This window comes from Paenibacillus massiliensis 2301065 = DSM 16942 (assembly GCF_000377505.1).
Lineage (GTDB): Bacteria > Bacillota > Bacilli > Paenibacillales > Paenibacillaceae > Paenibacillus > Paenibacillus massiliensis.
Genome location: NZ_KB898203.1, coordinates 1 through 57,671 on the forward strand (window position 1 = coordinate 1; position 57,671 = coordinate 57,671).

The following is a 57,671-nucleotide window of genomic DNA, read 5'->3' on the forward strand; positions in this document are numbered from 1 at the left end:
TTGGGCTGAAGGATACTACGTGAGCACGGTGGGTCTAAATGAAGCAACAGTAAGAAAGTATATTCGAGAGCAAGAAGCACACGATCAGGCAGTAGATAAGCTGAGTGTAAAAGAATACGAAGATCCATTCAGCAGTAATCGGAGCAAAAAGAAGTAAAACCAGTTTAACTGGTAAGTGAAAGAGACAAATAACAATGAGCCTGAACAGCCCTGCTGTCAGGCTAGCGTCTTTAGGCGCAGTTTGGCAACAGGGGGTTATACCCTAAGAGCAAACCACCCGTTGGACGGGTGGTCCTGATTTGCATTATGGCGGTAGTATTAAACGAAAAAGTATATAGATTAAACTGAAGATGTTAAGTGTTTGGGGTCCGTGCAACTGCGGTGAACGTTTGAACCACTGGCAGTTGTTGCTCCTCCAGTATGGGGAATGAAAAGAGCCTCATTCTCCAGTAAGAGAACGAGGCCCAACAATGCAATGCCAGTGCTGGCATGAATATTGTGAGTTTTATACGGTCATGAATAAGTTCATATCCTCTTCGACGCTGGTAATGCCGCCAATGCCGAAGTTCTCTACCAATACCTTCGCTACATTCGGTGACAGGAAGGCCGGTAGTGTTGGTCCCAAATGTATATTCTTGACGCCCAGATATAAGAGGGCCAGCAGAACGATAACCGCTTTTTGCTCGTACCATGCAATATTATAGGAGATCGGGAGATCATTGATATCCTCCAGGCCGAATACTTCCTTCAGCTTCAGAGCGATTACGGCAAGCGAGTAGGAGTCGTTGCACTGTCCGGCATCAAGCACGCGCGGCAGGCCGTTAATCTCTCCAAGGTCCAGCTTGTTGTATTTGTACTTAGCGCATCCAGCTGTCAGAATAATCGTATCTTGCGGCAGTTCCTTGGCGAAGTCAGTATAGTAATTGCGTGATTTCATCCGACCATCGCAGCCTGCCATGACGAAGAAACGACGAATTGCTCCTGTCTTGACGGAATCTACAATCTGATCAGCGACGTTCAGGACTGCTGAATGGGCAAATCCGCCTACAATCTCACCAGTCTCCAGTTCTGTCGGTGGCGGACAGGTAAGAGCTTGGGCAATAATAGCCGAGAAATCCTTTGGAGCTCCGTTCTCACCCTCTGGAATATGCTTGACTCCAGCGAAGCCTGTATTCCCTGTCGTATAGATGCGATCCATATAGCTGGCTTTTGGCGGCACAATACAATTCGTCGTCATCAGGATAGGACCGTTGAAGGCGTCGAATTCAGTGTTTTGCTTCCACCATGCGTTGCCGTAGTTACCGACAAAGTTATTGTATTTTTTGAAAGCTGGATAGTAGTGGGCAGGAAGCATCTCGCTATGTGTGTACACATCTACTCCTGTTCCCTCTGTTTGCTCCAGCAACTGCTCCAGATCCTTCAAATCATGACCACTGATAAGAATGCCGGGATTATTTCTGACCCCGATATTGACCTTGGTCACCTCAGGCTGACCATAAGTTCCCGTGTTGGCGGCATCCAGCATCGCCATGGCATCGACACCGTATTTACCTGTCTCCATTACCAGAGCGATCAGCGCTTGGGTATCCAGGGTGTCATCAAGTGTAGCGGCAAGCACCTTACGCATGAAGTGATCCATCTCATCATTTCCGTGTCCGAGCTGCCACGCATGGTAGGCATATGCAGCCATCCCCTTCAGGCCATAGATGAGCAGCTCCCGCAATGAGCGAATATCTTCATTCTTGGTAGCAAGGACACCGACCTGGTGAGCCTTGATATCCATTTCAGCTTCACTGTCTGAGTACCAGGTCACAGCGTCTGGCAGATCTTCTGCAGCAGAGGATAGCTGTTGTTGGTCACGGAAGTTCTTGACTTCATTGCGCAGCGCTAAGGCGTCACGCACTTTGGAGATGAATACATCTCGGTCAAAATTGGCATTGGTAATGGTGGCGAACAGAGCATCCATGATGAAATGAGATACTTTGCGGTCCTGCGCCTCTGGCAACGAAATATCAAGGCTAAGCCAAGAGATTCCCTTAAGCAGATGGATTAGCAAATCCTGCAGATTGGCAACATCCTGTGTCTTGCCACAGACGCCGACTACGGTACAGCCTACCCCCTTGGCCGTCTCCTGGCATTGAAAGCAGAACATGGGTGGCTGCTCCGATACCATTTTTGCCACATTAGTTGTCATTTCGATTACCTCCTGAGTATTGAACATCATACAGATAAGAATGTCTAATCTGAATTCCTCTGTACGACGCTGTAATAGACATTCAATACCCGGAGTATATCGTACAGCCCTTTACTCTCAGGTGACTGGGATCACTTTTTGCCAATTCAATACCATAATCGCTAATTGTGAGTTGATTTTGTCATAAAAATGATGAAATTAGAGTCGCAGCATGCGTGAACAGTGCTTGTAACAGAAGAAAGAAAACAGAAAACAGAAAACAGAAATAGAAAATAGACAATAGCCCGTCCCTGGACCAGAGGTCTAAGAACGGGCTGAGAAAGGTTATTTAGCCTGCTTGTGAGTCTTGCGCATGAGTCTGTTAATTGTCTCTCGACGCAGGCCAATGAACTGGCCAATCTCGTCTTGGGTAAGAATGTCACTGATCGTAGAAGGGGCGATATAGCCTTCAATCCAGATCCGGAGCTGTTCCAGCTTGGCTGCAGGAGAGACTTCTGTTAATTGATCAATGCGCTTCTGCATCATTCGCAGACTGTTCTGCAAGGCCATGGCAACATCTTTGTAGCGTTCAGGCTCCTCGGCCAACTCTTTGTACCAGCGGTCGGTCGCAATAACCTCTACCTCACTGGGAACAAGGGCGATCGCCGTTCCATAATACGGGTGAGGACTAATCAGCGAATGATGGGGAATCGTATCTCCCGGAACGATGATATTCACCATGAACTGAGAGCCATCCTGGTGGACGCGGACAATCTTGAGCATGCCCTTGACAAGCTTGTAGAGTGGACCCGATTCTCCTTGCCTGAACAGGGTATCCCCTTTTTGCAATATCATGGCACGACCTCCAAAAGCGATGTGATTTTAGTGGTGATATAAAGATGAAAGTTGATCTATTTTGTTTATCAAATTATAGCATAGGATACAGTAAATCATGGAGGGTTAGGGAAATCACCTTGCATGAATTAGGGATTTCCCTTATGAACGTAAGGGGATAACAGGGCGAGATGTCACTCGCCTCTATTTATATCTATTTATGACATGTTCAAAGGGGAATGAATCAAGGACAGCATGACTTATAGGCTAAGCCTATCGAATCCATAGAATGTGTGTCTTGGTCAAATCCTTCACCCTATGGTACAAACATGTATAGGAAGAACTGCGTGACATGCGGAATAAGTTAGTGGTTCGACATGTGAACCCAAGAACAAGAGGAGCTGAGCCCAATGTCTGAAGTGAAAAAAATTGCGGTAATCGCAGGGGATGGAATCGGTCCTGAGGTGGTAGCCGAGGCGGAAAAAATTCTGAAGCGTGCGGAGGAGCTGTACGGTTACTCTTTTGAGACTGAGCATGCACTCTTTGGAGGTATTGCTATTGATGAGAAAGGAACACCACTGCCTGAAGATACGCTGAAGGTGTGTAAAAGCGCAGATGCGGTATTGCTTGGTGCTGTGGGCGGACCGAAATGGGATAATAACTCGAAGGAGCTGCGCCCAGAGACAGGATTGCTTGGTATCCGCAAGGAGCTGGGACTCTTCTCCAACCTGCGTCCTGCTGTTATCTTTGACTGCCTGAAGGATGCATCGACCCTGAAGCCAGAAGTGCTGGACGGGACGGACCTGATGGTCGTGCGTGAGCTGACAGGCGGTATTTATTTCGGTGAGAAGTTCAGACGTGAAGGAGCGCAAGGTGAAGAGGCTGTAGATACTTGCGTATATAATGTAACAGAAGTAGAGCGTATTGTACGCCAAGCTTTCGAAATTGCACAGAAGCGCCGCAAGAAGCTTGCCTCAGTCGATAAAGCAAACGTGCTTGAGACTTCCCGCCTCTGGAGAGAAGTAGTCATCCGTGTAGCACCGGAATATCCAGACGTAGAGCTGGAGCATGTACTTGTTGATAACTGTGCGATGCAGTTGCTTCGTAGACCGTCAAGCTTCGACGTCATCGTTACCGAGAATATGTTCGGCGACATTCTGAGCGATGAGGCAGCTATGCTGACGGGATCAATCGGTATGCTGGCATCTGCATCACTGGGTGAAGGCAGCTTCGGCTTGTATGAGCCTGTACACGGCTCTGCCCCTGACATTGCTGGACAAGGTCTGGCGAACCCGATCGCAACGATCCTGTCGGTAGCACTAATGTTCCGTCTTACCTTTGGATACGATAAGGCTGCTGATGCAATCGAGAAGGCGGTTGCCGAGGTGTTGGATGCGGGTCATCGTACAGCAGATATTGCTGCTGACAGAAGCCAGGCTCTCTCTACCAGTGAGATGGGCGATTTGATTGCAGCAGCGATGAAATAGGCTATATTGATATCTGCTCTTTACGAGCATGAAATAAGATCATAACTCTTGCAATCCGGCTGGGCGAGCGAATCTACATTCCTCACTGGCCGGATTGTTTGTTTTGAGTGGCGTGACCGTAAAAATAATCTAGCGTACCCTCATATTCATTTTTATATGTATAGTTGCCCTGCTTCATAATGATGTAGGCCACGATAGATCGTGTGTTCATCAACGAATCTTAATGCTTCTCGCAGGAAGCTATAAATGGAAGCAACCAGTTGCTCCACCAGCCTGCAATCATCCTCTTCAACGAAGCGGTAATTCCATGTCAACCCCTTATAAATCAAGGACTAATGAAGATTAAATGAAGATCAGATGTAGATTATATTAATTATAAAAAAGTAACTAGTATAATGTTGACTTTGATTTCGACGGATGATAACATTTTCTATGCAGCTAAGGAAATTACACGATTATGCTAATGAGAAGAACTTGCTTCTTCTTCAATAGGCTTGTAGTATACTCGGTCCGATGAACGGAACTGAGCTGGCATTTAGTGCAGCACATGCTACAGTGCTCACATAACTTCAAAGGAGGATTTTATACTATGGAAAGATTAGTAGGAAAAGCAGCCCCGGATTTTGCAATGAATACCGTATCTGGTGATGGACAGGACTTTGGAGCGGTTAAGCTGTCTGACTACCGCGGCAAATGGCTCGTATTCTTCTTCTACCCGCTTGATTTCACATTCGTATGTCCAACTGAGATCACAGCTCTTAGCGATGCTGCTGATCAGTTCAAAGCTCTGGACACTGAAATCCTCGGCGTCAGCGTAGACTCTGAGCACAGCCACAAAGCTTGGATCAACACACCGAAGGAAAGCAACGGACTTGGCAAGCTGAACTTCCCACTGGCTTCCGACATTACGAAGCAAGTAGCTAGAGACTATGGTGTCCTGATCGAGGAAGAAGGTATCGCTCTGCGCGGTCTGTTCATCATCGACCCAGAAGGCGAATTGAAATATCAAGTTGTTAACCACAACGATGTAGGTCGTAGTGTAGAAGAGACACTGCGTGTGCTTCAAGCTCTGCAATCCGGCGGATTGTGCCCAATGAACTGGAAGCCAGGCGACAAGAATCTGTAATTCATAAAGTCCATGTATATGCAGCCCCCAAATGCCTTTGACAAGGTTTTGGGGGTTTGCTTGTCTTCATTTCTTACATTATGATGAACAAGAAGTTTGAGTTGGAAGGAATTTCATAATCGCAAGACGAATAAGGTAAGGGAAGAATAAATATACGGAAGCGAACTGGTTATGTTCAGAGGAGGGTGAGCGCCAGATGAGTTATTGCTGTGGAGCAAGCATGGTGGGAACCAAAGGGACGCTGAAGCATTACCGAACGCAGGTTCATAATGTTCCTCTATTGTTCTGTCCGGTCTGTCAGCGTATCGAAGTGCATTACCGGGTTGAAAATGAATATGAAATTTTAGCCGAATACGCCCATGGCGATGGGGCCAACGAGATTGATTTTCAGGACTATGTGCTGGAAGAAGAAGAGGCTATCTTTGAGAATTGCGTCAATACCGAGAATGAAGACCCACTGGAAATCGTGAAAAAACAAATTGACATGTCTCTGGATTTACTAACAATCGCAAAACAGATTCAGGATGAGAAATGGGAAAGGGAGCTCAAGCGCAGACTTGCCGTAATGAGCCAACGACGCTCTCGGCTTCAGCACAACAAAAGCACCTGATCGCGTCCAATGGACTGTACACATTAACATCATCAAGCCTCCGCACACTGGGGGCTTTTGCGTGCTTCAGCACTGTTTTGTTGCAGATATTGTAGTTTTTTGGTAAGCCTATTGTAGAATTTTGGCATGCATATTATGAGATGTGGGCGTGCATGTCATTTAAATAATAGATGTTCTACTGCTCCTATAATGACAGGTATTTCGGACTGATATTATCGCATGAATACTGAATGTTCTTTGCAGCCAAGTTGTGTTATGCATAAAAATGGCCCTGTTTTGCATACGTGTGCAAAAATACCATTGAAAAAAAATGGAAAAAAACATGCATTCGACATGTTTCCCCGTTGCGGTAAAGCTTGTAGTTGACTATCATTACTTATAGGATAACTATCTGATGCAAGTTGGTACACGACACTATTGGCCAGTTTTTATCAATCCGATAGGAGGGGGAAGCCTGGCATGATCAGCGAAGTTCAAGATAGTATGCTTCAGTCGATACGCTCTTTCCATCCGAGACAGCCCAATACCGACAAGTATGAAAGAGTGCTGGAACACTTGGACAGCGGAATAATGCTGTTTGACAGCGAAGGAGTACTGACATTTATTAATGTACAAATGGCCAAGCTGTTCGAACTCCCGCGAAAGTCACTCATTGGATGTACGTTGATGCAAATTCTTCTTCACCCCAAGCTAGGTCGATATAAACGTAAAAAAATACTGAGAATCTACCGTGATACTATCCATCATAGAAAACGCTATCATGAAGTGATTGACGAGTGTGGTCGCCATTGGCTGGTTACTGTAACCGCTGGTGATGAGATGGAAGGTGACTTTCTGTTTAGTGTCAAGGACGTGTCAGACTATAAGCAAATCGAGCAGACCGCTTATCAGAACGACAAATTGGCCATGCTAGGCAAAATATCCGCTTCCATAGCCCACGAGATTCGCAATCCACTGACTGCTATCCGCGGCTTTATTCAACTCCTTAGACCCCACCTTACACAACTCGGCAAGGACGAATATGCTAAAATTATTCTGACCGAGATTGACCGCGCGAACGATATCATTTACGAGTTTTTGAATTCATCCAAGCCCTCCGCACCGCAAATGACGGCCGTTCCTGTCAGAAATCTGCTGCGTGAGGTTGTGATGCTGACTGAAAGCGAAGCGGTTATGAAGGGCTGTGAAATATCGCTGGAGGACACGTCCAGTGTGATGAGAGTCTCCATTGACGTGAAGCAGATCAAGCAGGTCATTCTGAATATTATCAAAAATGCCATGGACGCGATCGAGGGTATTGAGGACCACCGTAAAGGTATTATTCAGATCGCCATTCATCAGGAGGGGAGCTTTGTCGAGATTTCCATCTCCGACAATGGATTAGGCATGGATCACAATACACTGTCTCATTTATTCGATCCATTCTTCACGACCAAAGAGAGTGGTACGGGACTAGGTCTGTCTGTCAGTTACCGGATTATCAAGAATCACGGAGGGTTTATTCGTGTGGACAGCTCCCGGGGTGAAGGCACGGATTTCAAGATACTACTGCCACTGGTATGAGAATATAGCCTGAGAGAAGCAATGCTCAAGTGATTGCAAGAACCGTTATTTCCGAGTGCTGTGGAATGTGCGGTTCTTTTTTTATGCGTTAGCTTTCGATACCTTTACTTTTAAATATAGATTCAAGTATGATGAGGAGAAATAGTTAGCCTGGAGGGATAATTTACAGATGAAAACGAACCATACCAAAATTGTTGACTGCACGATCCGCGACGGAGGTCTGGTCAACAACTGGGATTTCAGCGTTGAATTCGTTCAAGCGTTGTATGCCGGACTTAATGAAGCCGGTGTTGACTATATGGAAATTGGCTACAAAAACTCGCCCAAGCTATTGAAGGGTGCAGACAAAGCGGGCCCATGGAGATTCCTGGACGATGAGTTCCTACGCAAGATTCTGCCAGAGAAGGGGAATACCAAGCTCTCCGCACTGGTAGATATCGGACGTGTGGATGAGAATGATATCCTGCCGCGCAGCGAAAGCATGCTGGATCTGATTCGCGTAGCCTGCTACATCAAGGATGTGGACAAGGCCATCGATCTGATCAACATTTTCCACGCTAGAGGCTATGAGACTACAATCAACATTATGGCTCTCTCCAATGTCATGGAGAACGAGCTGATTGAAGCATTCGAGCTGATTAAGGATAGTGTCGTTGATGTCGTGTACATTGTAGATTCCTACGGCAGCCTGGATCATAAGGACATCGTATATCTGACCGAGAAATTCAAGAAGCACCTTCCGAACAAGCGTCTAGGAATTCATGCTCATAACAACCTTCAATTGGCGTTCTCCAACACGTTGATTGCTGCCGAGAATGGCGTGGAGCTGCTGGATGCTTCGGTGTACGGCATGGGCCGTGCGGCTGGGAACTGCCCAACAGAGCTGCTGGTGACTCATCTGAAGCATACCAACTACAAGCTGCGTCCAGTACTGGATGTCATCGAGAACCTGATGATTCCGCTGCGTGAAAAGGAAGAGTGGGGGTACATTATCCCTTACATGATTACAGGTACGTTGGACGAGCATCCGCGTTCGGCAATGGCTCTGCGTGCATCCAAGGACAAGGATAAGGCTGTCGATTTCTATGACACGCTGACTACGCCGGAAGTATCTTTTGATAAATCCTAATGATAAGTCATAACTAGGCTGATGATCCGTTAGCCAAGTACAGTAGCACACAAATATAGTGGCAACACAAATGAAGCGAGTATGTTACACCCCTTTGAAATGGATGCGATGTTCATCTAATTGATGACTTGTATCTGTTTCGAAGGGGATTGTTCTTTTAGAGCGAGCATGGGATGAGCCAAAGGTGGTCACTCGTATCGCCAGAAATCGGGTGTAAGCTCGTAATTTGATTGTGTAAAAGTTTGGGCTTGGACCAGAATTGCATTTATATGGTATTTGCTTTATAATGATCAGTACGTAGTTCGTATATGCGGGTGTAGTTCAATGGTAGAACTTTAGCCTTCCAAGCTAATAGCGTGGGTTCGATTCCCATCACCCGCTTTAACAAGCACAATAAATAAAGCTTGAACTCTGTAGAAAGGTAGGTACTTGCGTCCGATGAAGTAATTACATCTGTATCCCGTCAACTGCACATGAAGGCAGGCGGCTGTGAAGCTGCAGGGAACAGGTGTGTCTACATGACATCGGAATTGGACGCAGATCTACTTCAACTTGAATTCATATGACTATGATAGCAGGCTGTTTTTACATGCCTTGCGATGTGGTCGTCTGGGTTCGAGCTTTCGGAGTTCGGCTTTTTTTGTTATAGCCGTTTGTCGTCTTTTTCGTATCTCATGATCCATACCCGTATTCTTGCTGAAGCCGCAGACCGTCTGCGGTTTTTTTGTACAGATTACCGTGTGTTTGTCTCATCCAAGTAGATAAGATGCTGAGGATGAAGTCGAACAGGATCACAGAGAGGAAGATCATGTATGGCAACAATCTTGCGTGTTAAGGGCCTGACGAAGGACTGGAATGGCAGACGGCTATTCGAGAATGTAAATGTGGAGATTAACGAAGGTGAACGTGTGGCGCTGCACGGCCGCAACGGCTGTGGAAAAACTACGTTGCTGCGAATATTGATGGGCGTGGAGGGAGCGACTCTCGGACAGGTCGAGCGAGTCTTGCCCCTGGAGGAATGGGGCTGGATGAAGCAGCAGGATGAACCAGATACTGCGGAATTAACCGTCCTGGAGCGGGTACTGCTGGAGAGCACGGAGCTGTGGCAGACAAGAGCAGCCTTGAAGCGGCTGGAACAGCTCCTTGAGACTGCCGATGGTGCACAAGCCGAGCAGGCTGCAATTGAATATAGCGAGTGGCTGGAACGCTATGCGGAATTGCAGGGTTATAGCTGGGAGACGCAAGCGGAGCTGTTGCTGACTCGTGTTGGAATGCCGAATGAGACCTGGCAGCGGGAATATGGCCGATTAAGTGGTGGACAGAAGACGCGAGTAAGGCTGGCAGCATTAATGCTGCGCAAGCCGCGTGTGTTGGTGCTGGATGAGCCGACGAATCATATGGATCAGGAGGGCTTGATCTGGCTGGAGGAGTGGCTGCGCGATTATCAGGGGACGCTGCTGTTCGTATCCCATGACAGAACGTTCTTGAATCGAGTGGCCACCGGAATGTGCGAGCTGTCCGCCAGTGGAGTGGTTCGATATACCGGGGGATATGATGAATACCGTAGCCACAAAGAACGAGAGCGCAAAGAGCAGGAGACGGAGTATCGCAAGCAGGAGCAGGCCAAGGCTGCACTAGAGGCATCCATACGCACCTATCGGGAATGGTTCCACCGGGCTCACGCCACGGCGAACCAGCAGGTGGAAGTGAAGATCATGGGCAGCTACTACAAGGCTAAGGCAAACAAGCATATTTCTCGCTATCATGCGAAGCAGAAGGCGCTGGAGCGGCTGGAGGAGAATCGGATTGAGAAGCCGAGACAAGAGATGCGCCTGAACATGGAGCTGCAGACCAGCGAATATCAGGCCAAGCACATGCTGAGCTTAGAGCAGATTAGTCTTTCCTTTGGTGACAAGCAGGTGATCAACGAGCTTAACATGCAACTGTTACGCGGGGATCGAGTGGCTGTCCTAGGGCCGAATGGGGTAGGCAAGACGACGCTGCTGCGACTGATTACAGGTGAGATGCAGCCACAGTCTGGGAGTATTCGTAGGAATCCTCAGCTTCGCATGGGTTACTTCTCACAGGAGCTTGAGAATCTTCCCGAGGATCAGACCTTGCTGGACAGTCTCCTGGAGCTACCCTCTATGACAGTGACAGAAGCTAGGACGATTCTTGGATGCTTCTTGTTCTCTAAAGACAAGGTGAATCAACAGATCGGCAATCTGAGCATGGGGGAAAAATGCCGTATGGCTTTCTTGCGCTTGTACTTTAGCGGAGCCAATCTGTTGGTCCTGGATGAGCCTACGAATTATTTTGATATTGACACTCGTGAGGTCATTGAGGAGGCACTTAGCAGCTATGATGGTGCTCTTGTGGTTGTCTCGCATGACCGCGAGCTGATACGCCGTACAGCAACCCGTCTCCTCCTGCTGAGGCATGGTGGGGAGTACGAGCGGTTCGACGGAAGCATGGATGAACTGGAGCAGACCCGTCAGGTGCGAGCGGGGCAGCCTGCGGGAAGAGAGGAGCAAGAGGAGCAGCTTCGCCTGGAATTGAGGCTGACGGAGCTTATGCAACGCGATCCTGTATCAGCTGAGGATGCTCAAGGCACAGAATTACTGGAGGAGATTCGCCGTATTCGTGCTCGCTTGGATGAGTTGCGTAGACAAGAGTAGCGATTATTAACCCTCCTGAATATTCACCAATGAATAACCGAAATTTAAATTAGGAAAATATAAGGGGGGATTGAACTTGCTACGTATCGACTTGAACTGAATTTACAAGTGAGGGCATATCATAGGTATCGCATCCGATTCACCGATGCAACAGCGGGCGCTTAATATACATTGCTGAACCAGGAATGATGGGCTATTGACCTGCTGGAAAAGCCCTTGGCTTGCCAAGCTAAGCAAGTTCTCATATAATAAAAGCACTGGTTCATAAATATATTACATGCCATGATGGAGAGTAGTAAGCCGCTTCTGCTGCACAGGGAGGAGACGCCGTTGATTGAGAGCGTCTTTGCTTAGTTCAGAGCTGCCTGAATTCGCTCCTGAGCCATTCCTTGAACATCGTCTGCTCCATGCAGTGATTATTAGGGGACATCGCTTCACGCCCGTTATCGCGTGTATAAGTGAGATGGAACGATTCACAGTTCACTTGGCAGGAGTGCAGCCTACTGTATGGCTACTCGCAGTGTTCAAGTGTTTCAGACATCTAACAAGGGTGGTACCACGGTCTTCTCGTCCCTTATGGGAGAGAAGGCCTTTTTTGCATTGTGCATCATATCGGGGACAGCCCGATGCATTCAAGAAGGAGGCATCAGCCAGAATGAAGGAAAAACTCGAGGCTTTGAAATTGGAGGCACTGGCCCAGCTAGAGCAAGTTAATGAGCCACAGCTGCTGAATGAATTACGTGTGAAGTATCTTGGGAAAAAGGGTGCGCTCACTGAAATCCTGCGTGGGATGGGCTCGCTGAGCGCAGAGGAGCGTCCCGTCATCGGTCAGGTAGCCAATGATGTGCGCGCTGCGATCGAGAGTATCATCGACACCAAGCAGGAGGCATTCCAGCGTGCAGAGACAGAACAACGATTGCAGGCCGAGAAGGTCGATGTCACGCTCCCGGGTCGCATTATGCCACAAGGCGCGGTGCATCCGTTGAACAAAGTTATCACGGAGATTGAAGATATTTTCCTCGGTATGGGCTATCAGGTTGCTGAAGGTCCAGAGGTAGAGATGGATTACTTTAACTTCGAGGCGTTGAATTTGCCAAAGGATCACCCTGCGCGTGATATGCAGGATTCCTTCTATATTACCGAGGATTTGTTGATGCGCACACATACCTCACCAGTGCAGGTTCGTACGATGCAGTCTATGCGTGGAGAAGTCCCTGTTAAGGTGATCTGTCCAGGTAAAGTATATCGCCGTGATGATGATGATGCGACGCACTCCTTCCAATTCCACCAGATTGAAGGCATTGTGGTCGGTGAGAATATTCGTATGAGCGATCTGAAGGGGACGTTGCTACAGTTCGTGCAAGAGATGTTCGGTGCTGACACCCAGATTCGTCTGCGCCCAAGCTTCTTCCCGTTCACGGAGCCAAGTGCTGAGGTAGATGTGACCTGTGTGAAATGTGGCGGAAATGGCTGTCGGATCTGCAAGCAGACGGGCTGGCTGGAGATTCTGGGCTGCGGCATGGTTCATCCGAAGGTACTGGAGATGGGCGGCTATGATCCAGAGAAATATAGCGGATTTGCGTTTGGTATGGGCGTAGAGCGAATTGCCATGCTGAAGTACGGTGTCGATGACATCCGTCATTTCTATAATAGCGATATGGCATTCCTCAAGCAGTTCTCACGAATCTAGTACCTTGCACGGATTGCAATACGTTCGAATTCAGGAAAAAAGGAAGTGTACCTAAATGAAAGTATCAACAGAATGGTTGTCTGACTATATATCGCTCGATCAGCTGTCCGCTGAGGAACTGGCTGAGCGTATTACACGCTCTGGCATCGAGATTGACCAGATCGAGAATCGTAATAAGGGAGTAACGGATGTCGTTGTTGGCTATGTGAAGAGTAAGGAAAAGCACCCGGATGCAGATAAGCTGAATGTATGTATCGTGGATGCAGGGCTGGAAGAGGAGCTGCAGATCGTCTGTGGGGCGAAAAATGTAGATGCCGGGCAAAAGGTTCCTGTAGCTCTGGTCGGCGCGAAGCTGCCTGGCGGACTTGACATCAAAAAAGCGAAGCTGCGTGGTGTGCTCTCCCAGGGCATGATCTGCTCGGCGAAGGAACTCGGTCTGAACGACAAATTGCTGCCGAAGGACCAACAGGAAGGCATTCTGGTCTTGCCCGAGGAGACGGAGATTGGAACTCCGATCACCAAGCTACTCGGTCTGGAGGATCAGGTGCTGGAATTCGATCTGACACCGAATCGTTCGGATTGCTTGAGCATGCTGGGGGCAGCCTATGAGGTCAGTGCCATTTTTGGCCGGGATGTTACTTTGCCTGACCCACAAGCCGATCTTGTCGAGGTAGCTGAAGCTGCTGCCGAGGAGCTGAAGGTGTCGATTGCGGCATCCGAGCAATGCTCCCACTATGCAGCTCGTGTCATCAAGGGAGTGAAGATTGGACCCTCTCCGCTATGGTTACGCAACCGCCTGATGGCTGCTGGTATTCGTCCAATTAACAACATTGTCGATATTACCAACTATGTTATGCTGGAGTATGGACAGCCATTGCATGCATTTGATGCAGATAAGCTGGAAGGGAAGCAGATCTCGGTACGTCTGGCCAATGCTGGCGAGACCATGGTGACCCTGGACGATCAAGAGCGCAAGCTTGAGCCACATATGCTGCTCGTAACCGATGGTGCGAAGCCAATTGCAATTGCTGGTGTGATGGGCGGCGCCAATTCAGAGGTCAGCGAGACTACAGTGAACATTGTGCTGGAATCTGCAAGATTCAGTGGCAGTAGTGTTCGTAAGACTTCTCGGCAATTGGGCCTCCGTTCAGAAGCAAGCCTGCGCTTCGAGAAAGAGGTAGACTCAGGAGCAGTCATTCCTGCGCTGAACCGGGCAGCAGCCTTGATTGAGCGATACGCCCAAGGGTCTGTGCTGCAAGGTATTGTCGAAGCGGGAGAAGCTCAGACTGCGAATCGAATTGTCCGCCTGAGCCTGGATAAGCTGAACCGTTATCTCGGTACGGAGCTGTCACTGCTGGAGGTCAAGACAATCTTTGGGCGCCTGCATTTTGATTACGGTGATGCTGAGCACGGTGTATTGGAGGTTGCAGTGCCAACGAGACGCGGTGACATTACACTGGATGTTGATCTGATTGAAGAGGTTGCTCGCTTGTACGGATATGATAATATCCCGACGACACCCATTGAAGGACCTACAACACAAGGAACATTGACACCAGCCCAGTCGTTGCGGAGAGCGCTTCGTCAACTGCTCGTGCACAGTGGATGGCAGGAGATGATCAGTTATTCCTTTACCCATCCAGGACAGAACGGACAATTTCCTTCCTGGCTGGAAGGTGCTCACCCTGTAGCCTTGGCGATGCCAATGAGCGAAGAGCGCAGTGTACTGCGTACCAGCATGCTTCCGCATATGATTGATGCAGCTGTCTATAACCGCAACCGCAAACAGGAGAATCTGTCCTTCTTCGAGATCGGAAGTGTCTTCCTGAGCGGTGAGGAGACCTTGACCAAGCAGCCTCAGGAAATTCCTGTCCTTAGCTTGCTGCTGACAGGCAGTCGCCGTACGAAGCAATGGAACGCAGCAGCTGAACCGGTTGACTTCTTCGACCTCAAGGGTGCGCTTGAGGCCGTCCTGTCCTATGCAGGTCTGGCTGAGCAGGCACGTTATGTGGCTAACCAGCCGCAAGGCTATCACCCGGGACGTGCAGCGTCGGTATACCTTGAGCTCGATGGACAGCAGGTATGGATTGGCACACTTGGACAGCTTCATCCGGAGATTCAGCACAAGCATGATCTTCAGGATACTTATGTGGCCGAGATCGCACTTGATGCCATCGTAAGACATATGAATCGCAATATTCGTTATCACGAGCTGCCGCGTTATCCATCCGTTGAACGTGATGTTGCCGTTGTTATAGATCAAGCGGTAGAATCAGGCGATCTGCTGAAGACGATCCGGGAATCCGGTGGCGAACTGCTGCAGCATGCGGAAGTGTTCGATATCTTCACGGGCAGCAAGCTCGGTGAGCATAAGAAGAGCGTAGCTATCGCTCTGCGTTATCGCCATCAGGAGCGGACGTTGACCGATGAGGAAATCTCTGTAGCCCATGCCCGTGTCGTAGAAGCATTGGAGCAAAGTTTTGGAGCAGAGTTAAGAAAATAGCAGGAAATAAGCCAGGCCACATCGAATCTTAAGGAAGCATAGGTTCGATGTGGCTTTTTTTGCATCTACAAATAGTCTTGAATCTTGTTTTTGTACAATCGAACCGAGATTTGCATCCTGTAGTGATAAGAGTACAATTAGAAAAACGTCATCACTGTGCTTCCACAGAAGACACTATGAAAAAATACTAATAGACTACCACCATACAACATAGAATCTACATTCAGATCAGAGGAGGGCGTTATTGTGAATACACCGGAGCGCGTACGCGTCGCTGTTGAAATATATGGTAATTCCTACAAGCTTGTCGGTAGCAGCACCGAATATATGAAGCAAGTAGCGAGCTATGTCAATGACCGCATGCACACTGTTGCCCAGGCTCATTCACATCTCGATACGCCTCGACTGGCTGTGCTGGCTGCTGTCCATATGGCCGAAGAGGCTATTCAATTGAATGATGTGCAAAAAAACCTGAACCGTGTATCTCAAGAGCGGACAGAGTTAAGAAATGAGCTTGCTCAGCTGCAGACCCAGCTTGGAGAGCAGCAGGAAAAGAACACTTCGCTACAAGGTAGCTACAATCAGACGAATGAGGAGAAGCAGAAGCTTCAGAAGGAGCTTGCTGACGCCCAGCAGCGTTCCGCCAAGGAGCTGCAGGAGCTACAGCGTCTCTTGAAGCAGCAGGAGCAGCGGACAGCAGAGCTGACCAAAGCCGTCGCGAATGCGGAGAGCAGAGCGGATAAAATTCGTTCGGAGACAGAGCAAGTGACGAAATCTCGCCTGAACGAGGCAGAGCAGGCATATGCCAAGCAGCTTCAGAAGGAGAAGGAGCAGCTGCGTACCGAGCTCGAAGCCAAGCATGCTCAGCAACAAGCGGATTGGGAGGCCAAATTCGCGGAACTGACCAAGCAGCTGGAGGATGACAGCAGGCAGGCTCAGGCCCAGCTTCTGCAGGAGCAGGCGCGCTTGGAAGAGTCCGAGGCATTTCAGGAGGAGATGTCGCGTGATTATGAGGCTCAGCTTCAAGACCTGCGAGATCAGCTACTGGATGTCAAAGGTGACAAGGAGCAACTCTCCAAAGAGCTTAAGGGAGTTCTGGAGAAGCTTAAAGAAGCCGAGCAGACACGTAGTCAGCTTGTGTCGAGTCTGAAGGAAGTACAGGCAAGAGAGCAACAATCCGTACAGGAACGAGAAGAGCTTCAGGTACGCTACAGCAGTTTGGAGCAGGAAATGTCAGCATTGCATCAGCAACAGGAGAAGATGGAGGAGGAGCAGCGGCGAATTCAAAAGATTCTGGAGCAGGCTCATGCCTCCAGTCGCAAGCTGCAAAGCGAGCTGGCAAACCTCCTGCAGCAGAAAAAATCTGCTGAGGAACAGGTCGAGCAGTATCAAACAGAGATTGCAGCTCTTCAGGGAGAGCTGTCTGAGCGAGAAGAGCAGCTGCTGAGGGCCACGGAGGAGCTGGCTGAGCAGCACGGAGCGCGAGTGACAGCCCTTCAGGAGGAAGTGTCGAAGCGAGAAGAGCAGCTACAAGACCAGCAGGAGCTATTGCGGCAGCTGAGGGCCGCGGAGGAGCTGGCTGAGCAGCACGGAGCGCGGGTGACAGTCCTTCAGAAGGAAGTGTCGAAGCGAGAAGAGCAGCTGCAAGACCAGCAGGAGCTATTGCAGCAGCTGAGGGCCACGGAGGAGCTGGCTGAGCAGCACGGAGCGCGGGTGGCAGTCCTTCAGGAGGAAGTGTCGAAGCGGGAAGAGCAGCTGCAGAGCCAGCAACAGAAGCTCCAGAGGGAGCAAGAACGGCAGCAACTGCTTGAACAGACAATCGCCCAACTGAATGAAGAGCTGAAGACCAGCGAGCAGCTTCTTGAGGAAGAGCAGGAGCGCTATGAGCAGCTAGTAGCAGAGCTGGATGTACGTGCAGCCGAACTGGACAAGGCGCGCTCAGCGATGGAACGATCAGCTAGTCTGCTGGAGGACTCGCAACGTTCACAAGATGAGCTTCAGACAGCCATCACTGTGCAGCAGCGGGAAATGGACGAACTGCATACACAGATGGCCCAGTTGGAAGAGCAAGTCAGCGTGTACAAGGTACAAGTGGGGCAGCTGGAGGAAGAGGCCATTGAATGGCAGGTGAGATGCGAGGAGCATCTGTCCACGATCCACGACCTGAAGGCGGAACAGGAGCAGCGGGAGCAGGAGATTAGCGCTTGGCAGCATGAGGTAGCTGCGGTATCTGAGGATAAGAGGCAACTGGAGCATGAGGCTGAGAAGGCAGAGAAAGCTCGCATGGAATTGATCAACACACGTGAAGAAGCTATCCATTCCAGAGATGCCCTGCAGCTACAGTTGTCGGAGCTAGGCGATCGTTATGAGCTTACAGCCCACCAGTTGAGATTACTTCAGGTGCAGCGAGAGCTGGAGCAGGAGCAGAACGAGAAGCTTGCAGAGGAGCATCGCCAGCTTCGGGAAGAGTATGCCAAGCTTCAAACGGAGTACAACGAATGGATTGAACTTATAGAACAGGACCAGTAGCTCCTAGGTACGAATCCATTTGTAGAAGTACTGTTATTGGGTATGAAGCTATATACAGGATTGCAAAGGAAGGCTGCATTATTCTCTGTGCAGTATGTTCCTTAAGTGCTTCAAGCTAGAGCATAGCAAAAAGGCTGCCGTCAAGCTTCATGCTTGGTCGGCAGCTTTTCTTGTCGTTCTCTTGTTGATCTTATTGATTTTGATGATCTTGATGTTCTAGTCGTTTATCCTATCCTTGCTATGTTCCGAAACTAGCTCTTACCGGTTCGTCCTGCGTCAAAGGGAGTCGCAACAGGAATGAACAGATCGATAATCCCAATGACCAAGGCAGCAAGAATGGCTCCCAATATGGAGACTTCCACGCCTCCGACGATAAACTGCGCAACATAGATCACCAGAGCGCTGACGATGAATCCAACGATGCCTCTACCGAATGGATTAACTCGTCTGCCGAACATGGCCTCGACGATCCAGCCAATAAGCGCTATGACGATCGCGAGGATTAGGGCGCTCATGAATCCGCCTACGCTAAAGCCAGGTACGATCCAGCCCACGACCATCAGCACCAGAGCGGCGACAATAAATCGAACGATATGTCCCAGAATTCTCATGTGTAACCTCCTATGGTCTTCTTGTGATACAGCATCTAGTGTGTTTCACATGTTCGAATCTTATGTGTCCAGTAACACAAATAGCGAAAGAGAGCTGGTTTCGTTATAATATGGATATAACGTTGAAGGAGTATGAATGTGAATCCGAAAATATTGCAGACAATGGAATACAGTAAAATTCTATCCGCACTCGCGGGCTACACACAGACACCGATGGGACGGCAGCGTGCTGAGGAGCTTCGCCCATTTACAGAAGTTCAATATATAGAAGCACTATTAAGGGAGACGGATGAAGCCTTTGCGGTGGACCGTCTGAAGGGAACCCCTTCATTTACCGGGGTAGTGGACATGTCACCAGCCATTAAGAGAGCACGGATCGGGGGCACCTTGAACCCTCATGAACTCTTGGGGATTCGTACAACGGTCCAGGCAGGCCGCAGAATCAGTTCATATATCAGTGCAATTCATGAAGAGCATCCGATTGGCGCATTGCTGGCAGTGAGCGAACAGCTCTCCGACCAGAAGGCGCTGGAAAATGCCATCAAGAATTGCATCGATGAGCATGCAGATGTATTAGATACAGCAAGTACCGCCTTGGGACAAATCCGTCGTGAGCTTCGATCCGGTGAAGTCCGGATTAGGGAGAAGCTGGATGCGATGATTCGTTCCTCCACGGTGTCCAAGATGCTGCAGGATCAGCTTATTACGATTCGTGGTGATCGTTTTGTCATCCCAGTCAAAGCCGAGCACCGAGCTTACTTCGGCGGGATCGTTCACGACCAATCGGGCTCTGGGGCGACCCTGTTCATTGAGCCCGAGTCTATTGTGGCGATGAATAACAAGCTTCGTGAGACGCGACTGCAGGAGGAGCGGGAGATTGAGATCATTCTCCAAAAGCTAACTGCTCTTGTAGGAGAACAGGCTGATCTGCTGTTGTATGATGCGGATATGCTGGCAAGTCTTGATTTTATGTTCGCGAAGGCCCGCCTTGCTCGTCATATGAAGGCCACCCTGCCGTTCATGAATGACCAGGGTCGTATGCGTATTCGCAGGGGACGTCACCCGTTGATTCCGCTCGAGAAGGTTGTACCGATCGATGTGGAGCTTGGGGATAGCTTTACTTCAATTATTGTGACAGGTCCGAATACCGGTGGTAAGACGGTTACTTTGAAGACAATTGGTCTGCTGAGCCTTATGGCCATGTCTGGACTATTCGTCCCGGCAGAGGATGAGAGCCAGCTGTCTGTCTTCGATGCGATCTATGCGGACATTGGGGATGAGCAGAGCATTGAACAGAATCTGAGTACCTTCTCCAGTCACATGACGAATATCATTAGTATTCTTAAGCAAATGTCTTCTCGCAGCCTGGTGCTGCTTGATGAGGTTGGTGCTGGAACCGATCCGGCAGAAGGCTCTGCGCTTGCGGTAGCTATTCTGGAGCATATTCATGCAACAGGCTGCCGAATGGTCGCGACCACGCACTACAGTGAGCTTAAGGCTTACGCCTATGATCGTGAAGGTGTAATTAATGCAAGCATGGAGTTCGATGTTGCTACCTTGAGCCCGACATACCGTCTGTTAGTAGGTGTACCTGGTCGAAGCAACGCCTTTGCCATTGCTGAGCGTCTGGGACTTCCTTCCCGTATCCTGGATTATGCTCGCGGTGAGGTGACAGAAGAGGATCAGCGCGTTGAGCATATGATTGCTTCCTTGGAGGAGAATCGCCTTGGTGCAGAGCAGGAGCGCGAGGAAGCGAGACGCTTGCGTCGGGAGCATGAAGAGCTCAAGGCCCGTTATCAACAGGAGATGGAGAAGCTTGAGGGACAGCGTGATCGCATGCTGGACAAAGCCGAGAGCGAAGCCAGAGATGTCATTGAGAAGGCGCGTAAGGAAGCGGAGCAGATCATAGGCGACCTGCGCAGAATGGCTCAAGAGGAAGGGGCTTCAGTGAAGGAGCACCGATTGATCGCGGCCCGCAAGCAGCTTGAGGAGGCAGCTCCCAAACAACGCCAGAAGAAATCTGCTGTACGCCAGGGCGGAGGGCGCAGAAGTATCCAGCCAGGGGATGAGGTTGCAGTGCATAGCCTTAACCAGAAAGGCCATGTTGTAGAGCTGTCTGGTGCGAAGGAGGCCATCGTTCAACTGGGCATCATGAAAATGAAGGTCAGTCTGGATGATCTGGAGCTGCTGGACACACCTAAACAGCCTCAGAAGACACAGCGGGCTTCGGCTGGTGTGAAGCGTACCCGGGATGAGAATGTTCGCAGTGAGCTGGATCTGCGTGGTTCAAACGTAGAGGAAGCCTTAATTGAGGTCGATCGCTTCATTGATGAGGCATTTCTAGCGAACCTTGGAATGGTCTTTATTATTCACGGGAAAGGGACGGGCGTGCTGCGAACAGGCATTCAGGATTATTTGCGCAGACATAAGCATGTGAAGTCTTTCCGTATCGGAAATTATGGCGAAGGCGGTACAGGAGTTACCGTAGCTGAGCTCAAATAGTCTGGGCTGAACGGGGGCGGCGATATTTGATGATAGATCAATTGTTATCTTACCCGCTGGGGATGATGCTGGGCTACTTTTCAGTAGCGGTACTGCAGCTGATTGTGTTTTTGTATTGTTTTGAATTGGTGACGCGGTATAAATGCTGGGATGAGATTCGAAAAGGGAATGTAGCGGTCGCTATGGCAACTGGAGGGAAAATATTCGGCATATGCAATGTGCTCAGATTCAGCATCCTTGCCAAAGCAAGTGTCTACGATGCCATGATCTGGTCAACGGTTGGTTTCTTTTTGTTGCTGGCCGCCTATTTCCTTTTTGAATTTCTGACTCCTGTATTCTCGATCGACAAGGAGATTAAGGAAGATAATCGAGCTGTAGGATTATTCGCTATGCTCATTTCGGTGTCTCTATCCTTCGTAATCGGTGCCAGTATTGTATAATCGCCCTTGAGTTGTGAAATGGATTCACGAGTAAATAATAATGACTTTGAGCTGAACGCAAGAACGGAGGAGCAATAAGATGGAAGCAACTGTATGCCCGTGGTGCCATACTGAGATCGTATGGGATGAGGAGATTGGTCCAGAGAAAGAATGTCCTTATTGCCACAATGAATTGGACGGTTATCGCACGATTAGTGTGCATTTGGATGAGGATGAGGGCGCGGAAGAGCAGGAAGCCGTTACAGAAGCGGCTGATGACGATCTGGGGTGGGATGAGGAAGGGATGTACAACGTCCCTGTTCCACATACCCTGCAGAGACTGCAGGAAGAGGGGACAGACCTTGGAGCTTATCAGGATCGTGTACAGCAGGCATTAGATGGACAGGAGGAAGTACCAGAATGTCCACAATGCAGGGAGTATATGCTGCTTACAGGCACACAGGAGGTAACTGCGGATACCTTCAAGCCTGCAATACCAGCTTCACTTGGGAAGTCTGTTATGCAGCCTCCTTTTCACATGAATGTCTATGTGTGCACTAGCTGCTTCCACATTCAACACGCTTTGGCAGAGAATGATCGTGTACGCATGATTAAACATCTCGCGGCAGGAGACAACCAGTAATATTGGATGGACACAGGACTATGATTGGTTAAGAATACTTCAATTGCAAGCACAAAAGCATGTAGCGGCAGCTCAATCAGAAAATGATGAGAGCTGTCGTTTTTTGCAGTGTTTCAAAAAAATCTGACAATATGGAAGGACATGTTTTGCTGAATTAGGGGTATCTTAAAGCTGAGCGGCATCTAACGGCAGCAGCTATTGGATAGGGGGAACCATATGAGGACTAACCTCAACTTACAGTCTATTCTGCTGCTTGGCATGAATGGGCTGTTTGTATTTGCCGGAGCTTTATCGGGTACTTTTTTGAACGTGTATCTATGGAAGGCGAAGCAGGATTATATCATGATTGGCTGGTTCACCGTCAGTCAGCAGTTGGCCCTTGGATTAACTTTTTGGCTGGCAGGAAAATGGGTCAAAGAGCACAATAAGATGAACGCCTTGCGACTAGGTACGGCGCTGTCAGGGTTGTTCTATCTGGTGATCCTGTGGCTAGGGCCCAAGTCCATCGATTATATCTGGCCTTTGGGGATCCTTCTTGGTGCTGCGCTCGGGTTGTTCTGGTTGGCATTCAACGTGGTGTATTTCGAGGTAACGGATCGCGATAGTCGTGATAAATTCAATGGATGGGTAGGGCTGCTTGGTTCCTTTGCCGGGATTGTCGGTCCTTTACTGTCAGCATGGATAATAGCCAAAATGTCCGATGATGCTGGTTACCGGGTGATTTTCACAATCTCCCTGGGTATCTATGTTGGTGGTGTCGTACTGAGCTTTTTCTTGAAAAAACGCAAAGTCGAAGGGACGTATCATTGGCTGGAGCCCGTTCATCGCTTGCGAGGAGAGAAGAGCTGGAGATGGCTTTCCTTGGGGCTCGTCGCACAGGGTGTGCGTGAAGGTGTATATTCGTTTTTGTTCATCCTGATGGTCTATGTCGTCACGAATCAGGAATGGAAGCTGGGGCAATTCTCGTTAATTACCTCGGCGGTATCCTTGTTCAGCTTCTGGGCAGTCGGCAAATGGCTGAAGCCGCGATTTCGAACGTCGGGAATGCTGCTCGGCGCTGTATTGCTGGTGGCTGTTATGTGCCCATTACTGTGGAAAATGAACTACACAATACTACTGCTCGCTGGAGCTGGAACGGCATTGTTCATTCCGCTGTATATCATCCCCATGATCTCCTTAGGCTTCGATCTCATGGCGGCATCGGGGGAGGATGTCAAGCTGCGGGTAGAATTGGTCGTCCTGCGTGAGCTGAGCCTGATGACGGGGCGCTTGGTCGGTACACTGATATTTATCGGTGTGTTGTCACTCAGTCAAGCTCCACAAGTGATCATCTGGCTGCTGATTGGCCTTGGAACAGCTCCAGTCTTAGGGTGGCTGTGCATACGTCCGGTGCTGCAGTCTGCAGGCTGGCAGTCGAAGCCTGATGCTTGATGCATCAGGCTCGTTGCAACACATTCTCTTATGTAGATCTCATGGGGGGCTATGGTGCGGTGATGGCTTGGTTGTACGGGTCAGCGAGAAGAGCTCCAGTTCAGGACGTGATGTCCCGGTGATCTCATCAGTAAGCAGCTGTGCAGCCATCATACTCGTCACAGCACCATTCCCACCATATCCCTCCAGGAAATAGCAATGTGGGAAACGAGGATGACCCCCTATATAAGGCAAGCCATCATGCGTAGTGCCAAAGACGGCCCCCCATGCATAATCAATCTGCAAATCTTGCCTCGGAAAGTGTTCTTGCAGACGCTCCAGCAGGACCTTTTGTTGATGAACGATACGCCGTTCGCGTTCCTCGGGTATGAGCACATCTTCATCGAGGCCTCCACAAATGATTCGATTATCTACCGTGGTGCGCATGTACAGATAGGGCCTAGCTGTCTCCCAGATCAGGCAGCGTTCATACCAGTCATCCAGATTGTTGACAGGCTTCGTCACGATGGCGTAAGAGCTCTCCAGCACTGCCCCTGCATCACGTTTGATTTCTTGTGTCTCATACCCTGTGGAGAAGACAACCCGCTGTGCACGGATTCGACCGTCAGGAGTGTGGCAGAGAACGCCATCCTCCAGAAATTCCAATCGCTTGGCCTCGGTATTCTCATATATACGTAGACCTTTCTCTACAGCCGATTGAAGTAGACCCAGCGCGAAGCGGAACGGGTTCACCTCGGCATCCCCGCTCGTGTACAAAGCTGCAGGCTTCGTGAAAGGTAGACGATGGCTTATATCTTGGGCGTTCCAATAATCTACAGGGAAATCATGTGCTCTGAGATGCTCATATTCCGTCTGCAGCTTGGACATATCCTCCGGTGTACTAGCGTAATATAAGCTGCTGCGTCGGATGAACTTCGGGTCTGTCGGGATATTTTTGCTTAGCATCTCCAGCTGCTCCAGCGACTGCTGACACATTTTATAGAATAGTACCCCGTTCTCTTCTCCGAAAGTGTTCATGAATGAAGTCAACGACTTGTCATTGCTGTATTGTAATAGCCCTGTGTTAGCAGAGGAGCTTCCGTGAGCCACCTTTCTCTTGTCGATCAGCACGGTGTCCACTTGCCGATCTGTGAGCAGTCGGGAGATCAACGAGCCGCCCATACCGCCACCTATGATTAATACATCACAGCTAATATCTTCGGTTAACGGAGAATGCTGCGAGGTTTTACCTACAGTTGTTGGCCAATATAAACGTCCATTCGTTAAGATCATCTCCATCGTCCCTTCAAAAAAATATATAAGAACAGCTTGTTAATTGCTTTTTTGTATTGTTCAGAAAAGGTCATTATTTCTGTTGTGTCATAAAATTCGTAGTATAGGACAATCTAACTAGCGATGAAGTTACTGGACTGATCTGCCTGACTACATATCAGATTTGGGCCTGCCTGAGCGATTGTGCGGTGGGCACTTGCTCGTATAGATATACAGGCGGCTTGGTCCAGCAAACATCTACATGATGAAGGAGGACATACCATGCAATCCATGCAAATGCAGCCTTTAACCACGAAAGAACTGGAGTACATTATGGATTCCATTTCCAATGAGGAGCTACTGTTGAAGCAGTGCACAGCTACAGCGGCCTCCAGCCAGCAGCCAGCCATTCAGCAAGCTTGCATGCAGTTCGCACGAACTCATGAGCAGCACCTGAACATGCTGATCCAGGCTCTGCATCAGCATCAGCAGCTGGCTCCTACCCAGCCCCAATAACGATTCGAGAGTCTATCTGTCAGCAGCCTGGCTCATTAAGCTTTACGACATCCACTCAGCATGCAGCCTAGGGTCATTCGTCCCTAAGCTCGAACAATTGATCAAGGAGGGAACACGTTCATGTATTCCAATCAAAACACTAGTTCATTTATGCCCGAAGAGGATTTGCTGTATACCATCCTGGCCGATCTGAAGCGCACATCCCGAGAGTATACGACGGCCACGACAGAATCTGCATGTCCTACCGTTCGTCAGCTATTCAACGATCTGACTGGTGCCACACTTCGGCAGCAAGGAGATCTCTTCCGTCTCATGCAGCAAAATCAGATGTATACATTGGGCGGAAAAGCGCTTCGTCAGGAAATGGACAAGCAGATCCAGGAGGCGCACAAGACTCAGCAAAAATGCCAGCAATTCATGCAACAAAAGCAGGCTTCCACTAGTGGCATGTACGGTCAAGCTCAGCAACAGGGGCACTACGGCCATACAAGCAATTCTTATTATATGTAAACGAGTGTAGTTGCCTTTGAAGCAGTGATACTTGTGACCGCCTGTATCCTTATTATGGAGCAGGCGGTTTTTTTTGCTTTGTAATTATTGTTATCTATGATTACTCTAAAGGATTTCTCACAAATGCTTGCTTTGCATAGCTAATGAATTATTGTAATATGAATATTAATCTCTTTTCGTGGAGGCTTATACATGACACAGGTGAATGAATTAAAGCTGAGAATTATGGATCTCTTGAAGGAAGATGCGAGAAGGACCCCTTCACTGCTTGCAACCATGCTGGGTGCAACGGAGGAGGAGGTCAAATCCGCCATTCAAGAGCTTGAAGATGAGCATGTCATTGTTAAATACGCAGCAGTGGTCAACTGGGACAAGGTGGACGACGAGAAGGTAACAGCCTTGATCGAGGTTCAAATTACACCAGAGCGTGGCAGAGGGTTCGAAGGAATTGCCGAGCGAATCTATTTGTATCCACAAGTGAAATCTGTCTATTTAATGTCAGGAGCCTATGATCTGCTTGTGGAAGTGGAGGGTCGCAATTTGCGTGAGGTTGCAAATTTTGTGTCCGAGAAGCTCTCCCCAATTGATTCAGTACTATCTACCAAGACGAATTTCACATTGAAAAAATACAAGCAGGACGGCATTATCTTCGAAGACAAGGAAGAAGATAAGCGCCTGAAGATTTCACCATAAGAAAGAAGGATATCCTATGACTCTCAAACAGCAGCAGGAATCTGTCACACATAGCAAACCAATGAGCTCTTATCTGGCGCCACAGGTCCGTGATATCCCGCCTTCAGGCATTCGCAAATTTTTTGATCTCGTAGGCACCAATAAAAATATTATCACACTGGGTGTCGGTGAACCGGATTTCGTTACGCCATGGCATGTAAGGGAAGCGTGTGTATATTCACTGGAGCGGGGCTTCACGAGCTACACCTCCAATGCAGGGACACCAGAGCTCCGCGAGGCGATCAGCGATTATCTGGATGAGCGGTTTTCTGTACGCTATGATGCGAAGAATGAGATAATAGTAACGGTAGGGGGAAGCGAAGCCATTGATCTGGCCCTTCGTGCCCTTATTACCCCAGGGGATGAGATTCTCATTCCTGAGCCTAGCTATATTTCCTATTCTCCTATTGCTTATATTGGCGGAGGCGTGCCTGTCGGCATCGAGATGTTCGCTGATAATAACTTCAAGCTGACGGCTGAAGCACTGGAGGCCAAGATCACACCTCGCTCGAAGGTGCTCATTCTGTGCTATCCGAGCAATCCGACTGGAGGAACGATGACCTATGAGGATTGGCTGCCGATCGCCGAGGTTGTGAAGAAGCATGATTTGATTGTGATCTCGGATGAAATCTATGCCGAGCTTACCTATGGTCAGAATCATTCGAGCTTTGCCTCTGTTCCTGGCATGAAGGACCGTACCATTCTGGTGAGTGGCTTCTCCAAAGCCTTCGCTATGACAGGCTGGAGAGTGGGCTACACCTGCGGACATCCGGAGCTGATTTCGGCGATGCTGAAAATTCATCAGTATACCGTCATGTGTGCTTCGTCCATGGGACAGGTAGCCGCCCTTGAAGCATTGCGCAACGGTAAAGAGGAGAAGGAGCGCATGGTCGATTCCTATAATCAGCGCCGTCGATTAATGGTGCAAGGGCTAAAGGATATCGGTCTCGATTGCCATGAACCACAAGGAGCGTTTTATGTCTTTCCGAGCATTCAGTCTACCGGCCTGAGCTCCGATGAATTCGCCCAGAGACTTCTCGCAGAAGGCAATGTGGCTGCCGTGCCAGGGAATGTATTTGGATTGGGCGGAGAAGGCTACCTTCGCTGCTCTTATGCGACTTCAGTAGCACAATTGACCGAGGCACTCGATCGAATCGGACAATTTGTGTATAAAGTTAAAAAAGAAGGATAAGAAGTTTGAAAAATTTACAAAATATGCTTTTCATTTTTGGAATATGTGTTATAATTTGTAATCGTTAAGGGAAGATCATTTCAAGGAGGAATGTTTTTGATTTGCGTCGAACAACAACAGCCTAAGTCAGTCGCAAGCAGCATTTCTCTGGAAGACGAAATACTGTACCTGCGCGATGAAATGGTGAGGATGTTCCAACAGGAGGAGTCACTTACTTCTGATTTGGTAGTCGAGATCAGTTGTCAGCTGGATCTGAAGATCAATGAATATATGAAATCATATTATGTGAAGAAGAGCTTTAAGTCATTGCACTCTGGGTGATTTAAGCTTGAATTGGGGGACCCTTCGGGGTCTTCTTTTGTTGTACCCTTCACTTGTGCTATATTGAAAGAATGAATGGGAGGGCTGGAATTAGATGAGAATGATGCGGTTGGTGCTTGGGGTATTTGCTATTATTTTGCTGGCAGGCTGTGGAGCAAAGGAGGATACATTCTCCATATTTATTATTGATAACCAAGGAGACCCTGGCCAGATCCAGGATCAGATGCAGCAGTTGCTACAGGAGAAGCTGGGGGAAGAGGGAACCAAGATCGAGGTGGCTGCGAGTCCAATTTATGATAGGCAGAAGCTGTTAATTGAATACGTTGCGGGTGAGCATGACCTGTTCATTCTACCGGAAGAGGATATGAAGATAAATGGAAATCAAGGTGGCAATCTACCTCTTGATGAATATTTTGATGCAGATACGTACAAGAACGGTGTTTTTGAAGGCGGTGTCTTCAAGCCGGTGAACCGGGATGGCAAGGAAGTGGAGGATATCGTGCAGGAGACGCATCTGTATGGAATTCCGGCAGCAGAGACGGCGTTATTTCAGGATTTAAAGTATACTTCTCCTAATTTGTTCGTGACGGTTCCGCCTAGAACCTCCAATATTGATGAAGCAATCAAAGTAATAAAGGCTATCGTGGAATAAGGGCAATGAAGAGATAAGTGCTGAAGGAGAGGATAGACAGTGGGAGTATATACACGTACAGGTGATGAAGGACAGACCTCGGTGATCGGAGGACGAGTCCGCAAGGATGATGATCGCGTCGAGGCTTATGGCACGATAGACGAATTGAACAGCTTTGTGGGACAGGCTATTAGCTTTGCTGAAGGCGAGCTGTTCCAGGATGTGCGTGAGCAGCTGCAGGAAATCCAGCAGGAGCTGTTCGATTGCGGGTCTGATCTGGCGTTCGTCAAGCTGAATGAGAGCAAGTACAAGGTGAAGGACGAAATGTCGGCACGGCTGGAGCAATGGATTGACCGCTGTGAGGAGGAGAATCCGAAGGTCGAGCGTTTTATCATTCCTGGTGGGAGTCAGCTCTCATCGACGCTGCATGTGTGCAGAACAGTGTGTCGCCGTGCGGAACGTCGCGCAGTTACACTAGGAGCGCATACCGATATTAATCCGGCTGTAAGAATGTATCTAAATCGGCTATCCGATTATTTCTTCGTACTAGCGCGTACTGCCAATGTACGGCTTGGTGTTCCCGATGTGGAGTACTTGCGGAGCAAAAAGGTGTTCGGGAGAAAAAAATGACACTGTATTACAAGCCAATTGAATATATAATATCCCCGGAGGAGGATGGACTACTGCTCAAGACGATTTTACAGAAGCGTATGGGCGTATCCCGCAAGCTCCTCTCCCGTCTCAAGCTGACGGAGCAGGGGATTATGCTGAATGGAGAGCGGGTATACATCAGTGTGCGTGTATCTACGGGGGATCTCATTCAGCTTCGGATGGAGCAGGAGGTATCAGAGGACATTTTGCCTGAGCCCATACCGTTCGACATTTTGTACGAGGATGAGCATTTGCTGGTTGTGAACAAGGCTGCGGGTCTGATCGTGCATCCGACGCATGGTCACTACACGGGGACACTGGCTAATGGAATTGTTCACTACTGGCGTGAACAGGGGCTTGCTTACCGCTTCAGACCGGTTCATCGGCTTGATCAGGAGACGAGCGGGGCGCTTGCGATTGCGAAGAATCCTTATGTGCACCAGCATATCTCGGAGCAGATGATTGCAGGCACAGTAGATAAGCTGTATACAGCGTTCGTGCATGGCAGCCCGCCGCATCCCACCGGAATGCTGGACGGGCCTATTGATCGTGATCCGGAGGAGCCGCATCGACGCATCGTTACGCCAACAGGCTATCCGGCGCTGACCAAATATCAGGTGGAGCAGCAGTGGGCGGCAGCGTGCAAGGTATCTCTGAAGCTGGAGAGTGGCCGTACACATCAGATTCGAGTGCATATGACGCATCTGGGGTGCTCGCTGATTGGAGACAAGATGTACAAGCACAGGCCAATGGCTGCCGATTCACCGGAGAGCTTGGCGTTCGAGGTTCTGGACATGCGCATCAAGAGACATGCACTGCATGCCTCCAAGCTGGTACTGGACCATCCGATTACCCGAGAGCGACTCGTATTCCAGGCACCGTTACCCGAGGACATGGCAAGCCTGGAACGGTATTTGAATAGTAATAGTAAAGATTAAATGGGTCTGTTGAAGGCCCCGATCAGCGATGGAATGTAACTGGAGGGATATCATGAGTAACTTGATCGTCTATCAATATGATAAATGCGGGACCTGTCGAAAGGCAGTCAAATGGTTGAAGGAGCAGGATCACGAGCTGGAGCTTCGCCCTATTTTTGACCAACCGCCAAATGTCGAGGAGTTAGCTCTGCTCGTTGCCAATAGCGGTCTGGAGCTTAAGAAGTTCTTCAACACGAGTGGAGAGGTCTACAAGGAGCTTCAGCTGAAGGACAAGCTACCTGGCATGAGCCGGGAAGAGCAGCTGGCCTTGCTTGCCTCTAATGGAAGGCTGATCAAGAGGCCGATCGTCACAGATGGAGACCAGGTTACGGTGGGCTTCAAGGAGGAAGCCTTCACCGAGGTATGGAGCAAGGCATAGTTCGAGCTATAAGGCTGTAGTCGCCTGCTGACCAGATTGACTAGCCTGATTATGCTATATGCTGCAAGCCGAGTGCATTTACCGGGTGCATTTACCGGGTGCATTTACTGGAAGTCACGCCGTTCTTATACGAGGTATGCTATACTTGGATGAAATATTACACGAATAGGAGCGGAACGAGAAGTGAAGCAACAGCAATCCGTAATGCTCGTAGATGGTATGGCACTACTGTTTCGTGCCTACTACGCGACAGCCTCTAGCGGTTATATCCGCAGAACCCGTGATGGGGTGCCTACGAATGCCGTTTACGGCTTTATACGTTATTTTTGGGATGCGGTTCAGACCTATGAACCTTCACATGTGGTCTGCTGCTGGGACATGGAAGGACAGACCTTTCGTGGAGAGCAGTTCACAGCATACAAAGGCAATCGACCTTCGGCCCCAGAGGATCTGATCCCCCAATTCAGCCTGATTCGCGAGGTAGTGGACAGTCTGGGTATTCCCAATATCAGCGCGGCGGGCTATGAAGCCGATGACTGTATTGGCACCTTGGCGAAGCACTACAGTGGAGAAGAAGGAATAAATGTACTGATTCTCTCAGGGGATCATGATTTGCTACAGCTGGTGGATGATCGTGTCTCTGTCATTATTATGAAAAAGGGACACGGCAATTACAAGCTCTATACCCCGGATTCCCTATTAGAGGAGAAGGGGCTTCAGCCACAGCAAATTATTGATCTGAAAGGACTCATGGGCGATACCAGTGATAATTATCCTGGTGTCCGCGGGATTGGTGAGAAGACCGCGCTGAAGCTCGTACAGGAATTTGGCACGATTGATGTCCTGTTAAGCCGCCTTAATGAGCTGACTCCCTCAGTCCGAAAGAAGATCGAGAGCGATCTGGAGATGCTACATCTCTCACGGACATTGGCACGGATTCACTGTGAGGTACCTGTTGCTTGCTCACTGGATAGCAGTGTACTTCAGCTTGATCCGGCACTGGTGCTTGAGAAGTTCGAACAGCTGGAAATGAAGAGCCTCTGCAGCTTGATGGGCGTGGCTGTAGGTTCATAGGGAGGGATGCATGTGACTGAGCTTGATGCTAAAGTCATGTCGGTGAATGTGAGCATGCCATCACCGCTGCAGTATGGTGGCAAGCAGATACTAAGCGGCATTCATAAGAAGCCGGTACAGCATTCAGTAATGCTTACTCGTACTGGTGTTGCGGGAGATGGTCAGGCGGATCTCATTAACCATGGAGGTCCTGATAAGGCTGTATGCATCTACGATATCGACCGTTACCCCTTATTCGAGCAAGAGATGGGGCGACAGCTTACCTTTGGTGCCTTCGGAGAGAATTTGTCTCTTCAGGGGGCCTTAGAGGACGATGTCTATATTGGAGATATTTTCAGCATTGGGCAAGCCGTAGTTCAGGTAAGTCAGCCAAGGCAGCCTTGCTTCAAGCTGGCGGCTCGGTATGATTGGAAGGAGCTCCCGCTTCGCTTTCAATCGACCGGGTATACCGGCTATTATTTCAGAGTGCTGGAGGAAGGCGAGGTCGCACAGGGAGATTCACTAGAGCTACTGGAGCGGCCTCAGCATCCATTTACCGTAATGAGGGCGAACCGGGTCAAGTATCATGAGAAGAATGATCTTGAGCAGGCCAGAGCGCTGATGGAACTGGATGCCTTGTCAAGCAGCTGGAAGGATTCATTGTACAAGCGAGTAGCAGGGGAAGGGGAACGATAGAATGAAGGTATTGGGAGCCATTGAAGCAGGCGGTACCAAATTTGTATGTGGAATTGGAAATGAACAGGGCGAGGTGCTGGAACGGGTTAGCTTTCCGACGACTACACCGGAAGAGACGATGAAGCTGGTCGTTGATTATTTTACGGGAAAACAGGTCGAAGCCATCGGTGTCGGCTCCTTTGGTCCGATCGACCCGATTGTGGGCAGTCATACATATGGTTACATTACTACGACTCCGAAGCCGCATTGGGGAAATTACAATCTGATCGGCAAGCTGAAGGAGCACTTTGACGTGCCGATGAATTTCGATACCGATGTTAACGGTGCGGCTCTAGGTGAGTCGACTTGGGGAGCAGCCAAGGGCACGGACAACTGTATCTACATTACGGTTGGTACGGGAATCGGTGTAGGTGCTGTAGTCGGCGGCAAAATACTGCATGGTCTGTCGCACCCGGAAATGGGACATATTGTCGTGCGCCGTCATCCGGATGACTCCTATGAGGGAACTTGTCCGTACCATAAGGATTGTCTGGAGGGACTGGCAGCTGGCCCGTCGCTTGGCAGACGTTGGAATGTGCAGGGAGCGGAACTGTCTGCAGATCACCCTGCCTGGGAGATGGAAGCCTATTACCTGGCACAGGCATTGATGAATTATGTACTTATTTTGTCACCACAAAAGATTATTATGGGTGGTGGCGTGATGAAGCAGGAGCAGCTGTTCCCGCTCATCCGCACCAAGCTGCAGGAGCTGTTGAACGGATATGTACAGCATGCAGCACTGACTACGGATATTGATCAGTATATCGTACCTCCAGGCCTTGGCGACAACGCTGGACTGGCCGGAGCATTGGCTCTGGCAAATCTTGCACGCTAACGTTTGACGATTGGACATGAACAGAGTATTATTACAGTAACAGAACAGCACGGAATGATAAGGGAAGCACCTTTCTTGCCAATGGCAGGGGAGGTGCTTTTTTTGTGCTTATCTGTATATATTTTGATGTGGAACAGGAGGAACGAACGACATGGAGATTGTATTCTTGAACAGGCTGCACAAGGACGATGGCCAAGAGGCGGAAGCATTCGCCCAGATCTGGATCGGGGAGCAGGACGGACTATGGAGTACGGGCTGGAGTGAGGATACGGGAGAGGAGCGAAACGAAATCTGGTATGAGGGTGGAAATTGGTCAGAGCTGCTATGCATCTACCGGTATCAGCTTGCGCAGAAGCTGTCAGCTGGATATCGACCTTTGCTAGAGGGGGTTTTTCATGAGCATGATGATAGTAGCGGACGTGTCAAAGGGATTCAGCAGCTGTATTGCTATAGTGAGCTGCATAGTAATGAACAGCTATACGCAGAGCTAGTTGCTTGGCGGCGTAGCCGATCTGCACGTGATCAACGTGCCCCCTATATGATTGCTGGCAACCGTCTGTTACGATTGATCAGCGCATTTGTCCCGAGAACGGATTCTGAGCTATTAGAGCTACCAGGGATGGGAGATAGCAAGCTGGTGACCTATGGCAAAGAAATTCTGGAGCTGACGGCTCGTGCGGAGCAGCCGCGATCATTTCCACTGGACTGGGTTCAGGAGGAACTGGATCCGCAGCTATTCGTGAATTGGAGCTACAAGCAGAAGGAGCTTAAATATAAATTGGAGCTGGATCAATTCAACCAACGAAGATGCGTGCTACAAGGCATAGCTGATGGTCAGGGACTGGAGAAGCTCGGGCAGAGCACGGGCTTGCCAAGGCGTGAACTGTTGGATTTGCTAGAGGAGCTGGCACGTGACGGCTGTAATCTGGAGCCATTGATCATGCAGGAGCTGACACCGATGTCTGAGGATGAGCAGCATGCCGTCTGGTCAGCCTACGAAGAGCTGGGGGATCAATACCTCAAGCCCGTATTGCATAAAGTATATGGGACCGAGCAGCATGCTGAGGTGCGTAATAGTGATCGTTATGAGCGATTGCGTCTGATTCGGATTCGGTACAGGAGAACTGACCGACCGATCGTAGCTTGCCAATGAATGAATCAAGCGTGATCAACTAAATAAAAAGGACGGATTCAGCTAGAGCAGCTGTCCGTCCTGTATCGTTTCTTTCAAATCCAGTCCTTCTTGCGGAAGATGAGATACATGATGGTTCCTAATAGCACCATAAGTCCGATCACTACATAATAACCATGCTGTGTATGCAGCTCAGGCATGTTGTCGAAGTTCATTCCGTATATACCTGTAATCAGTGTTAATGGGATGAAGATCGTCGTAATGGCTGTAAATACGCGCATGATTTCATTCGCACGATTCGCAATACTTGACTGATAAGCTTCTCGAAGGTTGCCCATCAGATCGCGATAGGTTTCAAAGGTTTCGGAAATTTTTACCGCATTTTCATAAATGTCGCTGAAATACTTCTGTAATTGATCATCAATGAGACGCAAATCACGTTTATTCAGGGTATTGATAACTTCCTTCTGTGGACCAAGTACCTTTTTCAACCACAAAATCTCACTTCGGAGTCCAATGATTTCATTCAGATGCGTCTTCTTCGTATGCATGAGGATATCTTCCTCCAGCTTCTCGATGCGCACCTCGATACGATCACCGACCGTGAAGTAATTATCAACGATCAAGTCAATGAGCAGGTACATGAAACGGTCAGGCTGATGAACCTCCTGCTCCCATAGAATCGGCTTTAGCATCCGAAGCTCATTGATCTTCTGCTTGGTCACGGTAATTATGAAATGTCTTCCGAGAAAAATATTGAGTGCACGTAGGAAGATTTCCTCATCATCAAAGCGAATGCTATTTACAACAATGAAATAATGGCTCTCGTAAATCTCAATTTTGGGGCGCTGTTCCTCTTCGCTGAGACAGTCCTCCACAGCCAGATCATGCATGGAGAAGAGGGGTTGCAGCACAATTAGATCATCGACATCAGCATCGATCCAAAAGAAGCCTTCCTCAGGTGGTGTAACGGTCATAGCAATATCATCAATAGGGGTAAAGACCCCGTTCTGTACCAAACGAATTTTCATCGTAATCACTCCTTATGTTCCCGCCACAAGCGGTTGTCAATCACATAAGAAATGAGCGATGCATGGACCAGATTACATACGGGCACCGACATCAATTAAGAAGCCTGGGCAGGCATAGGTATCCCGTCTCCGGCAAGCAAGGCTCATTCCTATATAGTTATCTAGGTTCGTCCGCCTGTTCGAGCTCGGGTCGCCTTCCATTATGATGTCACCTCTCATCTGGAATTAGTATGTGTACAAGGACTCTAGTCCATAGCACTTGTATAGTATAACCCTCGACACCTGCGGCTTTCAAGGGTCAAATCACACGTTCTTCTTGCACAACAGAACAATATGTGTATAATTATGAACAAGTATGATGAATGTAATTGAATTACTGATTGCATTACTAATTGAATAAGCATGAATCAAGTCAATTTCTTATCAAGAGCAGGTGGAGGGACTAGCCCGATGAAGCCCGGCAACCGGCGATACGTCGCACGGTGCTAATTCTTGCAGCATGTCATTATGATGACATGTCTGAGAGATGAGAGAGGCGTATATGGAGTATAAACATGACCTTTCTCGAAACTTTGGGAAGGGTCATTTTTTTTAATCCTCGCAGCTCACAACTCAGATTAATTTCATTATACGAAGGAGGAGAGGGCACATGCCTATCAAGATTCCCGACACGTTACCAGCCAAAGAGATTTTGGCTGGAGAGAACATTTTCGTCATGGACGAAAGCTTAGCTTACCATCAGGATATTCGTCCGCTCCGCATTGCGATACTCAATTTGATGCCAACCAAAGAAACAACCGAGACCCAATTGCTGCGCTTGATCGGTAATACCCCGTTGCAGGTAGATGTAACGTTGGTTCACCCTCAATCACACGTATCGAAGAATACGTCCCAGGAATATCTGGATATGTTCTATAAGACCTTCGATGAGATTCGCAATACCCGATTTGACGGCATGATTATTACAGGGGCTCCGGTGGAACAGCTCGATTTTGAGGATGTGAACTATTGGGATGAAATCCAGCGAATCTTCGACTGGACGAAGACGAATGTGACTTCAACCATGCACATATGTTGGGCTTCACAGGCGGGTCTATACCATCATTTTGGTGTTCCTAAGTATCCGTTGGAGGACAAATGCTTCGGCGTATTCTCGCATAGTGTTGAGAAGCCCCATGTGAAGCTGCTTCGCGGGTTCGACGAGCTGTTCTATGCTCCTCATTCCCGGCACACCGAGGTTCGACGTGAAGACATTGTATCCATTGAAGAGCTGGAGCTACTGTCCTACTCGGAGGATGCGGGCGTATATATCGTTGCCACCAAGGACGGCAAGCAGATTTTCGTAACTGGTCATTCAGAATATGATCCGTTGTCCTTGAAGTGGGAGTATGACCGTGATGTGGCTAAAGGGCTTGAGGTCAAGCTGCCTTATAACTATTTTCCGAAAGACGATCCGACCCGCACACCACCGTCTGTATGGCGTGCCCATGCGAACTTGCTGTTCTCCAACTGGTTGAATTATTATGTGTACCAAGAGACTCCATACGATATCGGACCTCAGATTTAACCAGAAGAAATAGTATAATCATTAAAAATTCATACAGGTGACAGGAGGATTTCATATGGATGACAGAGAGTTGAAGATCGAGAGCAGGCTGGCACAAATTGGTTCCATTAACGACCCGAAGACAGGAGCGGTGAATTTCCCGATCTACCAAGCTACCGCATTTCGCCACCCACGTCTTGGACAGAGCACAGGCTTTGACTACATTCGTACGACCAATCCTACGCGCAAAGTACTGGAGGAGGCGGCTGCACAGCTGGAGTCCGGGGATGCTGGCTTTGCCTGTGCTTCAGGCATGGCTGCGCTGCAGACGATATTCTCGTTATTTGGACAAGGTGATCACCTGATTGTATCGCTCGATCTGTATGGAGGAACTTATCGTTTGTTGGAGCGGATCTTGTCCAAGTTCGGCGTAACAGCAACCTATGTGGATACGAATGATATCGATGCTCTGGAGCAATCCAGACGGGAGAACACCAAGGCAGTATTCATTGAGACGCCAACAAATCCGCTGATGATGATTACAGATATTGAAAGAGTCACCTCCTGGGCGAAGCGGCATGAGCTATTAACCATCGTGGATAACACCCTGCTCACACCGTATTTCCAACGTCCGTTAGAGCTAGGAGCAGACATTGTAATTCACAGTGCAACCAAATATTTGGGTGGACATAACGACGTACTGGCAGGCCTGATCGTCACGAAGGGCAAGGAGCTATCCGAGGAAATGGCCTTCCTTCATAACTCCATTGGCGCGGTGCTGTCACCTAGCGATTCTTATCAGCTCATGAAAGGGATGAAGACCCTCGCTCTGCGTATGGAGCGCCATGAGTACAACTCTCTGAAGATTGCCAATTATCTGCTTACACACCCGGCTGTGGCCGAGGTATTCCATCCAGGACTTGCTGATCATCCAGGACATGATATCCAGTCCAAGCAGTCCAGTGGCAATACAGGCATCTTCTCCTTTAAAGTAACCGATGCTCGCTATGTAGAACCACTCCTGAGACATATTCGCCTGATTGCCTTCGCAGAGAGTCTTGGAGGAGTGGAATCCTTGATGACTTATCCAGCAGTTCAGACGCATGCAGACATTCCATTGGAGATCCGTGAGGCTGTTGGGGTCGATGATCGCTTGCTGCGCTTCTCCGTTGGTATTGAGCATGCTGATGATCTGATTCAGGATCTGGGGCAGGCACTGGAAGCCGCGCGTCGCGAGGTTGAGGAGGGAAATGCGGAATGACTGCAGAGGATAACAGAAATACAGGCAAGGATCGCGCAGCACTGGATTTCGGTACGAAGCTGCTTCATTTCGGCTCCGAGATAGACAAGACGACCGGGGCATCAAGTGTGCCCATCTATCAAGCGTCTACGTTCCATCATCATGATATTTTTAATCCGCCAGTACATGATTACAGCCGTTCGGGTAATCCGACCCGTCAGGCACTGGAGGACTATATTGCACTCCTGGAAGGCGGTGTTCAGGGCTTCGCGTACGCCTCAGGCATGGCTGCAATCTCCAGCTCCTTCATGATGCTCTCGGCGGGAGATCATATCATCGTGACAGAGGACGTCTATGGAGGGACTTACCGACTGCTGACCACGATTCTGAGTCGCATGAATATTGAGACGACGTTCGTGGACATGACTGATCTGGATCAGGTCAAGTCCGCCTATCGAACGAATACTAAGGCGGTCTATATGGAGACTCCATCCAACCCGACGCTGAAGATTACAGATATTGCAGCAGTAACTGGCTGGGCGAAGGAGCATGGACTCATTACGTTCCTGGACAATACGTTTATGACACCTTACTATCAGCGGCCGCTGGAATTGGGTGTAGATATTGTACTGCACAGTGCTACCAAATTCCTGGGAGGTCACAGTGACGTGCTGGCAGGACTCGCTGTAGCTCGTACAGAAGAGCTTGCTAAGGAGCTGAAACGCCTGCAGAATGGACTCGGTACGGTGCTAGGGGCACAGGAATCCTGGCTACTGATGCGGGGAATGAAGACGCTGGAGGCACGGATGGTGCACAGTGAGAAGAGTACGGCAAGGCTGGCTGAGTGGCTCAGTCAGCGCTCAGATATCTCTGCCGTGTACTATCCTGGGCTGGCCAACCATCCGGGTCGGGACATTCATGAGCGGCAATCGAGCGGTTATGGTGCAGTAGTATCATTTGATGTGGGTAGCGGCGAGCGAGCCAAGCAGGTCCTGAACAAGGTACAGCTACCGATTGTAGCCGTCAGCCTGGGTGCTGTAGAGAGTATCCTGTCCTATCCGACAATGATGTCCCATGCAGCAATGCCTCCAGAGGTTCGCAAGGAACGCGGCATCACAGATGGATTGCTTCGTTTCTCTGTGGGGCTGGAGGGTATTGAAGATCTGATCAAGGATCTGGATCAGGCTCTCAGCGAGTAGTGCTGAGCGGCTTTGAATCTTATTTATTTATAGTATTAATTTTATGAATTTTCGGACAGCACCTAGATTAGGTGCTGTTTTTCACATTCGACCTGTGTTACGATGGAGAATAGTAAGAAAGTTTTCATATATCATAGGTTGCATTGTAGATAGCGTCACAGTTCTAATTTAATTTTCAGTTATGGAATACAGGATAGGAGGCACCTAAGAATGAGTACGATTGATCGTATCTTAGATAAAGCCCTGCGGGGCGAGCGTATGAATCTAGAGGACACCATTGCATTATTTGAATCCAATGAGGTAGAGAAGATTGGGGAAGCAGCCAATGTCATCATGAATCGGATGCATCCAGACCCGATCAAGACCTTCGTAATTGGGCGCAACATTAACTATACCAATGTCTGTGATGTATATTGCCGGTTCTGCGCCTTTTACCGCCGTCCAGGCTCGGACGAGGGATATGTATTGCCAGATGAATTGATCTTCCAGAAGATTCAAGAGACACAGGATGTGAATGGAACTGAAATTCTGATGCAAGGGGGAACGAACCCCAATTTGCCGTTCAGCTACTACACGGATCTACTGAGACGAATTAAGGAACGTTTCCCGGATATTACGATGCACTCCTTCTCCCCGGCAGAGATTCAGAAAATGAAGGAGGTCTCGGATGGCCTGACACTGGAAGAGGTGATCCGGCAAATTCATGAAGCGGGTCTGGATTCGTTGCCAGGTGGTGGGGCGGAAATTCTCGATGACCGGACGCGGCGTAAGATCAGCCGACTGAAGGGCTCCTGGACAGATTGGATGGACGTAATGAAGACAGCTCATCGCATTGGCATGAACACGACCGCTACGATGGTTATTGGCTTGGGCGAATCCATGGAGGAGCGAGCGCTGCATCTGATGCGGGTACGTGATGCCCAAGATGAGTGCATTGCCAACAAATATGATTCCGAGGGCTTCCTCGCATTCATCCCGTGGACGTTCCAGCCGGATAATACGAACCTGAAGCTGGAGAGACAGACACCCGAGGAATACTTGAAGACTGTAGCAATCAGTCGGATTGTTCTCGATAATATCAAGCATCTGCAATCCTCTTGGGTCACGATGGGACCTGAGATCGGCAAGCTCTCGTTGCGCTATGGCTGTGATGACTTTGGCAGCACCATGATTGAGGAGAATGTCGTATCGGCCGCGGGCGCTACCTATAAGGTGAATATCGACTCGATACTGCAGCTCATTCGTGAGACAGGTAATACTCCGGCTCAACGGAATACACGCTATGACATCCTGCGTATGTTTGATGGATCGAAGCAGGCAGAACGCGACTTTATCATGCAAAATTAATACCGACCACCTTCAGACGAAGAATAACAAAAAGCTTGTGCAGGTAAGAGAATGACGATCATCATTCATCTTACTGCACAAGCCTTTTTGTGTTCTAATATTAAGCTTCCGTACACTTAAGCTTTCATTACAATTACTCAAGAACAGCTATTATTCTGTACCCAAATCAATTTCTTAACTCATTCAACATTGATTTTTGTAACTAGATATAGACAAAATTAAACCTTTTTTTGATCTATATCTAGTTCTGATTGAAGCAGCTAAAGGTATATGAAATTGATTCACCCGGTGAAAAATTGCTATGATCGTTCTGCCTTTCTCACAAAAACGATATCCGCACCTGGGTCCAGGTCACGAATCATTGCCCTGAAGCGTGGCAAATCCAGAACATGCACCCTATAGACAATACTGTTGCTTTCGCCTCCAGAAGAAGCATATTCGCTGTTATGCTGCTCCTGATCCTGGATCAGAGCCGTCTTGTCACTTGCTGGGAGGGAAGGAACGGGAACGAGATGCAGCATCCTTTGCAGCACTGCCTTCGTATCAGTCGCAGCTGCAGTTCTGACATACATGTGACGGTATAGACCAGTTAACATGAATCGGGCCGTCTCAAAGGCAGCCAGACAAGCAACGGCTGAGTATAAGGCCTGCTCCCAGCCCAGCATGAGGCCAGCTGCCGAAAGTACGAGAATTTGAAACAGGGCCGCGATTTGCTCCATAGATAGACTCTTATGTAGTATAATCAGCCGGCTGCTGCTACGGAATTCAGCATCTCGCAACTCCAAGGCATCCAGCAGTCCTCCTGAACGTGCTACAAGACCAGCGCCAAAGCCAAGGGTGATCCCGCCCACGACTGCAGCGATAATCGTATGCTCGCTCAAAGCAGGAACAGGCTCCAGCAGGAGCGCTGTCCCTGCAAAGGCAAGCAATCCTGGAAAGGCATACCAAGGTCCGGATTTGCGAACAAAGTACAGATACAGACTAACAAGTGGTACATTCAGTATTAATAAAAATAAACCAAGCTTCACTTCTGCGGCATGTGACATTAATGCGGAGACGCCAGTCATCCCGCCAACTACAATCTGGTTGGGATGCAGGAATAGCTCCAGGCCTACAGAAGCAAGGATACCACCAACAATTGCATACAGTAACGGATACGGATTTAGGGATGACAAGGTGAACTTCGACGAAGCTTCAACGTCTTTCCCAGGAGGATGCTTCATAGCCTTACCTCCCCGTTATATATGATGGATTCTGATCAGGCCCTTTCCTGTCGCTTGGGCCGATGGTCCTTGAATCGGAATACTTTATTAAGGACATTGAATACTGATTTTGACTGTTTGGTCAATATTGGTGCCATAATGGCAAGGATTAGTACATATATGGCAGCAAATGGCTGCAAAATGGCCAGAAGCCCACCTTCACGTCCCAGATTAGCCATAATAATCGAGAATTCACCACGAGCTACAACGGTCAGCCCTATGTTTGCCGAGGCTAGTGGCGACAGAGCAGCCGTTCGTCCAGCCAGCATGCCGGCTGTAAAGTTTCCGAACAGTGTAACGACTACAGCTGCAAGGGCAAGCCAAACGGCGGTTCCTCCGAGTGAGAGAGGATCAATGGATAGTCCGAAGCTGAAGAAGAACACAGCACCGAAGAAATCGCGAAATGGAATAATGAGATGCTCGATTCGCTTGGCATGCTCTGTCTCGGCAAGTACCAGTCCTACGAGCAATGCACCTATAGCTTCTGCAACATGAATAGTCTCAGAGAAGCCTGCCACGAGGAAGAGTGCGCCGAAAATAACGAGCAAGAACAATTCATTGGACCGAATATTCAGGACTTTATTCAGCAGGGGAACAGCCTTACGTCCGATGATAATCAGTGTAAGCATGAAGCCGAGGGCAATCGATGCGGATAGGAGCACACCCCCAAGTGATGAGGAGTTACTCAGAACGAGCCCGGAAAGAATGGAGATATACACGGCGAGGAATACATCCTCGAACATGATAATACCTAGAATCATCTCAGTCTCAGGATTCGCGGTTCGCTTAAGGTCAACCAATACCTTGGCAGCAATCGCACTGGAGGAAATCGTGGTAATACCAGCAATAACGAGGGTTTCAGCAACAGGGAACCCTGTTACAAAGCCCAGTGCCAGCCCTAGAGTAAAGTTAATGGCAATGTAGATCGTACCGCCAACGGCGATGGAACGTCCGGACTTGATCAGACGTCCCACCGAGAATTCCAATCCAAGATAGAACAACAGGAACAATATACCTATACGGCCCATGAACGCAATGAAGGGCTCGCTTTCAATGAATCTGAAGTCAAGATGCCAGATTTGCATGGCATGGGGACCGACAGCCATTCCAATGAGGATATAAAACGGAATTACAGAGAAGCGCAGCTTGGCAGCGAGCAGACCGGATGCCGCTATCAACGCCAGCGCTAGACCAACTTCAAATATCAGATGGTCCATTCAATCACCCGCTCCACTTATTAGAATTTGTTTGAAGCGCTTCTGCTGATCCCGTTCGCCCACCGCAAGTACTGTAGAATTGGCTTTCAGTACCGAATCCGGTCCCGGATTGATGTGCTTGGTCTTCTGATCCTCCATCACGACAATGACAGATACACCAGAGTTCTGACGAACGTTCAGCTCCCCGATCGATTTACCAGCAGAAGCGTATTGTGGTTCAATTTTATACCATTCAATAATCAGATCGTTAAAGGCCATCTCGACACTTTCAAGTTGCTTTGGCTTATAAGTCATGCCACCTATGATGGCTGCAAGGTGACGGGCCTCTTGGTCCTCAAGTGTAATCATGGAGATGCTTTTCTCCAAATCCTCGTATTCGAAGTGATACAGCTCTCGTCTTCCGTCATCGTGAATGATCACGACAATCCGGTCGCCACTAGCCCCATCCAACTGATACTTCATTCCGATTCCGGGCAAAATAGTTTCACGAATATCCATTATAAAATGTGCCTCCTAGAGAGTGATGTTAGTTGTTGGAACAATGAATAATAAGCCATACTTGACGTCATATCAGTAGTAAATAAATGAAGTGGTACATTGAATTCAGTAATGTATTACACGACTGTCAAGCTCCTGAACCGACAAATTAAGTACGGCTATGCCATAGCTGCCACGAACTTAGACGTGTATTTTATAGGCTGAAGAAAATCAAGCTTTTTCCTAATCGAAATAATCGGAATAAAAGGTAAATAAGGTCTGGGAATCGTAAACAGACATAACCAAGTCATGATGATAAATAATGGGCTGGCTTGCGATATATTCTTGATGATGGACACTGTATGAGAGGGTGTACGAACGACAGGACGCTGATGCGTCTCACGCTGCTCATTTCGTGAAATATCTGTAGCCTCCACAAGTTCCTGGGTTTCATTGTGCTGAGCTGTGAAAGGAGCGGGAAATGACAGAGTCAGGACTACACTCAAAAGAACAAATAACGATATACGCCAACGAATCATCATACTCCCCCTCCTTTTGTGAAAAATTCAAATAAAGACAAATAGCTAGGAACGCTTACTTTAACTTTACCATAAATATTTAGGTTTATTCAATTCATAACCGCTCTTCCAGCAGTCTACCTCGTATAACCGCCACTTCCTCACCATATACTGTAACCAGAAAATGAAAGGGGTGAGCATATGGAGCTTTTCTCGATCTGGACGGATATCCAAGGCCCTGAGGATGCAGAGCAATTTTACCAAATGATTCGCGGCCGACTGAAGGAATTACATATTCCTGGTCAGGAGTTGCTGTTCTCCTACAACCGAAATCAGGATAGTGCCGTATGGAGATGCAGCAGTGCGAACCCGGCCATATCTTCGTTAACCTGCTTGCCCCGCCTCATTCGTGCTTTGTCGAGCCTGCTTGCTGATTATATGGAGTACTCGCTGGAGCGACCTGTGGTGTCAAGCTTGATTCGCAATCAGCAAGCTGGACTTGAAGAGGAAGAGTACGTAAGGATTGAGCAGCACTGTATGTCTCTTCTTCATCATACGAACGAAATGAGCCAAAAGCGTCATCATTTTTTGATGTTAGGTGTAGAATCTGCTCTGAGAGAGAATGCTGAATTGCATCTTAAGGGATTACTTCGCTTTCGACTACAGGCATACAAGCTAGCTCTTCAAGACCTTGTGGACTTTTCACTGGAAGAATTTTGGGCGGATCGTCAGTATGAGGAATTTATGGGCTTACTCAAGTATTTCGTCTTTTTCCAGGAAAGCATGATTCCGCTGGTGCATGTGATTCATCAGGGAGCCAGCCAATTCACCATACTTGATGCCAAGATGGAGCCTGTGAGCATGGAGCCTGCCCATGATATCATCGTAGAGCTTCCGGAGATGGAGCTTGGGATCGGAATGGAAGAGATGATCGTCAGCAGCCTGATATCGATCTCGCCTGCCCGAATTCTGCTGTATACAGACGAGCCGGGTGCAGCTATCATTCAGACGGTGCTGAACATCTTTGAGAATAAGGTGGAGATCTACGAAAAAGCCGATATGCACAAGGATGGGCTTGACTATGCCGTGGATTACGAACTTCATCTTGACGGAAAAGAATGGGGCAATTATAATAACTGTTGAAAAAGCGATGATGAAGACAGCAATCATGGACTGGACGTCCCAGAGAGAGGAAACTCAGGCTGAAATTTCCTTACGAGCCCACCTTTGATTGACCCCTTCATAGCTGCTGTTCTGAAAATCGGCTGTAACTAATCCGATGTCTAGGAGCAGACGAGTCGTCCCCGTTACAGGATGCCAATTGAGGGCTGAATGCAGCATGCTGGTCTAGTAGTGACTTACTGGATTGGACGCATAAATCAGCCAAATTAGGGTGGAACCACGAGCACACACTCGTCCCTTGATACCGGGACGGGTGTTTTTTGTGTATACAAATAAGAACCGGGCGTCCCGGGCGAACCTGTTATAACAATGAGGAGGAAGCACAACATGGCAGTAAGTATTCATTTGCCGGACGGCTCTGTTCGGGAATATGCAGAAGGTAGCAGTATTGAGGATGTGGCGGCTTCCATTAGCAGCGGTCTGCGTAAGAACGCTGTAGCGGGCAAGCTGAACGGAATCGTGGTGGATCTGTCCACCAAGCTGACAGAGGGAGCACAGATTGAGATTGTGACTCAGGATGCTCCAGAGGGACTGGAGGTTATTCGCCACAGTACCGCTCATTTGCTGGCACAAGCCGTGAAGAGATTATTCGGAAAAAATGAGGTTCATCTAGGGGTAGGGCCTGTCATTGAGGATGGCTTCTATTACGATATGGACCTTGAGCATTCCCTGAATCCGGAGGATCTGCAGAAGATCGAGAAGGAAATGGAACGCATCGTAAATGAGAATCTGCCAATCGTGCGTAAGGAAGTTAGCCGTGAGGAAGCTCTGGCCTTGTTCGGCGAAATGGGCGATCCGTATAAGCTGGAGTTGATTCGTGACCTGCCTGAGGACAGCATTATTAGCCTGTATGAACAAGGTGAGTTCGTTGACTTGTGCCGCGGCCCCCATGTGCCTTCTACCAGCAAGCTGAAGGTATTCAAGCTGATGAATGTCGCTGGAGCTTACTGGCGTGGAGACAGCAAGAACAAGATGCTACAACGGGTATATGGAACTGCGTTCGTGAAGAAGGCTCAGCTGGATGAGCATCTGCATTTTCTGGAGGAAGCCAAAAAGCGGGATCACCGTAAGCTGGGGAAAGAGCTCGGGATGTTCAATTTCTCACAGCTTGTTGGACAAGGTCTTCCAATCTGGCTGCCGAACGGTGCCAAGCTGCGCCGGACGCTGGAGCGTTATATCGTAGATCTGGAGGAGAAGCTTGGCTATCAGCACGTATACACTCCTGTACTGGGAAATGTGGAGCTGTACAAGACCTCGGGACACTGGGAGCATTATCAGGAGGATATGTTCCCAGTCATGGAAATGGATAACGAGTCGCTGGTATTACGCCCGATGAACTGTCCTCACCACATGATGGTATACAAGAGTGAGATGCACAGTTATCGTGATCTACCGATTCGTATTGCGGAGCTTGGTACAATGCATCGCTACGAGATGTCCGGTGCACTGACAGGTCTGCATCGGGTGCGCGCCATGACTCTGAATGATGCTCACCTCTTCGTACGTCTGGATCAGATCAAGGACGAATTCAAACGGGTAATTGATCTGATCATGATTGCTTACAAGGATTTCGGCATTCACGATTATCGCTTCCGCCTGTCCTATCGTGACCCGCAGGATACCGAGAAGTACTTCGATAATGATGAAATGTGGAATACGGCACAAAGCATGCTGCGTGAGGTTGTTGAAGAGACAGGACTGCCGTTCTTCGAAGCTGAGGGAGAAGCAGCCTTCTATGGTCCTAAGCTAGATGTACAGGTCAAGACGGCTCTTGGTAAAGAAGAGACGCTCTCGACGGTTCAGATCGACTTCCTGCTGCCAGAGCGCTTCGAGCTGGAGTATGTAGGCGAGGATGGGCAAAAACACCGTCCAGTCGTGCTGCATCGCGGTATTCTGGGTACAATGGAGCGCTTTACTGCCTTCCTGCTGGAGAATTTCGCGGGCAACCTGCCGCTGTGGCTGTCACCGGTACAAGCCAAAATTATTCCAGTCTCCACGAACTATGATGACTATGCCAAGGAAGTGGCTGATAAGCTGCGTCTGGCTGGAGTGGCAGTGGATGAGGATCTGCGCAATGAGAAGCTCGGCTACAAGATTCGTGAAGCCCAGCTTGAGAAGATTCCTTATATGCTCGTAGTTGGTGAGAATGAGAAGAACGATAAGTCCGTATCCGTACGTAAGCGTGGCGAGGGTGACCTTGGCGTGAAGCCACTGGATGAGCTGATTGCTATTCTGAAGGAGCAAATTGACTCCAAGACGATCTAGTCTCAAGCCCTTAAAAGACTATTAAACTTGCACAATATGTGATGGCTAATATATCCTTTGCCGTATATTTTGGCTGATTTCTGGAAAACCTTTGGAACAAGGGGAGGTTTTTGAATGAAATCAGTGATTTTGCGGCAAAGGATTTTTGTCGTTATGTTGTGGGCTTTGCTTATGTTACCGATAACGGAGGCCCATGCTTTTGAGCAGCCATCTGCGCTACAAGTTCAGTCTACAGGAGCCTTAGTAGAGTATGATCCATATAGTACTTCGTATCATGCATATTGGCAGGAGGAAGCAAGCCTGTCGTGGGAAGACTTTCAGGCACCAACTCCTGCATATGCAGGACTATGGGGAGGCCTGACTCAGGGAATGATGAGTATGCTTCATCCAAACGAAGGCGGTGGTGTAGGTTGGATGACAGAACTGCATGGTAAGCCAATCCGCCGACCTGAGGCAAGGACCATACGAAAGCCTGATAACCTGGAGCTTAATTCCGTACCCGTTCTGGCACCAACTGCAGAGCAGGTCATAACGACTATGAAGGTGACGGCCACCGGTTATACGGCTGGCTTCGAATCTACAGGCAAACGTCCTAATCATCCGCAATATGGCATTACTTATTCAGGAGTAAAGGTTACAAGGGACAAGAATACGTTGTCTACGATAGCAGCCGATCCACGTACATTCCCGCTTGGGAGCATTTTGTATATTCCGGGATACGGCTATGGAATTGTTGCAGATACGGGCTCGGCAATCAAAGGGCGCAAGATTGATTTGTATTTTGCCACGACCAAGCAGGTCTATGAGGAATGGGGTAAAAAAGACGTCGAGGTCCAGATCATCAAGCGGGGAGGTGGCCGCTGCACTGAGCAAATGATGGCGGAATTCAAGAAGGCCATCCAGGTGCACAAGATGATACCTGAATCCATGCTTGACGAGTCTCTTTAATGAAGCACATAGGCAACGCTGGCTGGGATCACCTGAATAATGTAGGAGTCGCCTTCACATAATATGTGCGGGACAGACAAGTTCCCAAACTCATTATACAGGAGGAATTATCGTGAACAACAAACAGCCGTCTAAAGCGGGTCTTGGTGCACAAGGTACGGAATTTGGTCAGGACACGCAACAGGTTGCTCAAAAAGTAAAACAAGCTCAACAAAACAAAGTGCAAGACAATTATCAGACACCAAATGAAAAGTATGATGCAGAATTTGGTGCTGATACAGCTGCTGGCGTCAACAAAAAAGTACAAGGTTCCCAGCGCCAAAAAGTACAGGACAACTACAAGACACCGAACGAAAAATTCGGATCTGGCTCCACAAATCAACAATAATTGCAAGGACAGCGATAGCAAGACAGCTTAGTATTGCGAAGCTGACTTTTGCAATGTGCATATGAAGACTAGCAAGCCCTCGGTCTATATAGACCGGGGGTTTTTAGCTTTTATCAACTTTTATAATGTTTTTAATGTGCAATTAAGGTTTAAGGTACAAAATAAAAACAGTTAACAAACACCTTGATTCTAAGGGTTAAGGAGGAGATACATGATGGACGATTACAAAAACAAAAACTCAAATTCCCGGTACGGAGAGCAGGATGATCAGAGGAATGGATCGAATGAGCGAAAAAATGACTCTTCCTACTATTATTCATATGGTCCGTTCTCATCCATGAATTCCAATGATCAGCGTTCTGGTTCATCCGAGGCAGATGCGCCCCGTCGGGAGGAGGTTCAGATGACCCCACCAGATCCGATCAAGCCGATTCCATTAGGCTATCGTGATTCATCCCATTCATCCAGCCAAGGCCGCCCTGAAGGTAATGGTCGTGGAGAAGGGAATTGGAATTTCAAGCAGAGCAAGCAACCTAAATCAGGCTCATCCTTCAAGTCGATGTTTCTCTCGTTCATGGCTGGAGCGCTTGTCATTACCGCGCTGATGTATACATCAGATGTAACGAATCTGTTCACAGGCAAGAGTGCTCTCGCACCGGCTGTTCAGCAGGAGCAGTCATCGGGCTCAAGCAACAATGGCAACAGCTCCAATGCAGTGACAGCGTCATTGCCAGCCGGGGCAGCGGATGTACAATCCGTCGTGAAGACAGCCAGTCCAGCGGTCGTGAAGATTGAGACACTTGTTAAGCAGTCCAGTGGTCGCAGCCGCCAGAGCAGCCCCTACTTTAATGATCCGCTCTATCAATATTTCTTTGGAGATCAGGGAGGGAGCAACAGCCAGAATAACTCCAACTCTGGCAATGGCCAATTGACCCCGCTGGGAATTGGCTCAGGTTTTATTTTCGATAAAACAGGCTATATTCTGACCAACAATCACGTAATTGATGGAGCAGATGTAGTACAAGTAACACTGGAGAACAACAACAAGCCTTTCGAGGCGAAGGTACTCGGCAGCAGTGCTGACCTGGATCTTGCTGTATTGAAGATTGAAGGGGACAACTTCCCGACCGTCCAGCTTGGTGATTCGGATCAGGCACAGGTAGGGGAATGGATGGTTGCGATCGGTAATCCCGAGGGCTTCGAGCATTCCGTTACTGCAGGAGTTCTTAGTGCGACAGGACGTACCATTACGATCAACGACCAATCTACTGGACGCCCAACGCAGTATAAGAATCTGATACAGACAGATGCCTCCATCAACCCAGGTAACTCTGGTGGTCCGCTCTTGAACTTGCAGGGGCAAGTCATTGGCATGAACGTAGCCGTTAGTGCGGATGCACAGGGTATTGGCTTCGCCATCCCATCCAATACGATCAAGTCCGTCGTGGAGAAGCTGAAGAACAATCAGGAGATTCCGAAAGAGCCTGTGCCGTTCATTGGCGCTACATTGATGAATCTGACACCTGAGGTGGCTAAGGAAATGGATACTTCCCTGACAGAAGGCTCTGTCGTGGGAGAGGTCATTTACAGATCACCCGCCTATCAAGCGGACCTGCGTTCGTATGATATCATCATCGGGGCTAATGGAACGAAGTATGCAACGACGCAAGAGCTGATCGACTTTATTCAGAAGCAATCCGTAGGATCGACCATTACATTGAATATCGAACGCTTCGGTAAGAAGATCGACTTGCCGGTGAAGATCGGCAATAAGAATGATTTTAATACGAATCAGACGACTACACCTGGCAGCACACAGCAGCCATAAAACATGAGTTAAGCGAAGCAAAGGGGCTTTTGGCAACGGATCTCCTTTGCTTCGTTTTTTTATGATGAACCTGCTACAATAGATGTAGCTTATGATAAGAAGGAGTCCGATCGTTGATGCGTTCAAGAATACTGATTATTGATGATGATGATAAAATTGTGTCCATGCTTCGTCGTGGTCTTGCCTTTGATGGATATGAGGTTGCAACAGCCTCGAATGGTGCAGAGGGCTTGACCCAGATGCTATCGCAGGAGCCAGATCTACTGGTACTGGATGTCATGATGCCGCAGGTTGATGGCTTTGAGGTATGCCGAAGACTTCGGGCAGCAGGGAGTACGGTTCCAATCCTGATGCTGACGGCCAAGGATGAGGTAGAGAATCGGGTGAAAGGACTGGACACAGGGGCCGACGATTATTTGGTCAAGCCTTTCGCACTGGAGGAGTTACTTGCCCGTGTAAGAGCACTACTGCGCCGCAAATCAGAACAGCAGTCGGGTGCAGGGCAGGCGCTGACCTTCGAGGATTTGATGCTGGATATGGATTCACGTGAGGTGGTCCGGGGCGGACATCGCCTGGAGTTGACGGCCAAGGAGTTCGAATTGCTGCATTTATTCATGCAAAATCCCAAGCGTGTGCTATCTCGTGATCTTATCATGGATAAAATCTGGGGGTACGATTACAGCGGTGAATCCAATGTATTAGAGGTGTACATTGCGATGCTGCGTCAGAAGACAGAGGAGTATGGTGGGAAGCGTATTATTCAGACCATTCGTGGGGCTGGCTACATCTTGAGAGGTGACTCATAGCATGTCGATTCGCTGGCGGTTAACCGCCTGGTATTCCAGTATTCTTGCTTTTGTATTACTTGTATTTGGTATAGCTATATATGCTCTGGTTAATTTCTATACCTACAACGAAGTGAAGAATTTGATCCTGGAGCAGACACCGCGCATCCGGGAACAGCTGAAGCTGACGATTAACTCTGGCAGTATTTTGCATGGAACCGAGCCGAATCTGGATCTGAGACTGACCGGTACCAGTGTGGAAAGAAGCCAGCTTTATGTGCAAATATATAATTATACCTCTGATGTACTGAAGAAATCGAACAATCTGGTAGAGCTACAGATGGAGCTGCCAGTTCCAGCTACACCAGAGCAGGCGATTCAGGAGCAGGGCTTCACGAAGGTGAGCGTAGGCAGCAATCCCTTCATGGTCTATCAAAGGCCGATTGTGCTAGATCAGCAAGTGATAGGTCTACTGCAGATCGCTCAATTCACGGGGTCTCAGGATCGACTGATGACCAGACTGGAAAATGTGCTTGTATACGGATCACTGGTTGCGTTATTTGCAGCAGCGACCATGGGCTGGTTCCTGGCGACCAAGTCCATGAAGCCTCTGGTGAATGTAACCAAAGGGGCCAACCAGATTCAATCTGGCGATGATCTTAGTGTACGCATTGAGTATGATGGTCCACCCGATGAGATCGGACAGCTGATCGGAACGGTGAACAGTATGTTAGCTCGTACAGAGGGCTTCTATAAAGAGCTGGAGGATTCTTATGCCGCCCAGCGCCGATTCGTGGCAGATGCATCTCATGAGCTGCGGACACCATTGACAACGATCCGCGGTAATATTGAATTTTTGCAGAAAATGTGGACCACCGAGCAAAGCGACCGACCGGACATGGATGAGCATATGCGAATGGAGCTGTCGATGGAGGCAATTAATGATATTGCGGACGAAGGCAAGCGCATGAGTCGCCTAGTCAGTGATATGCTGTCGCTTGCCAGAGCTGATACAGGCCAGGTCATTGATAAGCAGCCTACTGCGCTGGAGCCACTAGTAAAGGAGGTGGCACGTCGGGCTCAGTATATGGACCGGACCGCTGAGTGGAGTGTAGGAGATCTGTCTGTGCTGAATGGTGTATATACGGATGGGAGCAAGGATTATTTGCAGCAAATGCTATTCATCTTCATAGATAATGCATTCAAGTATACGCCGGAGGGCAGAGTCAGCCTTGATGTGGCATTGTATCAGGGGCAGGTCGGTCTACGGATTAGCGATACCGGGATCGGGATGGATAAGAATGAGGTTCCTTATATTTTTGATCGCTTTTACCGGGCCGATGAGTCTAGAGGAGTGACGGAAGGAATAGGACTGGGACTGTCGATCGCCAAGTGGATTATCGATGAGCATAGCGGCTCAGTTGAGGTCGTGACACGACGCGGTGAAGGGACAACATTTATGATCTGGCTGCCAGTCAGCTTTTCGGCCCCGCTCGAATAGGGTATAATGTGACGTGAGCTCTATCACAATTATGTGATGCAGGGAAGTATGCTAGTGGATGATGATCAAGGGATGTTTACGACTCATCTTGCAGCAATTATCATAGAGCGGCCATTATGGAAATAGCGCTATACCGTCTTAGACTGTATACACGAGGCCGTCAGAAAGCAGGTGCTATCTTGGAGATCGTCAAAATTTCGCCGCGCGGATATTGCTACGGTGTGGTCGATGCCATGGTTATGGCTCGCCAGGCCGCGAAGAATCCTGATCTTCCGCGTCCGATTTATATACTTGGCATGATTGTTCATAACAGTCATGTCACCTCTTCCTTCGAAGAGGAGGGAGTTATTACGTTGGATGGCCCTAACCGACTAGAAATTCTGGAGCAGGTAGATCAGGGAACGGTCATCTTCACGGCACATGGTGTGTCACCGGAGGTACGAAGATTGGCCAAAGAGAAGGGCCTGACTACGGTCGATGCCACTTGTCCCGATGTGACCAAGACGCATGATCTGATTCGCGAGAAGGTTGCAGAAGGCTATGAAATTATCTATGTCGGCAAAAAAGGTCATCCCGAACCGGAAGGCGCCATCGGCATTGCACCAGATCGAGTTCATCTGATCGAGAAAGAGGATGAGATCGCCGAGCTGGAGCTGTCCGCCGACAAGATTATTATTACGAATCAGACGACCATGAGTCAGTGGGATATCAAGGCCATCATGAACAAGCTACAGGAGAAATTCCCGATAGCCGAGGTGCATAACGAGATCTGCCTTGCTACACAGGTTCGGCAGGAAGCCGTCGCTGGTCAAGCCGGTCAGGCTGAGTTGGTCATCGTGGTCGGTGACCCACGTAGCAACAACTCGAACCGTCTCGCTCAGGTATCGGAGGAGATTGCAGGAGTGAAGGCGTATCGAGTCGCGGATGTGACTGAGCTGAAGCAGGAATGGCTGCAGGGGATCCAGCGTGTCGCTGTGACCTCTGGAGCGTCCACGCCGACTCTGATTACGAAGGAAGTAGTACAGTATTTGGAGCAGTATGATCACGAGAAGCCTGAGACGTGGGAGATCAAGCGTACCATTGATAAGAGTAAGATTCTGCCGCCTGTGAGAAATAAGAGCAAGGCCTCTAGCACGACATAATTGTGATGGGGACGCAGACATGCGTAGCTGGTAACATGAAAACCAGTGTGAATTGTTCGTGAGTGGAGATCGCTACGGGCTCGAAGGCTTCTTCCGATCGCTGTTAAAGTCCTATTTCTTTTATTAACTAAGAGCATTAGCGGATGAAATCGTACTTTAAAGGCGAGCACTACGTTTCTCCAGAATTCCTTCGACCCTCCGCTATAGTGGGTGCATGTCTCGTACTTTCGATTAATGACCGGTTTAAAAACAACAAGCCCGTGATCCGTCAGGATCGCGGGCTTTTGGCATTTGGAGTGAGCTTCAAGTTAACCAGAGATATTGTTATGCAATTTTTCACAGCACGCACTCATGTAGAGTGCGACATTCCGTGGAAGGCGATGCTTGATAGTTACCAGCCAATTTCAATCCACGCACTCATGTAGAGTGCGACGAACAGATGACTCAAGCACGGAACCAACTGCAAGAATTTCAATCCACGCACTCATGTAGAGTGCGACTATCTCGCATCCAATAATACATGGAAGCCGAGGGATTTCAATCCACGCACTCATGTAGAGTGCGACAATATGTGGTCGCAGCTATAGACCCGTACGGCCAAATTTCAATCCACGCACTCATGTAGAGTGCGACGGAACGTGATCGATCTTGCAGCCTACCGGAAAGCATTTCAATCCACGCACTCATGTAGAGTGCGACAACAAGTTGTTATAGATTTTAATCATTTTCTTGGAATTTCAATCCACGCACTCATGTAGAGTGCGACAGCGGAAAACAGCGTATAAACGCTGTACCTAGCCTATATTTTACCTTATATCCATTAAAATGGAAGACTTCATGCGGCTTGAAATGCAGGTGTGTTCACGTTTTGTTCACATTCGACATGCTTTCGACAAAATCTGAGGTGCGAATGTCCCAGGGAAATCATGTGAGCTTGGCATTCGCCCCAAAAGATAGCTGGAAACAGCTCAGTTTTGGATATCTATTTTTAAAGTAACTTGAGCCACGGCAGTAGCGGAGGGTCGGAGGATTTCTGTAGAAACGAAGTGCTCGCATTTAAAGCATGATTTAATCCGCTAATTCTTTTATATAATATGAATGAATCAGGCTTTAACAGCGATCGAAAGAAACCTCCGAGCCCGTAGCCCTTCTCCACGTAGCCTTCCCAATCAGCTTTTCCAAGCACATAGCATTTCCATGTCGTTTCCCCGCACAACAGCTCCATTTTCACCTATTAACATGCCATGTCTCCACGAACAGCGGAGAATTCTGCAATTGCAGCCTCCATCCTCAAATCCCCCATTGAGTCAGACCTGCTTTGAAGCTTATAATATACAGGATTGGCAATACCGAAAATTTAAATTTTACAGAAAAGGTGTCATGCATGAGCATATTAAATGTAGAAAAATTGAGCCACGGCTTTGGTGACCGTGCTATTTTCAATGACGTATCCTTCCGCCTACTGAAGGGTGAGCACATCGGCCTCATTGGGGCGAACGGTGAAGGTAAATCGACCTTCATGAACATTATCACGGGCAAGCTCCAGCCAGATGAAGGCAAGGTAGAGTGGTCCAAGCGTATGCGTGTAGGTTATCTGGATCAGCATGCGGTGCTGAGCAAGGGACAATCCATTCGTGATGTGCTGCGCGGTGCGTTCCAGTACTTGTTCGATATGGAGCAGGAAATGAACGACATGTACGGAAAGATGGGTGACGTTACGCCAGAGGAGCTGGAAAAGCTGCTCGAAGAGGTGGGCACGATCCAGGACACTTTGACGAATCAGGATTTCTATCTGATTGACGCCAAGGTAGATGAGACGGCACGTGGACTTGGCCTGACGGATATTGGACTCGACAAGGACGTTCATGACCTAAGTGGTGGACAGCGCACCAAGGTGCTGCTGGCGAAGCTGCTTCTAGAGAAGCCCGATATTTTGCTGCTGGATGAGCCGACGAACTATCTGGACGAGCAGCACATTGAGTGGCTGAAGCGTTACCTGCAGGAATATGAGAATGCCTTCATTCTGATCTCGCACGATATTCCGTTCCTGAACAGTGTTATCAATCTTATTTATCATATGGAAAATCAGAGTCTCACACGTTACGTCGGTGATTACGATCATTTCCAGGAAGTATATGAGATGAAGAAGCAGCAGCTGGAGTCTGCCTACAAGCGTCAGCAGCAAGAGATCGCAGACCTGAAGGATTTTGTCGCACGCAACAAGGCTAGTGTCGCTACCCGCAACATGGCGATGTCGAGGCAGAAGAAGCTGGACAAGATGGAGATTATTGAGCTGGCAGCAGAGAAGCCGAAGCCGCAGTTCAATTTCAAGGATGCGAGAACTTCAGGCAAGCTGATCTTTGAGACGAATGGACTGGTGATCGGATACAACGAGCCGCTGTCCAGACCGCTGGATCTACGCATGGAGCGCGGACAGAAGATTGCGCTGGTCGGGGCGAACGGGATCGGTAAGACGACATTGATGCGGAGCATTTTGGGCGAAATTCCGGCACTGGAAGGCACTGTCCAACGTGGAGAGCATCTGGAGATCGGGTATTTCCAGCAGGAGATCAAGGAAGCTAACTATAACACCTGTATCGAAGAAATCTGGCAGGAGTTCCCTTCCTTTACCCAGTTTGAAGTGCGTGCGGCTCTGGCAAAGTGTGGTCTAACCACCAAGCATATCGAGAGCAAGGTTGCTGTCCTTAGTGGTGGCGAGAAGGCGAAAGTGCGCCTGTGCAAGCTCATTAATAACGAGACTAACCTGTTGGTGCTCGATGAGCCTACGAACCATTTGGATGTAGATGCCAAGGATGAGCTGAAGCGTGCACTCAAAGCCTATAAAGGAAGCATTCTGCTGATCTCTCACGAGCCTGAATTCTACCAGGATGTTGTTACAGACACTTGGAACTGCGAATCTTGGACAACGAAGGTATTCTAAGTAAAGCTCCC

General features: G+C 48.8%; 48 protein-coding genes, 1 tRNA gene, 1 pseudogene, 1 CRISPR repeat array and 1 riboswitch. Of the genes and pseudogenes, 41 read left to right on the plus strand and 9 right to left on the minus strand.

Annotation, left to right across the window (positions count from 1 at the left end; all coding sequences use genetic code 11):
- Nucleotides 1-157 (plus strand): annotated as a pseudogene (locus D328_RS29785) (IS200/IS605 family transposase); the annotation flags it as partial.
- A gap of 348 nt (nucleotides 158-505) precedes the next feature.
- Here D328_RS29785 and hcp read toward each other — a convergent pair.
- Together hcp and D328_RS0125090 are read right to left on the minus strand one after the other, a co-directional pair.
- The gene (hcp, locus tag D328_RS0125085; RefSeq protein WP_018887802.1) at nucleotides 506-2,194 is read right to left on the minus strand and encodes a hydroxylamine reductase; all 1,689 of its coding nucleotides are present in this window, start codon (nucleotides 2,192-2,194) and stop codon (nucleotides 506-508) included.
- A 324-nt stretch (nucleotides 2,195-2,518) separates the two neighbouring features.
- Nucleotides 2,519-3,028, minus strand: a complete 510-nt coding sequence (locus tag D328_RS0125090) for a Crp/Fnr family transcriptional regulator (protein WP_018887803.1) — start codon at nucleotides 3,026-3,028, stop codon at nucleotides 2,519-2,521.
- Between the two features lie 389 nt (nucleotides 3,029-3,417).
- Here D328_RS0125090 and leuB point away from each other — a divergent pair, with 389 nt between their 5' ends.
- The 10 genes from leuB (at nucleotide 3,418) to zapA (ending at nucleotide 18,322) form a co-directional block, all read left to right on the plus strand.
- Complete coding sequence (gene leuB, locus D328_RS0125095; protein ID WP_018887804.1) at nucleotides 3,418-4,494, plus strand: 3-isopropylmalate dehydrogenase; 1,077 nt, start codon at nucleotides 3,418-3,420, stop codon at nucleotides 4,492-4,494.
- Between the two features lie 589 nt (nucleotides 4,495-5,083).
- Complete coding sequence (locus D328_RS0125100; protein ID WP_018887805.1) at nucleotides 5,084-5,620, plus strand: peroxiredoxin; 537 nt, start codon at nucleotides 5,084-5,086, stop codon at nucleotides 5,618-5,620.
- 196 nt (nucleotides 5,621-5,816) lie between these two features.
- On the plus strand, nucleotides 5,817-6,230 hold the full coding sequence (locus D328_RS0125105) for a hypothetical protein (protein WP_018887806.1): 414 nt from the start codon (nucleotides 5,817-5,819) through the stop codon (nucleotides 6,228-6,230).
- A 459-nt stretch (nucleotides 6,231-6,689) separates the two neighbouring features.
- Nucleotides 6,690-7,793 (plus strand): ATP-binding protein, encoded by a 1,104-nt coding sequence (locus D328_RS0125110; protein ID WP_018887807.1) that lies wholly within the window; start codon nucleotides 6,690-6,692, stop codon nucleotides 7,791-7,793.
- A 169-nt stretch (nucleotides 7,794-7,962) separates the two neighbouring features.
- On the plus strand, nucleotides 7,963-8,922 hold the full coding sequence (locus tag D328_RS0125115) for an aldolase catalytic domain-containing protein (protein WP_018887808.1): 960 nt from the start codon (nucleotides 7,963-7,965) through the stop codon (nucleotides 8,920-8,922).
- A 310-nt stretch (nucleotides 8,923-9,232) separates the two neighbouring features.
- Nucleotides 9,233-9,303: transfer RNA gene (locus tag D328_RS0125120), tRNA-Gly, on the plus strand.
- 431 nt (nucleotides 9,304-9,734) lie between these two features.
- On the plus strand, nucleotides 9,735-11,600 hold the full coding sequence (abc-f, locus tag D328_RS0125125) for a ribosomal protection-like ABC-F family protein (protein WP_018887809.1): 1,866 nt from the start codon (nucleotides 9,735-9,737) through the stop codon (nucleotides 11,598-11,600).
- Between the two features lie 655 nt (nucleotides 11,601-12,255).
- Nucleotides 12,256-13,290: a phenylalanine--tRNA ligase subunit alpha gene (gene pheS, locus D328_RS0125130; protein WP_018887810.1), complete on the plus strand. Its 1,035-nt coding sequence runs from the start codon at nucleotides 12,256-12,258 to the stop codon at nucleotides 13,288-13,290.
- 55 nt (nucleotides 13,291-13,345) lie between these two features.
- The gene (gene pheT / locus D328_RS0125135; RefSeq protein ID WP_018887811.1) at nucleotides 13,346-15,793 is read left to right on the plus strand and encodes a phenylalanine--tRNA ligase subunit beta; all 2,448 of its coding nucleotides are present in this window, start codon (nucleotides 13,346-13,348) and stop codon (nucleotides 15,791-15,793) included.
- Between the two features lie 246 nt (nucleotides 15,794-16,039).
- Nucleotides 16,040-18,322, plus strand: a complete 2,283-nt coding sequence (zapA, locus tag D328_RS29790; RefSeq protein ID WP_018887812.1) for a cell division protein ZapA — start codon at nucleotides 16,040-16,042, stop codon at nucleotides 18,320-18,322.
- 251 nt (nucleotides 18,323-18,573) lie between these two features.
- On the opposite strand, the gene D328_RS0125155 is transcribed toward zapA, so the two are convergent.
- The gene (locus D328_RS0125155; RefSeq protein WP_018887814.1) at nucleotides 18,574-18,933 is read right to left on the minus strand and encodes a phage holin family protein; all 360 of its coding nucleotides are present in this window, start codon (nucleotides 18,931-18,933) and stop codon (nucleotides 18,574-18,576) included.
- 138 nt (nucleotides 18,934-19,071) lie between these two features.
- On the opposite strand from D328_RS0125155, the gene D328_RS0125160 reads away from it, so the two are divergent.
- The 4 genes from D328_RS0125160 to D328_RS0125175 all read left to right on the plus strand — a co-directional run bounded on the left by D328_RS0125160 (nucleotide 19,072) and on the right by D328_RS0125175 (nucleotide 23,928).
- The gene (locus tag D328_RS0125160) at nucleotides 19,072-21,435 is read left to right on the plus strand and encodes an endonuclease MutS2 (RefSeq protein WP_018887815.1); all 2,364 of its coding nucleotides are present in this window, start codon (nucleotides 19,072-19,074) and stop codon (nucleotides 21,433-21,435) included.
- A gap of 26 nt (nucleotides 21,436-21,461) precedes the next feature.
- On the plus strand, nucleotides 21,462-21,875 hold the full coding sequence (locus D328_RS0125165; RefSeq protein WP_025680887.1) for a DUF350 domain-containing protein: 414 nt from the start codon (nucleotides 21,462-21,464) through the stop codon (nucleotides 21,873-21,875).
- Nucleotides 21,876-21,954: 79 nt separating this feature from the next.
- Nucleotides 21,955-22,497, plus strand: coding sequence for a hypothetical protein (locus D328_RS0125170; RefSeq protein WP_018887817.1), 543 nt, complete (start codon nucleotides 21,955-21,957; stop codon nucleotides 22,495-22,497).
- 216 nt (nucleotides 22,498-22,713) lie between these two features.
- On the plus strand, nucleotides 22,714-23,928 hold the full coding sequence (locus D328_RS0125175) for an MFS transporter (RefSeq protein ID WP_018887818.1): 1,215 nt from the start codon (nucleotides 22,714-22,716) through the stop codon (nucleotides 23,926-23,928).
- 39 nt (nucleotides 23,929-23,967) lie between these two features.
- Here the strand turns inward: D328_RS0125175 and D328_RS0125180 are convergent, their stop codons facing one another.
- Nucleotides 23,968-25,200, minus strand: coding sequence for an NAD(P)/FAD-dependent oxidoreductase (locus D328_RS0125180; protein WP_026281372.1), 1,233 nt, complete (start codon nucleotides 25,198-25,200; stop codon nucleotides 23,968-23,970).
- 261 nt (nucleotides 25,201-25,461) lie between these two features.
- Here D328_RS0125180 and D328_RS0125185 point away from each other — a divergent pair, with 261 nt between their 5' ends.
- The 13 genes from D328_RS0125185 to D328_RS0125245 all read left to right on the plus strand — a co-directional run bounded on the left by D328_RS0125185 (nucleotide 25,462) and on the right by D328_RS0125245 (nucleotide 34,864).
- Nucleotides 25,462-25,695 (plus strand): hypothetical protein, encoded by a 234-nt coding sequence (locus D328_RS0125185; protein WP_018887820.1) that lies wholly within the window; start codon nucleotides 25,462-25,464, stop codon nucleotides 25,693-25,695.
- Nucleotides 25,696-25,815: 120 nt separating this feature from the next.
- Entirely contained in the window at nucleotides 25,816-26,205 is a 390-nt protein-coding gene (locus D328_RS0125190) for a spore coat protein (protein WP_018887821.1), read from the plus strand.
- 192 nt (nucleotides 26,206-26,397) lie between these two features.
- Complete coding sequence (locus D328_RS0125195) at nucleotides 26,398-26,898, plus strand: Lrp/AsnC family transcriptional regulator (RefSeq protein WP_018887822.1); 501 nt, start codon at nucleotides 26,398-26,400, stop codon at nucleotides 26,896-26,898.
- Between the two features lie 16 nt (nucleotides 26,899-26,914).
- Nucleotides 26,915-28,129: an aminotransferase class I/II-fold pyridoxal phosphate-dependent enzyme gene (locus tag D328_RS0125200; RefSeq protein ID WP_018887823.1), complete on the plus strand. Its 1,215-nt coding sequence runs from the start codon at nucleotides 26,915-26,917 to the stop codon at nucleotides 28,127-28,129.
- Nucleotides 28,130-28,219: 90 nt separating this feature from the next.
- Nucleotides 28,220-28,450, plus strand: coding sequence for an aspartyl-phosphate phosphatase Spo0E family protein (locus D328_RS0125205; protein WP_033413710.1), 231 nt, complete (start codon nucleotides 28,220-28,222; stop codon nucleotides 28,448-28,450).
- A gap of 94 nt (nucleotides 28,451-28,544) precedes the next feature.
- On the plus strand, nucleotides 28,545-29,102 hold the full coding sequence (locus tag D328_RS0125210) for a hypothetical protein (protein WP_018887825.1): 558 nt from the start codon (nucleotides 28,545-28,547) through the stop codon (nucleotides 29,100-29,102).
- 39 nt (nucleotides 29,103-29,141) lie between these two features.
- Complete coding sequence (locus D328_RS0125215) at nucleotides 29,142-29,711, plus strand: cob(I)yrinic acid a,c-diamide adenosyltransferase (RefSeq protein ID WP_018887826.1); 570 nt, start codon at nucleotides 29,142-29,144, stop codon at nucleotides 29,709-29,711.
- A complete protein-coding gene (locus D328_RS0125220; protein WP_018887827.1) occupies nucleotides 29,708-30,670 on the plus strand; it encodes an RluA family pseudouridine synthase in 963 nt (320 codons plus the stop codon). Before D328_RS0125215 ends, D328_RS0125220 begins: the two co-directional genes overlap by 4 nt.
- Nucleotides 30,671-30,722: 52 nt before the next feature.
- Complete coding sequence (locus tag D328_RS0125225) at nucleotides 30,723-31,088, plus strand: arsenate reductase family protein (protein ID WP_018887828.1); 366 nt, start codon at nucleotides 30,723-30,725, stop codon at nucleotides 31,086-31,088.
- A gap of 204 nt (nucleotides 31,089-31,292) precedes the next feature.
- Nucleotides 31,293-32,162, plus strand: coding sequence for a 5'-3' exonuclease (locus D328_RS0125230; RefSeq protein WP_033413713.1), 870 nt, complete (start codon nucleotides 31,293-31,295; stop codon nucleotides 32,160-32,162).
- 6 nt (nucleotides 32,163-32,168) lie between these two features.
- Entirely contained in the window at nucleotides 32,169-32,837 is a 669-nt protein-coding gene (locus D328_RS0125235) for an MOSC domain-containing protein (RefSeq protein ID WP_033413711.1), read from the plus strand.
- A 1-nt stretch (nucleotide 32,838) separates the two neighbouring features.
- Nucleotides 32,839-33,711, plus strand: coding sequence for an ROK family protein (locus tag D328_RS0125240; RefSeq protein WP_018887831.1), 873 nt, complete (start codon nucleotides 32,839-32,841; stop codon nucleotides 33,709-33,711).
- Nucleotides 33,712-33,862: 151 nt separating this feature from the next.
- The gene (locus tag D328_RS0125245; RefSeq protein WP_018887832.1) at nucleotides 33,863-34,864 is read left to right on the plus strand and encodes an HRDC domain-containing protein; all 1,002 of its coding nucleotides are present in this window, start codon (nucleotides 33,863-33,865) and stop codon (nucleotides 34,862-34,864) included.
- A 74-nt stretch (nucleotides 34,865-34,938) separates the two neighbouring features.
- Here D328_RS0125245 and corA read toward each other — a convergent pair whose 3' ends face one another.
- Complete coding sequence (gene corA, locus D328_RS0125250; RefSeq protein ID WP_018887833.1) at nucleotides 34,939-35,874, minus strand: magnesium/cobalt transporter CorA; 936 nt, start codon at nucleotides 35,872-35,874, stop codon at nucleotides 34,939-34,941.
- A gap of 417 nt (nucleotides 35,875-36,291) precedes the next feature.
- Nucleotides 36,292-36,407, plus strand: a riboswitch (SAM riboswitch).
- Nucleotides 36,408-36,523: 116 nt separating this feature from the next.
- On the opposite strand from corA, the gene metA reads away from it, so the two are divergent.
- The 4 genes from metA to mqnC all read left to right on the plus strand — a co-directional run bounded on the left by metA (nucleotide 36,524) and on the right by mqnC (nucleotide 41,206).
- Nucleotides 36,524-37,441, plus strand: a complete 918-nt coding sequence (gene metA / locus D328_RS0125255; protein WP_018887834.1) for a homoserine O-acetyltransferase MetA — start codon at nucleotides 36,524-36,526, stop codon at nucleotides 37,439-37,441.
- A gap of 55 nt (nucleotides 37,442-37,496) precedes the next feature.
- Nucleotides 37,497-38,681: an aminotransferase class I/II-fold pyridoxal phosphate-dependent enzyme gene (locus D328_RS0125260; protein WP_018887835.1), complete on the plus strand. Its 1,185-nt coding sequence runs from the start codon at nucleotides 37,497-37,499 to the stop codon at nucleotides 38,679-38,681.
- Nucleotides 38,678-39,859 (plus strand): aminotransferase class I/II-fold pyridoxal phosphate-dependent enzyme, encoded by a 1,182-nt coding sequence (locus D328_RS0125265; protein WP_018887836.1) that lies wholly within the window; start codon nucleotides 38,678-38,680, stop codon nucleotides 39,857-39,859. The genes D328_RS0125260 and D328_RS0125265 overlap by 4 nt, the downstream gene beginning before the upstream one ends.
- 210 nt (nucleotides 39,860-40,069) lie before the next feature.
- Entirely contained in the window at nucleotides 40,070-41,206 is a 1,137-nt protein-coding gene (gene mqnC / locus D328_RS0125270) for a cyclic dehypoxanthinyl futalosine synthase (protein ID WP_018887837.1), read from the plus strand.
- Nucleotides 41,207-41,505: 299 nt separating this feature from the next.
- On the opposite strand, the gene D328_RS0125275 is transcribed toward mqnC, so the two are convergent.
- The 4 genes from D328_RS0125275 to D328_RS30495 all read right to left on the minus strand — a co-directional run bounded on the left by D328_RS0125275 (nucleotide 41,506) and on the right by D328_RS30495 (nucleotide 44,704).
- Complete coding sequence (locus D328_RS0125275; protein WP_018887838.1) at nucleotides 41,506-42,429, minus strand: YitT family protein; 924 nt, start codon at nucleotides 42,427-42,429, stop codon at nucleotides 41,506-41,508.
- A 35-nt stretch (nucleotides 42,430-42,464) separates the two neighbouring features.
- Nucleotides 42,465-43,685 (minus strand): cation:proton antiporter, encoded by a 1,221-nt coding sequence (locus D328_RS0125280; RefSeq protein WP_018887839.1) that lies wholly within the window; start codon nucleotides 43,683-43,685, stop codon nucleotides 42,465-42,467.
- Nucleotides 43,686-44,183, minus strand: coding sequence for a cation:proton antiporter regulatory subunit (locus tag D328_RS0125285; protein WP_018887840.1), 498 nt, complete (start codon nucleotides 44,181-44,183; stop codon nucleotides 43,686-43,688).
- Between the two features lie 158 nt (nucleotides 44,184-44,341).
- Entirely contained in the window at nucleotides 44,342-44,704 is a 363-nt protein-coding gene (locus D328_RS30495) for a hypothetical protein (protein ID WP_018887841.1), read from the minus strand.
- A 177-nt stretch (nucleotides 44,705-44,881) separates the two neighbouring features.
- Between D328_RS30495 and D328_RS29800 the strand changes: the two genes are divergently transcribed.
- The 9 genes from D328_RS29800 to D328_RS0125335 all read left to right on the plus strand — a co-directional run bounded on the left by D328_RS29800 (nucleotide 44,882) and on the right by D328_RS0125335 (nucleotide 57,660).
- Complete coding sequence (locus D328_RS29800; RefSeq protein WP_018887842.1) at nucleotides 44,882-45,823, plus strand: putative sporulation protein YtxC; 942 nt, start codon at nucleotides 44,882-44,884, stop codon at nucleotides 45,821-45,823.
- 366 nt (nucleotides 45,824-46,189) lie between these two features.
- Nucleotides 46,190-48,127 (plus strand): threonine--tRNA ligase, encoded by a 1,938-nt coding sequence (gene thrS, locus D328_RS0125300; RefSeq protein WP_018887843.1) that lies wholly within the window; start codon nucleotides 46,190-46,192, stop codon nucleotides 48,125-48,127.
- Between the two features lie 114 nt (nucleotides 48,128-48,241).
- Nucleotides 48,242-49,075, plus strand: coding sequence for a 3D domain-containing protein (locus tag D328_RS31850; RefSeq protein WP_018887844.1), 834 nt, complete (start codon nucleotides 48,242-48,244; stop codon nucleotides 49,073-49,075).
- 112 nt (nucleotides 49,076-49,187) lie between these two features.
- Entirely contained in the window at nucleotides 49,188-49,463 is a 276-nt protein-coding gene (locus tag D328_RS0125310) for a hypothetical protein (RefSeq protein ID WP_018887845.1), read from the plus strand.
- A gap of 214 nt (nucleotides 49,464-49,677) precedes the next feature.
- Complete coding sequence (locus tag D328_RS29810; RefSeq protein WP_033413718.1) at nucleotides 49,678-51,291, plus strand: S1C family serine protease; 1,614 nt, start codon at nucleotides 49,678-49,680, stop codon at nucleotides 51,289-51,291.
- Between the two features lie 116 nt (nucleotides 51,292-51,407).
- Nucleotides 51,408-52,097, plus strand: coding sequence for a response regulator transcription factor (locus D328_RS0125320; RefSeq protein ID WP_018887847.1), 690 nt, complete (start codon nucleotides 51,408-51,410; stop codon nucleotides 52,095-52,097).
- Between the two features lies 1 nt (nucleotide 52,098).
- Complete coding sequence (locus D328_RS0125325) at nucleotides 52,099-53,577, plus strand: sensor histidine kinase (protein ID WP_018887848.1); 1,479 nt, start codon at nucleotides 52,099-52,101, stop codon at nucleotides 53,575-53,577.
- Nucleotides 53,578-53,756: 179 nt separating this feature from the next.
- Nucleotides 53,757-54,719 (plus strand): 4-hydroxy-3-methylbut-2-enyl diphosphate reductase, encoded by a 963-nt coding sequence (locus D328_RS0125330; protein ID WP_026281374.1) that lies wholly within the window; start codon nucleotides 53,757-53,759, stop codon nucleotides 54,717-54,719.
- 333 nt (nucleotides 54,720-55,052) lie between these two features.
- A CRISPR array of direct repeats spans nucleotides 55,053-55,485; the repeat unit is 32 nt; unit sequence ATTTCAATCCACGCACTCATGTAGAGTGCGAC.
- A gap of 618 nt (nucleotides 55,486-56,103) precedes the next feature.
- A complete protein-coding gene (locus D328_RS0125335) occupies nucleotides 56,104-57,660 on the plus strand; it encodes an ABC-F family ATP-binding cassette domain-containing protein (RefSeq protein WP_018887850.1) in 1,557 nt (518 codons plus the stop codon).
- The last annotated feature ends 11 nt before the right edge of the window (nucleotides 57,661-57,671 follow it).

Coding starts and splice junctions, on each gene's coding strand:
- hcp (WP_018887802.1), bottom strand. CDS start 2,194: ATGACAACTAATGTGGCAAAAATGGTATCGGAGCAGCCACCCATGTTC.
- D328_RS0125090 (WP_018887803.1), bottom strand. CDS start 3,028: ATGATATTGCAAAAAGGGGATACCCTGTTCAGGCAAGGAGAATCGGGT.
- leuB (WP_018887804.1), top strand. CDS start 3,418: ATGTCTGAAGTGAAAAAAATTGCGGTAATCGCAGGGGATGGAATCGGT.
- D328_RS0125100 (WP_018887805.1), top strand. CDS start 5,084: ATGGAAAGATTAGTAGGAAAAGCAGCCCCGGATTTTGCAATGAATACC.
- D328_RS0125105 (WP_018887806.1), top strand. CDS start 5,817: ATGAGTTATTGCTGTGGAGCAAGCATGGTGGGAACCAAAGGGACGCTG.
- D328_RS0125110 (WP_018887807.1), top strand. CDS start 6,690: ATGATCAGCGAAGTTCAAGATAGTATGCTTCAGTCGATACGCTCTTTC.
- D328_RS0125115 (WP_018887808.1), top strand. CDS start 7,963: ATGAAAACGAACCATACCAAAATTGTTGACTGCACGATCCGCGACGGA.
- abc-f (WP_018887809.1), top strand. CDS start 9,735: ATGGCAACAATCTTGCGTGTTAAGGGCCTGACGAAGGACTGGAATGGC.
- pheS (WP_018887810.1), top strand. CDS start 12,256: ATGAAGGAAAAACTCGAGGCTTTGAAATTGGAGGCACTGGCCCAGCTA.
- pheT (WP_018887811.1), top strand. CDS start 13,346: ATGAAAGTATCAACAGAATGGTTGTCTGACTATATATCGCTCGATCAG.
- D328_RS0125155 (WP_018887814.1), bottom strand. CDS start 18,933: ATGAGAATTCTGGGACATATCGTTCGATTTATTGTCGCCGCTCTGGTG.
- D328_RS0125170 (WP_018887817.1), top strand. CDS start 21,955: ATGGAAGCAACTGTATGCCCGTGGTGCCATACTGAGATCGTATGGGAT.
- D328_RS0125175 (WP_018887818.1), top strand. CDS start 22,714: ATGAGGACTAACCTCAACTTACAGTCTATTCTGCTGCTTGGCATGAAT.
- D328_RS0125180 (WP_026281372.1), bottom strand. CDS start 25,200: ATGATCTTAACGAATGGACGTTTATATTGGCCAACAACTGTAGGTAAA.
- D328_RS0125185 (WP_018887820.1), top strand. CDS start 25,462: ATGCAATCCATGCAAATGCAGCCTTTAACCACGAAAGAACTGGAGTAC.
- D328_RS0125190 (WP_018887821.1), top strand. CDS start 25,816: ATGTATTCCAATCAAAACACTAGTTCATTTATGCCCGAAGAGGATTTG.
- D328_RS0125195 (WP_018887822.1), top strand. CDS start 26,398: ATGACACAGGTGAATGAATTAAAGCTGAGAATTATGGATCTCTTGAAG.
- D328_RS0125200 (WP_018887823.1), top strand. CDS start 26,915: ATGACTCTCAAACAGCAGCAGGAATCTGTCACACATAGCAAACCAATG.
- D328_RS0125205 (WP_033413710.1), top strand. CDS start 28,220: ATGTTTTTGATTTGCGTCGAACAACAACAGCCTAAGTCAGTCGCAAGC.
- D328_RS0125210 (WP_018887825.1), top strand. CDS start 28,545: ATGAGAATGATGCGGTTGGTGCTTGGGGTATTTGCTATTATTTTGCTG.
- D328_RS0125220 (WP_018887827.1), top strand. CDS start 29,708: ATGACACTGTATTACAAGCCAATTGAATATATAATATCCCCGGAGGAG.
- D328_RS0125225 (WP_018887828.1), top strand. CDS start 30,723: ATGAGTAACTTGATCGTCTATCAATATGATAAATGCGGGACCTGTCGA.
- D328_RS0125230 (WP_033413713.1), top strand. CDS start 31,293: ATGCTCGTAGATGGTATGGCACTACTGTTTCGTGCCTACTACGCGACA.
- D328_RS0125235 (WP_033413711.1), top strand. CDS start 32,169: ATGCATGTGACTGAGCTTGATGCTAAAGTCATGTCGGTGAATGTGAGC.
- D328_RS0125240 (WP_018887831.1), top strand. CDS start 32,839: ATGAAGGTATTGGGAGCCATTGAAGCAGGCGGTACCAAATTTGTATGT.
- D328_RS0125245 (WP_018887832.1), top strand. CDS start 33,863: ATGGAGATTGTATTCTTGAACAGGCTGCACAAGGACGATGGCCAAGAG.
- corA (WP_018887833.1), bottom strand. CDS start 35,874: ATGAAAATTCGTTTGGTACAGAACGGGGTCTTTACCCCTATTGATGAT.
- metA (WP_018887834.1), top strand. CDS start 36,524: ATGCCTATCAAGATTCCCGACACGTTACCAGCCAAAGAGATTTTGGCT.
- D328_RS0125260 (WP_018887835.1), top strand. CDS start 37,497: ATGGATGACAGAGAGTTGAAGATCGAGAGCAGGCTGGCACAAATTGGT.
- D328_RS0125265 (WP_018887836.1), top strand. CDS start 38,678: ATGACTGCAGAGGATAACAGAAATACAGGCAAGGATCGCGCAGCACTG.
- mqnC (WP_018887837.1), top strand. CDS start 40,070: ATGAGTACGATTGATCGTATCTTAGATAAAGCCCTGCGGGGCGAGCGT.
- D328_RS0125275 (WP_018887838.1), bottom strand. CDS start 42,429: ATGAAGCATCCTCCTGGGAAAGACGTTGAAGCTTCGTCGAAGTTCACC.
- D328_RS0125280 (WP_018887839.1), bottom strand. CDS start 43,685: ATGGACCATCTGATATTTGAAGTTGGTCTAGCGCTGGCGTTGATAGCG.
- D328_RS0125285 (WP_018887840.1), bottom strand. CDS start 44,183: ATGGATATTCGTGAAACTATTTTGCCCGGAATCGGAATGAAGTATCAG.
- D328_RS30495 (WP_018887841.1), bottom strand. CDS start 44,704: ATGATGATTCGTTGGCGTATATCGTTATTTGTTCTTTTGAGTGTAGTC.
- D328_RS29800 (WP_018887842.1), top strand. CDS start 44,882: ATGGAGCTTTTCTCGATCTGGACGGATATCCAAGGCCCTGAGGATGCA.
- thrS (WP_018887843.1), top strand. CDS start 46,190: ATGGCAGTAAGTATTCATTTGCCGGACGGCTCTGTTCGGGAATATGCA.
- D328_RS31850 (WP_018887844.1), top strand. CDS start 48,242: ATGAAATCAGTGATTTTGCGGCAAAGGATTTTTGTCGTTATGTTGTGG.
- D328_RS29810 (WP_033413718.1), top strand. CDS start 49,678: ATGGACGATTACAAAAACAAAAACTCAAATTCCCGGTACGGAGAGCAG.
- D328_RS0125320 (WP_018887847.1), top strand. CDS start 51,408: ATGCGTTCAAGAATACTGATTATTGATGATGATGATAAAATTGTGTCC.
- D328_RS0125325 (WP_018887848.1), top strand. CDS start 52,099: ATGTCGATTCGCTGGCGGTTAACCGCCTGGTATTCCAGTATTCTTGCT.
- D328_RS0125335 (WP_018887850.1), top strand. CDS start 56,104: ATGAGCATATTAAATGTAGAAAAATTGAGCCACGGCTTTGGTGACCGT.